Genomic DNA, 52,037 nt, shown 5'->3' with positions numbered 1-52,037 from the left:
GCGGGGGGTGGTTTGGGGGGCGCCCTCGCCCCACCGCCGCTCACCGGTTTGGGCGGGGGTTTGGGGGCTTGGAGCACCGATCGGTGCTCCAAGCCCCCTTCCCATGCTCCGGGATGCCCGACGTGCGACGGCCGGCGCGGCCGGAGGCTCAGATCTTGATCAAGAATGACCGCTTCGGAGGGATCCCGCTCCCGGAGATCGATAGGTTCGATTCCGTTCAGGACGACCGGCGGTCTTGGGGGAACACGAGGCCGTCGGTCGCACACGACCGTCGTCCCGGTCATCGGGGCGACGGGACACAAGGGGGATTTTTGACCAAGCGTGCGTTTTCGTCGGTCCGTGCGGGCCGCAGCTCCGTCGTCGTCCTGGCCCTGGTGGCCGGATCTCTGGGCGTGGCGGCCGGACCGAGCTCCGCTGCCCAGAAGAGTTGCGCCGCGCGTTACAAGGACGAGTTCGGCCGCCCCAAGGCCTACAACCTGTGCAACATCAAGAAGGTCAAGTACCTCGGGCTGCAGACGGGCAAGGACTACATCGCGATCGTCCGCGGGCGCGGCCCCATGACGCTCACGCTCACGAACCTCGAGACGGTGAGCAACACCAAGAGCTCCTCGTTCGACGTCACCGCCGGCCCGGTATCGGCGGCGGTCGGCTTCGACGTGACCAAGTCGCGGACGAAGAGCATGTCCGGCAGCTGGACCGTTCCGAAGAACAAGTTCGGCACCCTGAAGGCGTATCCGGTCTACAAGGCCTACTCCTTCGAGGCGTACGGAAAGCTCGACGGCAAGAGGGTCGGTAAGGGAGTGGCCCGTAAGGCCGTCGGCTACGAGTACAAGCACTCCGTGAAGTAGACGGGGAAGGGGCCCGGCGCATGGTGCGTCGGGCCCCTTCGCGGGTGACGGCGTGTGCCGGTGCACCCCGGAATCTCGGCAGCCTCAGGCTGCGGTCTTCTTCGCCAGGGCGAATCCTTCGAAGCCGGCGATGCCGAGGAAGGCGACGGTCATGAAGTCCGCCTCCTCCTTCCACACCTGCACCAGGTCGCTCAGCCGGGAGGTGAGGAGTTCCGTCGCGGTCACCGGGTCGGGACCGGCCTCCGACCACCAGCTGATGATCAGGGCCAAGCCGAAGAGCTGGCCGAGGAAGACGCCGACCAGGGCGAGCGGGACGCCGAGGACCGGCAGGACCGGATTGCGGCCGCCGACCTTGCCGAGGGCGAATCCGACGAGGGCGCCGACACCGAGGGCCACCCAGCCGACCTGGGTGTAGCTGCCGTCCTCGTCGGCCAGGGCGCGCATCACACCACCGTAGACAAGGGCACCCACGACGGCGGCGGCGAACCCCGCGGCTATCCCGAGCCCGACGTTGTTGCGGGCCGGCGCCTGCGGCGGGGCGGGGGCGTACGGAACGCCGAACGGGTTGCCCGTCGGGGCGCCGGGCTGCTGGCCTGCGTACGGGTTGCCCGTCGGGGCGCCGGGCTGCTGGCCCGCGTACGGGTTACCGGTCGGGGCGCCGGGCTGCTGCTGCGCCGCGTACGGGTTGCCGTCGGCAGGCTGGCCGCCGCCGTAGGGCTGCTGCGGCGGGTTCGGCGGCTGCACGGGCTGACTCATGATGGATGTTCCCCCTGGACGGATGCGCACGGCTGTGCGAGAAGTGACGCCGCAGGCTAGCAGTCCGTGCCGACATGGCCCACCGGAATCCTTGCGGGGACTGGCCGGTGGGCTCTCTACAGCCGGTGCGCGGCCCCAGCCGGGGTGGCTCCCCGGGTGTCCAGGAGGAGTTGGGCCTTCACGGCGAGACCCTGGAGGTCGTACGTGCGGTGGTGCTGGAGCAGCACCGTCAGGTCGGCACCGGCTGCGGCCTCGTACAGCGAGTCGGCCCGCGGAACGGGCAGTTCGCGCACGCGCCAGTCCAGGACGTGCGGGTCGTGGTACCCGATCTGGGCGCCCATGTCCATCAGCCGGGTCGCGATCTCCCGGGCGGGGGAGGCCTCCTGGTCGGCGAGGTCCGGCTTGTAGGTGACGCCGAGCAGCAGTACCTGCGCGCCCCGGACGGACTTGCCGTGCTCGTTCAGCAGGGTGGCGCTGCGCTGGATCACGTAACTCGGCATCCGGTCGTTGATCTCCTGGGCGAGCGAGACCATGCGCAGCGGGTGGCCCGGGGTGCGGCTGTTGTACGGGAGGTAGCCGGGGTCCACAGGGGCGCCGTGGCCGCCGACGCCGGGGCCGGGGCGGAACGGCTGGAAGCCGAAGGGCTTGGTCTCGGCGCACCGGATGACGTCCCAGAGGTCGACGCCGAGGTCGTGGCAGAGCACCGCCATCTCGTTGACCAGAGCGATGTTGACGTGCCGGAAGTTGGTTTCGAGGACCTTCGTCATCTCGGCCTCGCGCGGCCCGCGGGCCCGGACGACCTTGTCGGTGAGCCGGCCGTAGAACGCGGCGGCGGACTCCGTGCAGGCGGGGGTGAGGCCGCCGATGACCTTGGGGGTGTTGGCGAAGACATGGGTGCGGTTGCCGGGATCGAGGCGGCCGGGGGAGTGCGCGAGGTGGAAATCGCGTCCGGCGCGCAGCCCCGAGCCCTCCTCCAGGAGCGGCCGTACGACGTTCTCGGTGGTTCCGGGGGGCACGGCCGATTCCAGCAGCACGGTGGTGTGGGGGCGCAGCCGGGCAGCGAGGGCGCGGGCCGCGTCGGTCACGGAGCCGAGGTCGAGGGTGCGGTCCGGCCCCAGGGGGGTGGGGGCGCAGATCACGGCGGTACGGACCCGGCCCAGCTCGGCCGGATCGGCGGTGGGCCGGAAGCCCCCCGAGAGCATCCGGCGGATGTCGGAGGCGCTGAGGGATCCCTCGACCGGTGTACGGCCTGCGGAGAGTTCGGCGAAGGGGCGGGGGTCGGTGTCGTAGCCGACGGTGTGGATTCCGGCGGCGACGGCTGCTTGGGCGAGGGGGAGGCCCAGGTGACCGAGTCCGATGACAGCGAGGTCGGCGGGCATGTCGAGGGCCGTCCTTCCCTAAGACCAAGAAGACAGAAAGTGCAACTGCTGGGGGACAGCGCAATGTCAGACTAGGCGTAAATATGACCTAATTGTCGCATTCTGTGACTCTCGTCGACCGGGTGTTGTCCACAGGCGGTGGCTGAAGTCGTGGACCGCGGACAGAATCGAGTGGTGGGCACGGGCGCCCGGCCTCGCGGCCGGTCCCCGCTCCCGTGCCGGACCACCCCGATCTACCGGGAGGCAGCAGTGAGGACAGCGACACTGGGACCCGCGGAGCGCACCGCGGCGCTGGCCGCGATGGCCGAGCGCGAACTGGACGTACTGGTCGTGGGAGCGGGCGTGGTCGGCGCCGGGACGGTGCTCGACGCGGCCACCAGAGGGCTCTCGACCGGGCTGGTCGAAGCGCGCGACTGGGCGTCCGGGACCTCCAGCAGGTCGAGCAAGCTGATCCACGGCGGGCTGCGCTATCTGGAGATGCTGGACTTCGCGCTCGTACGGGAGGCGCTGAAGGAGCGCGGGCTGCTCCTGGAGCGGCTGGCCCCGCACCTGGTGAAGCCCGTTCCGTTCCTCTACCCGTTGCAGCACAAGGGGTGGGAGCGGCTGTACGCGGGCGCGGGCGTCGCGCTGTACGACGCGATGTCGGTGTCCTCCGGACACGGCCGGGGCCTGCCCGTGCACCGGCATCTCTCGCGCCGCCGTGCCCTTCGGGTCGCGCCCGCCCTGAAGAAGGACGCACTGGTCGGTGCCCTGCAGTACTACGACGCCCAGATGGACGATGCCCGCTTCGTGGCGACACTGGTGCGCACGGCCGCGGGATACGGGGCGCACGTGGCGAACAGGGCGCGGGTGATCGGTTTCCTCCGCGAGGGCGAGCGGGTCGTCGGCGCCCGGGTGCAGGACGTCGAAGGCGGCGGGGAGTACGAGGTCAGGGCCAAACAGGTGGTCAACGCCACCGGCGTGTGGACGGACGACACCCAGGCGCTCATCGGTGAGCGCGGCCAGTTCCACGTCCGGGCGTCGAAGGGCATCCATCTGGTCGTACCGAAGGACCGCATCCACTCCTCGACCGGGCTGATCCTGCGGACCGAGAAGTCCGTGCTGTTCGTGATTCCCTGGGGGCGGCACTGGATCATCGGCACGACGGACACCGACTGGGACCTGGACAAGGCGCACCCGGCCGCCTCCAGCGCCGACATCGACTATCTGCTCGAACACGTCAATTCGGTCCTGAACACCCCTCTGAGCAGGGACGACGTCCAGGGCGTCTACGCGGGGCTGCGGCCCTTGCTGGCCGGTGAGTCGGATGCGACGAGCAAGCTCTCGCGCGAGCACACGGTGGCGCACCCGGCGCCGGGGCTCGTCGTCGTCGCAGGAGGCAAGTACACGACCTACCGTGTGATGGCGAAGGACGCGGTGGACGAGGCGGTGCACGGACTGGACCAGCGGGTGGCGGACTGTGTCACGGAGGACATCCCGCTGCTGGGCGCCGAGGGCTACCGGGCCCTGTGGAACGCGCGGGCGAGGATCGCTGCCCGGACCGGGCTCCACGTCGCCCGGGTGGAACACCTCCTCAACCGGTACGGCGCGATGACCGAGGAGCTTCTCGACCTCGTCGAGGGCGACTCGTCGTTGGGCGACCCTCTGGCCGGCGCCGAGGACTACCTGCGGGCCGAGGTCGTCTACGCGGCCTCGCACGAGGGCGCCCGCCACCTCGACGACGTACTGACGCGGCGCACCAGGATCTCCATCGAGACGTTCGACCGTGGCACCCGCTGCGCGCGCGAGTGCGCGGACCTGATGGCGCCGGTGCTGGGCTGGGACACGGGCCAGGTCGAACGGGAGGTGGAGCACTACCGCAAGCGGGTGGAGGCGGAGCGGGAGTCGCAGCGGCAGCCGGACGACCTGACCGCCGACGCGGCCCGGCTGGGGGCGCCGGACATCGTGCCGATCTAGGGGGATGGGGGACGGCAGAACTCGGCCTCCAGCAGGGCCGGTTCGAGGCCGGGATCGGACAGGGTGTCCGTGTTGACCCGGAAGGTGAGGACGTGCCGGCCGTCGCGGGTCGCGGCGGTCCGTACGTAACTTCCGGTGATGCGCCCGTTGTGCCCCCAGACGGTGGTGCCGCAGGACAGCTTCTGCGGGTAGATGCCCATGCCGTACAGGCCGTGTGCCGTGCGGGTGTTGAGCAGCGTGGCCAGCTGGGCGGGCGGCAGGAGGCGGCCGGCCAGCAGGGCCCCGTAGAAGAGGGTCAGGTCGGCGAGCGTGGAGACCATCTCCCCGGCCGCGCCCGCGATCCGCGGGCCGGTCGTGGTGACATCGCGCAGTGTGCCGTCACCGGGGGAGAGGTGGTAGCCGCGGGAGTGCGAGGAGGGCAGGGTGCTCCGGGCGCCGGGGAGCGTGGTGCCGGTCAGATGGAGGGGGGTGAGGATGCGGCGCTGTATCTCGGTGGCGTACGGGTGTCCGGTGACGCGCTGAACGACCAGACCGAGCAGGACGTAGTTGGTGTTGGAGTACGCGTACGTGCCGGGCGCCGTCACGGGGGGACGGGTCAGCGCGGTACGGACCGCGGTGTCCGGTGTGAGCGGCTGCGCGGACGGACCGGCCGCACCCGTGACGGCGGGGTCCGTGGCGGGCAGTGCCTCGGTGTAGTCGTAGAGACCGCTGGTGTGGGTCAGCAGGGCGCGCAGGGTGATGCGGCGGCCGTCGTTGCCGTGGCCGCGTATCAGGCCCGGCAGCTGCGCGTCGACGGTGTCCGACAGGTGCAGCGCGCCTTCCCCGGCGAGTTGGAGGACCACTGCAGCGACGAATGTCTTCGTGATGCTGCCTGCCCGGAAGTGGTCGCCGGGCCGGATTCCGGGTCCGGCGGAGCGGTAGGTCTCCTGCGGTGTCGGGTGGTCGCGACGGGACAGAAAGGCCGCGGCGGGGGCGTTGCCCTCGACGACGAGCCGGGGAAGGTAGGAGGATGCGGGCGTGAGGTGTGGTTCGCTGGGCAGGCTCGCGGTTCCGAGGGCGAGCAGGGTCAGCACCAGCGGGGCGGCGAGCAGCGCCCTGAGTGTCGGCATGGCAGGGGGGCTCCTTCCTCCGGCCACATCATGGCCGACCAAGGACCCGGCACCATGACCGGTCCCGGGGTGAGAGACAATGAACGCTCTGCCAGGGCGGGTTGATCGCAGAGGGGACGCATGTCGGAGGCGGAGCAGGCACGGGAGCCCCAACGGGACAAGGACGGGCGTCTTCTCGCGGGGCGGTACCGGCTCGGGGCGGTGCTCGGCCGGGGCGGCATGGGCACGGTCTGGCGTGCTGCCGACGAGACGCTGGGCCGCACGGTCGCGGTCAAGGAACTGCGGTTCCCGTCGGCCATCGACGAGGACGAGAAACGCCGTCTGATCACGCGCACGCTGCGTGAGGCGAAGGCGATCGCGAGGATCCGCAACAACAGCGCCGTGACCGTCTACGACGTGGTCGACGAGGACGACCGGCCGTGGATCGTCATGGAGCTCATCGAGGGCAAGTCGCTCGCCGAGGCCATCCGTGAGGACGGGACGCTGACGCCGAGGCGCGCCGCGGAGGTCGGCCTGGCCATCCTCGACGTGCTGCGGTCGGCGCATCGCGAGGGCATCCTGCACCGCGATGTGAAGCCGTCCAACGTGCTGATCTCCGACGACGGCCGTGTCGTGCTCACCGACTTCGGCATCGCCCAGGTGGAGGGCGACCCTTCCGTCACCTCGACGGGCATGCTCGTCGGCGCTCCCTCGTACATCTCGCCGGAGCGGGCCCGCGGGCACAAGCCCGGACCGCCCGCCGACCTGTGGTCGCTCGGCGGACTTCTGTACGCGAGCGTCGAGGGCTGCCCGCCGTACGACAAGGGCTCGGCCATCGCCACGCTGACAGCGGTGATGACGGAACCGCTCGACCCGCCGAAGAACGCGGGCCCGCTGGAGGAGGTCATCTACGGTCTGCTGGCCAGGGACCCCGAGCAGCGGCTCGACGACGCCGGGGCACGAGCACTGCTCACCGATGTGATCAATGCTCCGGAGCAGCCGGAGCGTCCTGTGCCCCCGCCGGCCGATTCCACGCAGGTCATGGCGCTGCCCGGAATCATCGGCACGAAGAGCGGCAGCAAGAAGGCGGCCGGCGCGGCAGCGGCGTCCGCGGCGGCATCCGGCGCGGCGTCACCGGCCGGGGACGGATCCACGGCGGCGACCCCGGCAGGCTCCGGGGAGAGCGCGCGGGACCGGCTGCGCGGCGCGCTGCGGTCCGTACGGAACGCGAAGGCGCCGGCGGCAGCGGCCGCGGGCGCGGCTGTTCCTCCGGCGCCCGCGCAGGCACCGGCCGTTCCGGCAGCCACTGCGGCCGCCACGGCATCGGCCTCCGGGCCTGCCGCAGCGCCGCAGCGCCCCGGAGGCCCGCCCGCCGCCCCGGTCCGCGCGTCGATCACCGATGTCGTGCCGCGCCGCACGCTGGCGATCATCGCCGGTGTCGTCGTGCTCGCCGTGCTCGGTACGGTCCTCGCGCTCACCCTGGGCGACGGCGACAAGGGCAACGAGGGCAATGGCACGGGCGGAGGGGGCGACAAGGCCGCGTCGGCCGGTGCCGCCGCCGGTGGCGACAGCGCGACCGACTCCGGCAAGGGCAAGGACAGCGGCAAGGGCGACGAGGGCCAGAAGGACGGTCAGGGCAAGGGCAAGGGTGAGGCGTCGGGCAAGCCGTCGCCCGGCCCGGGGACCGGTGCACCCGCTCCGGGCACCGCGCCTGCCGGGTACAAGCTGGTCACCGACAAGCAGTTCCACTTCAGCATGGCGATGCCCGAGGGCTTCAGACGGGACGTCATTGCGGGAAGGAACTCGGGCCGCATCTACAACACCGACGGCGGCTTCCCGCGCGTCCAGGTCGACTACAACGCCTCCCCGAAGGACGACGCGGCAGCTGCCTGGGCGGCGGCGGTGGCCTCGGCCAAGGCGCTCAGCAACGGCTTCGACCAGATCGGCATAAAGAAGGTCGAGTACAACGGCTATCCGACCGTCGCGGACTGGGAGTTCACGCGCATCCAGCAGGGCATGCGGGTCCGGGTGCTCAACCGGGGCTTCAAGGCCGACGCCACCCACGGCTACTCGATCATGATCAGCTGCAAGGCGAGCGAGTGGGAGGGCGCGGCGTGCACCGCGCTGCGGGAGACGGCGTTCGCCACGTTCAAGCCCACCGACTGAGCGCCCGGCCGTCGAACGGAACGGCCGGGTTGCCCCGACCCGGCCGCGCTGCCGCGCGTTGCCACGTATCGTGAGAGACCGAGGACCGTACGCAGCCGGGATCATGGGTCAATTGCACAGCAAGTGACCGCAATTGACCGACTATGCGGTCTCCGTGACCGGGGGACAGCGCGCTCTGGGGAGGCGTCGTGGACGACTATGCGGGTCGGGTACTTGCCGACCGCTACCGCCTTCCGCTGCCCCCGTCCGATGCGTACGAACTGGTCGAGACCCGGGCGTTCGACACGTACAGCGGGCAGGAAGTCCTGGTCCGGCAGGTGCCGTTGCCGGAGGTCGTGGACGCGGAAGTGCTCGACGCCGACGGGCTGCCCTCGGCGGCCAGGCGGGCCACCGGACGCACGGTGCGGCGCTCCACGGACCCCGCGGTCCGCAGGGCGATCGAGGCCGCCCAGGCGGCGGCCCAGGTGCCCGACCACCCGCGCCTGGACCAGGTCTTCGACGTGTTCGCCGAGTCGGGTTCGCTCTGGATAGTGAGTGAACTGGTCGCTGCCCGCCCGCTCGCGGCCCTTCTCGCGGAGCGGCCGCTCAATCCGTACCGGGCCGCCGAGATCGGCTCCGATGTGCTGACCGCCCTGCGCGTGCTGCACGCCCACGGCTGGACCCACCGCAACATCACCGTCCGCACGGTACTGGTCTGCGACGACGGCCGTGTCGTACTGACGGGCCTGGCCGCCGGTGCGGCCGAGGAGGCGCTGTGCGGGTACGTCCCCGCACCGCGGCCCGACGACGAGGACACCTACGGCGCCCCGGCGGTCGAGTCGGGCCCCACCGGCCCGTACGAGCCGCCCGTGGCGTACGAGCCGCCCGCCGAATTCGCCCCGCCCCCGCAGCTCGTCCCGCCTCCCGCGGAGATGCCGCCCGTCGCCGGGGTGCCCGCCCCGCGCGGCCACGCGGAGATCGAGGCGGCAGCTCCGCCGGCCGGGAGCACGGACCCGGGCGCGGACCGGCACGGGCAGGAGCTCGTCCCGCGGCCCGCCCGTCCCGCCGTCCCCGTGGTGGAACCGGGTGCCGGAAGTGCCGCGCAGCTGCGCGCCGCCCGCGCAGGGGCCATCGCCGCCTACCGGGCAGGTGCCCGCGCCGCGGCCCGGGTCACCGAGGACCGGCAGCGTGACCGCGACGACGAAGGCGCCGACGCCGGTGAGCGCGGGCAGGCGGCTGTACCGCCCGTCACCGGCCCCCCGCAGCCGACCGGCACCTGGGGCCGGGCGGCCGAGAACCCGTACGACCCGTACGACGAGGACGACGACGAGGACGACGAGGGTCCCGGCGGCTACGCCGGAGGCCCCCGGCGTGTCCACCTCGCCGGCACCTGGGGCGACGGACCCGGCGCCGGCCGCCCGGTTCCCGCAGGCGGCTCGGGAGGCTCGGGGGAGGACGCGCTGCGTGCCGACTCCCGGCGCACGGGCAGCGGCCCCGCCCCCGTTCCCGTGGCCCGGCAGGACCGCCTCCCGGAGCCGGTGGCCGCACAGGCGTCCTCCGGCGGCTGGGACGAGGTCGTCGCGGGAAGCGGCAGCACTCCCGCCTACCGCGGCCCCGCCACCCCCCTTGCCGCCGAGCGCGCCCGGCAGGCCCGTATCGCCGTCGTCGGCGCCGTCACCGAGCGATGGGCGCCGGAGCAGGCGGGTCCGGTCCACGACAACTGGCAGCTGGCCCCGCCCATCGGTCCCTCCACCGACCTGTGGGCTCTCGGCGCCCTGCTCTACCGCGCCGTGCAGGGCCACGCCCCGTACCCGGAGGAGAACGCGGCCGAGCTCGTCCAGATGGTCTGCGGCGAGCCGCCCGCCTTCGCGGAGGAGTGCGGCCCGCTGCGCCCCGTCGTCGAGTCACTGCTGCGTCAGGACCCCACGGAGCGGCCCGACTTCGAGGAGCTGCGCGGCTGGCTGCGCTCCCTCGTACGGTCGGCCCCGGAGCCCGAGGCGGGCACCGATGTCGTGCAGCTGCCGCCCTCCGACGCCACCCGGCTCCCCGTCGTACGCCGGCGGGGCGAGCTGGTGCGCAGGCGCCGGGGCCGCGGGGCGACGCACGGCCGCCATCGCCAGGGGAAGCCGCAGCGGTACGAGAAGCAGCCGGTCCACGAGCCGGAATACGCGAAGAGGCAGCCGCGTGCACCGCGTGAGCCCAAGGGCCCCCGGGTGCTGCGCGAGCCGCAGCCCGGCCGGCGGCCCGGCGGCCGGCCGCCGCGGCGGCTCGGACGGCTGCTGCTGGTGCTGATCCTGCTGGCGATGGCCGCAGCGGTGGCCTACGCCGTGATGTTCATGCCCAGGACGGGGTCCGACGCCGGGCCGGACGCGGATTCGCAGGGGCAGCCCTCCGGCTCTGCCGCGCCCGCGGAGCCGGAACCCGAAGCGAGCCCCTCCGCCGAGAAGTCGGGCGAGGCCGGTTCCTCCGGCTCGGAGCAGCCGCAGAGCAGCCGCTCCGCGGTCGCGCTCGCTCCGGGCTATGTGCTGCGCAAGGACGCCGAAGGCTTCGAGATCGGTGTGCTCAAGGACTGGCAGCGCAGTCCGGCCGATGCCGACCGTCAGATCCGTTACGGCAGCGACGGGTTCAGTGTGCTGATCGTGCCCGGACGGGACACCGTCAAGGCCAACGGCAGTGATCCGCTGGACTATCAGCGCAGCCGGGAACCGGAGCTGCAGCCCTTCCGGGAGTCCAGTTGGGCGACGTCCACGGGCATGCGCCGGGTCGATGTCGGCCGGCAGGCCATGGCGGAGGGGCAGTTCACCTGGCAGGAGAGCGGTGGCCGCGAGGTCTACGTCCGCAACCTCGTCATGATCGTCGACGGCAGGTACCACATCATCCAGGCCATCGGCCCGTCGAGCGAGCGCGACAAGGTCTCCGCCGTCTACGAGCAGGCCATCTCCTCCTACCGAGTAGGTTCCTGACCCTGCGGCAGTACGCGACAAGCACATCACAGTGCGGTCTCGTGCCGCGGTGCGAGGTTCCGTGGCGCTGCCTCCCCTCCGTAACCTGTCATTCGAAGGAATGGGGCGGGGACACAAACGTGGAACATGCGCAGGGCACGGACTCGGGAATCGTACTGGCGGGACGGTACCGGCTCGGCGACGTCCTCGGCCGCGGCGGTATGGGCAAGGTCTGGCGCGCCCACGACGAGGTGCTCAACCGGACCGTTGCCGTCAAGGAGTTGACCGCCGGACTGTACGCCGCCGAGGCGGACCGGGCCGTGCTGCACGCCCGCACGCAGAAGGAGGCGCGCGCGGCCGCCCGCATCACCCACCCCGGGGTGGTCACCGTCCACGACGTCATCGAGTACGACAACCGCCCCTGGATCGTCATGCAGTACGTCGACGGGCCCTCGCTCGCCGATGCCACGAAGGAGACCGGTGAGGTCGAGCCGCGCGAGGCGGCCAGGATCGGACTCCATGTGCTGAGCGCGCTGCGGGCCGCACACAGCGCCGGGGTGCTGCACCGGGACGTCAAGCCGGGCAACGTCCTGCTCGCCCGGGACGGGCAGGTGCTGCTGACCGACTTCGGGATCGCCGCGATCGAGGGCGACTCCACCATCACCAGGACAGGTGAACTGGTGGGCTCCATCGACTATCTGGCACCCGAACGGGTACGGGGCGGTGACCCCGGCCCCGCCTCGGACCTCTGGTCGCTGGGAGCCACGCTCTACACGGCCGTGGAAGGGCGTTCACCGTTCCGCCGTACGTCCCCGATCTCCACGATGCAGGCCGTGGTCACGGAGGAACCGCCCCCGCCGGAACGCGGCGGGGCGCTGGCGCCCGTGATCACGGCGCTGCTGCGCAAGGATCCCGCGGACCGGCCGACGGCCGCCGAGACGGAACGGATGCTGCTGGAGGCGATGGAGGGCCGCCAGCCCCGCGCGGCGCAGGCCCATGTACCGACCCAGCGGGTGTCCGAGGACGACCTGCGAGCCTTCGTGGTGCCGGACGGATCGACGGTCCGCCTCGCGCAGCCCGTACCGCCCCCGGCCGCGCCGGTGGGCGCGCAGCCGTACACCTCGGCGCCGGCGGTCCGCCGCAGCCGGGGCCGGTGGCGTACGACGCTGCTGGTCATCGCCGTTGCCGCGCTGCTCGGCGGGGCCGCGGGCCTGGTGGCGATGACGTACGCGAACGACGAAGGGAGTACGGGGAGCGGCAGCTCCGGCACCGGGGCCACCGTCCGTCCGTCGTCGACCGACCCGGCAACGCCGTCCAAGGATCCGCAGGCCGGCCCGCAGGAGGTACCCGACGGCTGGAAACGGGTCCACGACCCCGAGGGCTTCAGTCTCGCCGTGCCCAAGGGCTGGACGCGGCAGACGGACGGCAACCAGATCGACTACACCCCGGACAACGGGGCGCACCGCATCCGGATCAGCCTCGATCCGAACCCCGACTTCGACAACTCGTACATGCACATGCTGAGCATCGAGAAGGATCTCTCCGAGCGGCTGCCGGGCTACAAGCGGCTGACGCTGCACTCGAACACCTACCGGGACCGGCCCGGCTCCCTCTGGGAGTTCACCTGGCTCGAGTCCAAGGACCATCCGGGGCCGCGCCACGGAATCGACCAGATGTACTTCAGCGAGACGGGCGGTCCGGAGTACGCGCTCTACATGACGGGGCCCGAGGAGGACTGGGCCGAGAGCCGGAACCGCTTCGAGACGATGCTGCGCAGCTGGAAGCCCCCTGAACAGGCGGACTGACGACCGGTCACCCCTGCGGGCGACTGTCACGGCTCTGCACCCTCTGTTCCGCGCCGGTGGTAACGCGCGGTGCGCTTCCTACAGGATGAGGACATGACCAACGATGGGGGACGGGCGGACGAGCCCACCAGCTACGGGCTCCGGCCGCCGCACGCACCGCAGGTACCGCAGGGTCCGGCGCACGGACAGGCCGGTCTCCCGGACCACCCCGGCGCGCCGACGCCCACCCCGACCGTCACCGAGCGGCACCCCGAGGGTGCGCCGAACCGGGTCGTCGGGGGCCGCTACCGGCTCGTCGGGCGCCTCGGGCACGGCGGCATGGGCACGGTCTGGCGGGCCCACGACGACATCGTGGACCGTGACGTGGCCGTCAAGGAACCGCGTGTGCCGGACCACCTGGGCGAACGCGAGCGGGCAGTGGTCTATCTGCGCATGCAGCGCGAGGCGCGTGCCGCCGCCCGTATCGAGCACCCCAGTGTCGTCACTGTGCACGATGTGGTCGTCGAGGACGGCAAGCCGTGGATCGTCATGGAACTGGTCGGCGGCCAGTCGCTCGGCGACCGTCTCCAGGAGGGGACCCTCGACCCCCGCGAGGCCGCCAGGATCGGCCTCGCCGTCCTCGGCGCGCTGAACGCCGCCCACCGTGCGGGCGTGCTCCACCGCGACGTCAAGCCGGACAACGTCCTGCTCGGGCGCGACGACCGGGTCGTCCTGACCGACTTCGGGATCGCGCAGGTCGAGGGCGAGCAGCGGCTCACGGAGACCGGCGCGTTCGTCGGGTCGCCCGAGTACATCTCCCCGGAGCGGGTGCTGGGCCAGCTGCCCGGTCCGGAGTCCGACCTCTGGTCGCTGGGTGTCGTGCTGTACGCGGCGGTGGAGGGGATGTCCCCGTACCGCCGCTCCCACACTCCGGCGACCCTGCAGGCCGTCCTCTCGGCGGAACCGCAGATGCCGGCCCGGGGCAAGGGCGCCTTCGGCACGCTCGTCATGCAACTGCTCCGCAAGGACCCGGCTGCACGGCCGGGACCCGCCGAGATCCGGGCGGCCCTGGAGTCGGTGGCGGCGGCCCCGGCCCTCACTCCGGCGCTCACCCGGCCGTACGGGAACGGCGCGTCCGGCGGCGGCCGGTGGGTGCCTCCGGTGCTGCACCGCAATCGCACGGCACAGCTCGGGCTCGGCGCCGTGGTGCTGGCGGTGGCCCTCGCGCTCGTCCTCGTCCTCGCCAACCCCTTCGCCGGGGACGAGCTGCCGGGCGGCTGGCAGGTCAGGCCGGAGAACGAGGTGCTCTCGGCGGACGTGGCCGTGCCCGAGGACTACAAGCGCATCCAGGAGGACACCGGGGACGTCGTCTGGTACGCGGACCCGAGCGGGGTCTTCGAGATCGACTTCTGGCACAAGGCGGCCAAGGAGGACGGCGCGGAGGCGGAGAAGCCCGCGGGCGCCGACCCGAAGGCCCGGAAGGCGTACTACGAGAAGGGCGGGGCGAACGCCCTGGAGATGCGGGACGCCACGGTCTCCTTCAAGAAGACCGAACACCAGGGCCGCACGGCGTACGACATGGTCACGGAGTACACCCCGTACTCCGCGACCGAGGACGACGCGCTGCGCTACCGCTACCACGAGCTGCTGATCCCGGGGAGGACGGCGAGTGATCCGTACTGGCACGTCCGGGTGAAGATGCCCGCGGCCGGTCAGGCGGCGACGGACGGCGAAAACATTTACACCGAGGTCGCCGCGCGGCTGAAGATTCACGATTCCTGACCCCGCCGGGAAGATAGCCCCTGATCAGCGGTTATTTCGCCAGTGATCACTGGCCGGTTCGCCGGGCGCGGCCGCCGCACTGTTGTGGGGTCTGTGAAAACCTGTTACCGACGGGTACCCAAAGTGGGTGGGTGGACATACTCTCGCCCTCATGACGGACTCGCAGGCCTCCACGAACACCTCCGCCGCCCCCGGCACCCGTGTCGGCACCAACCCGGTGGCAGCCGCCCCCGCAGGCGTACGCACCGCCGCCGATGTGGTCACACCCGAGGTGATCGCCCAGCTGACCCGTGGCGTCGTCGGCTCCGGCCGCACGGCCAACCACACCCCCTTCACCGGGGAGAAGCTGGCCGACCTGCCCGAGTCCACCCCCGAGGACGTCGCGACCGCCTTCGAGCGCGCCCGCGCCGCGCAGCCGGGGTGGGCGGCGACGTCCGTCCGTGGCAGGGCAGCGGTGCTGCTCCGCTTCCACGACCTCGTCCTGCAGCGCCAGTCCGAGGTCCTCGACCTCATCCAGCTGGAGACCGGCAAGGCCCGGCTGCACGCCCATGAAGAGGTGCTGGCCGTCGCCGTCTCGGCCCGCCACTACGGGCGCATGGCCACGTCCTATCTGAAGCCGAAGCGGCACACGGGGGTCGTCCCGACCCTCACCAAGGTCACCGAGCTGCGCCAGCCGCGCGGGGTCATCGGCCAGATCGCCCCCTGGAACTACCCGCTCGAACTCTCCGTCGGCGACGCGTTGCCGGCCTTCGTCGCCGGCAACGCCGTCGTGATGAAGCCCGACACGGAGACCGCGCTGACCGCTCTGTGGGCCCGTGACCTGCTGATCGAGGCCGGGCTGCCCGCCGAGGTGTTCCAGGTCGTCATCGGGGAGGGTCCCGTCGTCGGCCCCGAGGTCGTCAGCCGCGCCGACTACGTCTCCTTCACCGGCTCGACCCGGACCGGCCGCGAGGTCGCCCAGGGCGCCGCGGCCCGACTCGTCGGGGTCTCGCTGGAGCTCGGCGGCAAGAACCCCATGCTGGTCCTCGAGGACGCCGATGTGGAGAAGGCCGCCGCGGGCGCCGTCCGCGCCTGTTTCTCCTCCGCGGGGCAGCTCTGCATCTCCATCGAGCGGCTGTACGTCCACGAGTCCGTCGCGGACGCCTTCGTGGAGCGCTTCGCCGCCCGTACGAAGGCGATGCGGCTCGGCAATTCCCTCGCGTACGGTGCCGAGATGGGCTCGCTGGTCGGCGAGCGGCAGCTGGAGACCGTCACCCAGCACGTCGCCGAGGCCGTCGAGAAGGGCGCCACGCTCGTCGCGGGCGGCGTCGCCCGCCCCGACATCGGCCCGCTCTTCTACGAGCCGACCATCCTCGCCGACGTCCAGGAGCCGATGGCCGTCTGCGCCCAGGAGACCTTCGGTCCCGTCGTCTCGATCTACCGCTTCACCGACGAGGACGACGCCGTCTCCCTCGCCAACGCCACGTCGTACGGCCTGAACGCGAGCGTCTGGACCAAGGACGGCCGCCGCGGCCACCGGATCGCCGCCCGGCTGCGGGCCGGCACGGTCAACATCAACGAGGGGTACGCACCCGCCTACGGCAGCGCCCAGTCCCCGATGGGCGGCATGAAGGACTCCGGCCTCGGGCGCCGGCACGGCTCCGAGGGAATCCTCAAGTACACCGAGGCCCAGACCGTCGCCCAGCAGCGGCTGATGCCGCTCGCGCCGTCCTACGGCATGGACGACGAGAAGTACGCCACCCTCATGAGCTTCGGCCTCAAGGCGATGAAGGCCTTCCGGCTGCGCTGACGCCGGCGCCCCCTTCCCTGCCTTTCCTTCCCTTTCGTACCGAGGAGAGCCATGTCCCAGGACAGCGCTGCCCAGAATCAGACCCCGCGCTCCGACGGGCCCGACGACGCCGCGTACGACTACGACGTGCTCGTCGTCGGTTCGGGCTTCGGCGGTGCGGTCTCGGCCCTGCGTCTGAGCGAGAAGGGCTACCGGGTCGGCATCCTGGAGGCGGGCCGCCGATTCACGCCGGCCACCCTTCCCAAGAACTCCTGGGACATCAAGAACTACCTGTGGGCCCCGGCCCTCGGACTGTTCGGCATCCAGCGTGTACATCTGCTCGGCAAGGTGATGGTGCTGGCCGGTGCGGGCGTCGGCGGCGGATCCCTCAACTACGCCAACACGCTGTACGTACCTCCCGCGCCGTTCTTCGAGGACCGTCAGTGGGCGGGCATCACCGACTGGCAGGACGAGCTGGCGCCGTACTACGACCAGGCGAAGCGGATGCTGGGGGTCCGGCTCAACCCGACCATGACCCCGGCGGATGTCCACCTCAAGGCGACCGCCGAGGCCATGGGCGTCGGCGACACCTTCCACTTCGCCCCGGTCGGGGTCTTCTTCGGCGACGGCGGGGACGCCGACGGCACGTCGAAGGCGAAGCCCGGCGGCGAGGTCGCCGACCCCTACTTCGGCGGCGCGGGCCCCGCACGCAGGGCCTGTTCCGAGTGCGGCGAGTGCATGACGGGCTGCCGCCACGGTGCGAAGAACACCCTCAACGAGAACTACCTGTACCTCGCGGAGAAGGCCGGTGCCGTCATCCACCCGATGACGTCCGTCGTCGCGGTCACCGACGATCCGGAGGCTGGCTACCGGGTGTCCACCGTCCCCACGAACCGCCGCAGGAAGGCGCAGCCGACTGTGCTGCGGGCGCGGAAGGTCGTCGTCGCCGCGGGCACGTACGGGACGCAGACCCTGCTGCACACCATGAAGGACCAGGGGCTGCTGCCGCGGCTGTCACCGAAGCTCGGTGAACTGACCCGGACCAATTCCGAGGGCCTGGTGGGCGCACAGACCAGCGACCGCCGCTACCGCAAGAAGCACGGCATCGCGAAGGCCGACTTCAGCAAGGGTGTCGCCATCACCTCGTCGATCCACCCCGACGAGAACACCCACATCGAACCGGTCCGCTACGGCAAGGGTTCCAACGCGATGGGTGCGCTGACCATCCTCCAGGTTCCCTACAGCACCCACCGGGTGCTGGGCTGGCTCGGCAACATGGTCAAGCACCCGACGCTGGCAATGCGTTCGCTCTCCAACCGGCGCTGGTCGGAGCGGACCATCATCGGTCTCGTCATGCAGTCGCTGGACAACTCGCTGATCGCGTACCGCAAGCCCGGCGGCATCGGAAAGGGCCTGCTCACCGCCCGGCAGGGACACGGTGCACCCAATCCGACGCAGATCGCCGAGGCGACACAGGGTGCCACGCTGCTGGCCGAGGAGATCAACGGCTTCCCCGGGTCGAACATCGGGGAGCTGATGGGCACTCCGCTCACCGCGCACTTCCTGGGCGGCTGCGCGATCGGGGCGAGTGCCGACGAGGGGGTCATCGACCCGTACCACCGGGTGTACGGACATCCCGGCATCTCGGTCGTCGACGGCTCGGCGGTCTCCGCCAACCTGGGTGTCAACCCGTCGCTGACCATCACCGCGCAGGCGGAGCGCGCCATGTCCTTCTGGCCCAACAAGGGTGAGGCGGACCTGCGTCCGGCACAGGGCGAGGCATACGCGCGGCTGGCCGCGGTCGAGCCGAAGGCGCCCGCGGTGCCCGAGGAGGCGTTCGGCGCGCTGAAACTGCCGTTCCTGGGGATTCCCGTGGTGCCGCCGAAGGCGACCGCCTCCGAGGCCTGAGCGCGGGAACGCCAAGGGGCTGCACCCCCCTCCGAGTGCAGCCCCTCACGCTCTACCGGTGACGCGCCTTACGCGGCGGCGTCACCGTTCTTACGGCGCCGCACGATGAACATCGCGCCCGCACCGAGCACCACGGCCGCGCCGCCCGCGAGGGCGAACATCGGCGTGGAGGACGAAGAACCGGTCTCGGCGAGGCTGCCCGTGACCTGGCCGGCGTCCGCTTCGGAAGGCTTCTCGGACGGGGCCGGAACCTTGCCGCCCTCCTGGGGCTTCGTGCCGTCCTTGTCACCGGCCTTCACGATCTGGAACTTGTACGCGACGTCCGTGAAGCAGGGAAGGTCCTCTTCCTCGCCGAAGACGAGTCCGCCGCCGAGGCTGAAGCCGGCGCCGACCGGGGCAGTCGCCTGCACCTTGATGCGCAGGGATATGTCGACCTCGTACCCGGGCTTGATCGCGTCCGTCTCACCGACGTAGCCGGTCGAGACGCCCTCCTCGTTCAGGTCCTCCCACGTGCCCTCTTCCTCGTTGAGGGCCTGGAGGCGGACCTGCTTGCTGGTGAAGAGGTGGTCGCCGGCCTTGTCGGACGACGCGCCCGCGAAGAACCACACGTTCTTCACGGTCTTCTTCGAGTTGTTGTAGACGTTGAACGTGAAGGTGTCCCAGCCGCTGCCCCGGACGATCTTTCCGGAGAGACCGTTGATGGAGAGCTTGAGCGGGCGCGGGTTGCAGTAGCCGTCCTCATCCACCGGCTCCTCCGGGTCCTCGGTCTCCGAGGCGGTCGGAGTCGGGGTGGCCGACGGGGTCGCCGAGGTCGTCTCCGACACGGAGGGGCTCGGGGAGGTGATGGCCGTCTCGGTGGCGTCGGTGGACGTCGTCGCGGACGGGGAAGCGGACTCGGTGGTCCCGGCCGACGCGGTCTCGGACGGCGCGGTGGTGACCGACTCGGTCACGCTCGGGGTCGGAGTCGTGTCCGTAGCGAAAGCAGCCGGCGCCGAGAGCACGACGACCGGGGCGATGACAGCAGTGGCGGCAGCGAGTGCCATGGTGCGACGAAGCTTCATGGGGGCCTCAGCGGGTCCGTTGTACCGCGCGGGCTGCGGTACGGCGAAAGAAAAGGAGAACGGGCCTGCCGTTGTGGGGACGGAAATAGCCAGTGTGTTCGCCATGCATGACCCGTGATGGGGGGCGATGGTTGTCCCTCCTTTCACAGAATCTTTATGTGGTGCTCGCCACATGCGCCCCTCGTGCCCAATCCGTGATCTTGTCCAGCGCAACTCTTCGTACCGCTGCGGGGTCGAACTCGTGCTGCGTCACATGCAGTTGAACAGCACCTGTCGATCCCATCCCAGAGGTCTGCGATGACACGCCTTTCCCCGAGAACTGCGCTGCGCCGAACCGCAGGCGGCCTTGCCGCCGCCGGGCTGCTCGCAGCCGGGTCGCTCGCCGTCGGCACACCGGCGCAGGCCGCCGACCCCGCGTTCACGCTCGGCGGCCCGGCCGGGACGGCTCTGCACCCGTACCCGGCGACCGGGTCCCCGCAGAAGACCTCCCTCGGCTTCACCGTCAACAACCCGGTCCAGGACGAGGACGGCGAGGGGTACCGGGACGAGGTGACCTACACCCTCGACCTCAGCGGGATCGCGGGTATCGCCGACGTCTCCGTCGCCGAGGACACCGCTTCGGACTGTGAGATCACCGGCGCCACGGCCGTCTGCCACGACTACGGCGTGTACGCCGGGCTCAGCAGCATCGCCGACTTCGACCTCACCGCGGCCGAGGGCGGCAAGGACGGTGCGTCGGGCACGATCAAGGTGACCGGCTCGGCGGAGGGGGCCACGTTCGTCCCGTTCGCCACGAAGGTGACGATCGGCGGCCCCGACCTCGTCATGAAGCAGCTCCCCTTCGAGCAGCAGCTCGAGCCGGGTGACGTACAGCCGGCTCCGATCACCTTCACCAATCAGGGCACGACGGCCGCCGACGGTGTCCTGCTGACTCTGAGGTACTCGCGCGGCCTGGAGCTCCCCGAGCGCTATGCCAACTGCGAGTACAACGGAGAGGCCGGGGAAGGCCCGCAGGACGGGTTCGCCTGGTCCACCGCACTGTGCTCGGTCGAGGGCTCCTACGAGCCGGGCGTCACGTACACGCTGGCGGTACCGCTCTCCGTCAGGGCGACCGAGCGCGCGTACCTCGACACCTTCATCTACCGCATCAACGAGGACAGCGCGGCACAGCGCTCCGCGCAGCGCGCGGGCGCGCCGTTCACCCGGGGCACCGGCGCGGATCTGACCCTGAAGAAGGTCACGTCCTCCGCCCGCGGCGCGGACCTCAACCCCTGGGACAACCAGCAGGAGGCCGACTTCCGTACGGAGAACACCGCCGATTTCGTGGCGACCGGCGCGAAGGCGGCGGGCTCGGTGGGCGAGACCGTGGCGGCCAGGATCGGCTTCCGTAACGAGGGACCTGCCTGGATCGGCAACCTCCGTTCCGGCGAGCCCGTCGCCACGGTCGACTTCACCGTCCCCCAGGGTGCCGAGGTCACCGAGAAGCCGGACTCCTGCCAGGGGGTGACGGCTGCGGGCACGTACCGCGAGGAGCAGCTCGGCGCACCGCGCTACGTCTGCGACTCGTCGATGACCGTCCGCGACGGGGCCGAGATCGCGCTGCCCTTCGATCTGAAGATCACCGAGGTGATTCCGGGTGCTGCCGGCAAGGTCGATGTCCGTAACGCGCGGCTCAGCAACCCCGGCCTGCCGTTCGACCCGACCCCGGGCAACAACACGGCGCAGCTGGTTCTGAACGCCGAGGACTCCGGCTCCGAGGACACCGGCGGCACATCGGACGGCACCACCGCGGCGGGCGGCTCCACGGAGGGCACCACCGGCGGCACCACGGGCTCGACGTCCGGTACGACAGGCACCTCGTCCACCTCGTCCACCTCGGGCTCCACCGGAACATCCGGCTCCGCGGCGACGGACAACGGCGGCGGCCTCGCTTCCACCGGTTCGGTCGCGCTGCTGGCCTCCGGAGCGGCAGCCGTCGCCCTGGCCGCGGGCGGCGTGCTGTACGTGACGTCCCGACGCCGCGCCGAGCGGGGCTGAGAGCGGCCCGGGCACGCACGGTCACCCCGGCCGACGGTACGCACATGGGCGGAGGCCTCACCGCCGAGGGCGACGTGTCACGTCGCGTCGCGCTGACCCGGATGCGGCCGGTCCCGGGCGTCCCCGGGGCCGGCCGCAGTGGGGGTGACCGGGCTGCTGTCCCCTGCCGACCGGTCACACGCGCCGGGGTGCGGTCCCACGACGTACCTGCAGTACGTCACACACCCCGACGGAGCCACGCGTGGTTTCCTACCGCTGCCGCCCCTGGCTGGCACGGACATACAGACCAACGAGGCGGCACAGCGGCCGGTCACGCGCCGTACGGGTGAGACCGGGCCCGAACGCAGATACGGCCGTACAGCCTTCCCGGGCCTCACACCCGGCCCCGGCACAGCTCCAGCAGCGTCATGGCGAGCGCCGTCCCCGGCCTGCCCAGTGCGTCGCTGTAGTGGCTGAGGACGTCCATCTCGCGGGAGAGGTTCACCCGGCGGCCCCCGGAGGTGATCCGGGCCTCCTGGATGACCGCCGAGACGGCCATCCGTTCCTGGACGAGGCCGATGATCCGGTCGTCCAGGTTGTCGATGCGGGCCCGGGCGCCACCGATCAGGGCGGCGGCCTCGTCGGTGTGCGCGCCGGTCCGCTCGGCGGCGGTCTTCGTGGGAGCGGTGCTGTTCATCCGTGACTCCTGGTGGGGTACGGCCCCCCGGAGCGACAGGCCCGGAACGCCAGAACGCCCCGGGCCTGTCGGCCCGGGGCGCCTGGAACGTTGCTTGTCAGTTGCTCAAGCAGCACGACCATGGCAGCCGGCGGGCCGGGTGCCATAGGTAAAGACGAAGATCGTGTGCTGACGCATGGGGACAAGTATGGACCCCGTCCGCGGGCCGGGTCCACGCCGGGCCCGGATGGTGAGACGGGAGCCCGGCAGGGCGCGGTCCCACGGCCGGTAGAATTGGGAGGACCGACCCCTCTCCACCGCCGGAAGGCCGCCCCGTGCCAGCAGCGCCCCCCGCCGCCCCCGACACCACCACCGACGTGGTTCTGGTTGTCGACTTCGGCGCCCAGTACGCCCAGCTCATCGCCCGCCGCGTCCGTGAGGCCCGGGTCTACAGCGAGATCGTCCCGTCCACGATGCCCGTGGCCGAGATGCTGGCCAAGAACCCCCGCGCGATCATCCTGTCCGGCGGTCCGTCGTCGGTGTACGCGGAGGGCGCGCCCAGCCTCGACCGTGCGCTGTTCGAGGCCGGGGTCCCGGTCTTCGGCATGTGCTACGGCTTCCAGTTGATGGCCACCACGCTCGGCGGCACGGTCGACGACAACGGCGCCCGCGAGTACGGCCGTACCCAGCTCGCCGTCTCCAAGGCCGGCTCCACCCTCTTCGAGGGCACGCCCACGGAGCAGTCGGTGTGGATGTCGCACGGCGACGCCTGCTCCGCCGCCCCCGAGGGCTTCACCGTCACCGCGTCCACGGACGTCGTACCGGTCGCCGCCTTCGAGAACGACGAGAAGAAGCTGTACGGCGTCCAGTACCACCCGGAGGTCATGCACTCGACCTTCGGCCAGCAGGTCCTGGAGCACTTCCTCTACCGGGGCGCGGGCATCGAGCCGACCTGGACGACCACCAACGTCGTCGAGGAGCAGATCGCCCTGATCCGCGAGCAGGTCGGCGACAAGCGTGCCATCTGCGGCCTCTCCGGTGGCGTGGACTCCGCGGTCGCCGCGGCCCTCGTGCAGAAGGCCATCGGCTCGCAGCTCACCTGCGTGTACGTCGACCACGGCCTGATGCGCAAGGGCGAGACCGAGCAGGTCGAGAAGGACTTCGTCGCCGCGACCGGCGCGAAACTGAAGGTCGTCGACGCGGAGAAGCGCTTCCTCGACGCCCTGGCCGGTGTGTCCGACCCGGAGCAGAAGCGGAAGATCATCGGCCGCGAGTTCATCCGCGTCTTCGAGCAGGCCCAGCTGGAGATTCTCCAGGAGGACGGCCCCGAGGTCGCCTTCCTCGTCCAGGGCACCCTCTACCCGGACGTCGTCGAGTCCGGCGGCGGCACCGGCACCGCCAACATCAAGTCCCACCACAACGTGGGCGGCCTCCCCGACGACATCGAGTTCCAGCTCGTCGAGCCGCTGCGCCAGCTGTTCAAGGACGAGGTCCGGATGGTGGGCCAGGAGCTCGGCCTGCCGGAGGAGATCGTCCAGCGCCAGCCGTTCCCGGGCCCCGGCCTCGGTATCCGTATCGTCGGCGACGTCACCAAGGACCGGCTCGACCTGCTCCGCGAGGCCGATGCCATCGCCCGCGAGGAGCTGACCGCGGCCGGACTGGACCGCGACATCTGGCAGTGCCCGGTGGTCCTCCTCGCGGACGTCCGCAGCGTCGGCGTCCAGGGTGACGGCCGCACCTACGGCCACCCGATCGTGCTGCGCCCGGTGTCCTCCGAGGACGCCATGACGGCCGACTGGTCGCGTCTGCCGTACGAGACGCTGGCGAAGATCTCCACCCGCATCACCAACGAGGTCGCCGACGTCAACCGAGTCGTCCTCGACGTGACGAGCAAGCCGCCGGGGACCATCGAGTGGGAGTAGTCCCACCACGATCCACCCGGATCGTCCGGACCCGTGCCGGCGCCGCCGCCCCCCCCGGGGTGGCGGCGTCGCCGCTTTCCCGGCCTTCCCGACCGGAAACCGGTGGCCGGGTCCGCCGAGGCCGTGGCAGGATCCGCCCCTATGTCTGCCGACGAAGTCCGCGCCCTCATGTCCGCCCCGGGAAACGACCACCTCACCTGGAACACTCCGCTGTCCGAAGAGCACGCCGCCCGGCTGATCGCCGCCTGCGCACCCGTCCCGGGGGCGAGGATCGCGGATTTCGGCAGTGGCTGGGGCGAGTTGCTGATGCGTCTCGTGGCGGCGGCGCCCGGCGCCACCGGCGACGGGGTCGAGACCGACCCGGATGCCATGGCGCGCGGACAGCGGCTGGCAGGGGAGCGGGGGCTCACCGGCCGGGTGCGGTTCCATGAGGTGTCGGCGGCCGAATTTCCGGGGGACGGTTACGACCTGGCCGTCTGCATCGGTTCCTCGCACGCCTGGCCCGGCGGCACCCCCGAGACGCTCAAGGCGCTGCGGGCCGCCGTGCGGCCCGGCGGGCGGGTGCTGTTCGGGGACGGGTTCTGGGAACGGGAGCCCTCGGCGGCCGCACTGGAGGGGCTGGGTGCCGAGCCGGGTGACTTCGGCTCGCTCCTCGGCCTGGTCCGGCAGGCGGAGGCCGTCGGTCTGCGGCCGCTCCAGGTGACCGTCGCCGATCAGCGTGAATGGGACCTCTTCGAGTCCGCCGCCAATATCGGACAGGGCGAGCGGTGGGCGCTGGCCAATCCCGGACATCCGCTGCACGCCGAGGTGACCGCGGCCGTCGACGCCCGCCGTACCGGCTACTACGGGGATACCGCGGAACGCTCGGCCTTGCGTACCTTGTACTCAGCTCCTGACATTCGTACATGTGGACGACATGTACGCGCAGCCCGCCCCGATGCGGGACGGGCCCGTCCTGTACGGCACAATTCGCAGAAATCACAAGCGAGTTGCTTGTACCGATGCAGGGAAGGGCGGCGTTCTCCGTGGCATTGGACGAGGCGAGGGCGAGCAGCACGCACGGCGGTGGCTGTACGTGCGGCGGCTGCCCGCACGGAGCACGCGAAGGACACCGGCGCGCGGTGGCGGCCTTCCTCGCCAAACGTGACGAGCTGGCGGCCGGCGAGGGCCTGCCCGCCGGGGTCGCGCAGTCCGCGTCGGCATCCCGGCAGTGGGTATCGGACGAGCTGACCGAGTCCGCCCGGACGGTCGCCGAACGCAGCCGCGAGGCCGGTGACGCCTGGCTCCATGTGGTCTGGCAGCGCACCCTGGTCACCGTCTGGGGCGGCGTCGCGCTGCTCATCGTCGGCGAGGCCGTCACCGCCGTCGGAGCAGGCTGGTCCACCGCCCGCACCGCGGGTCTGGTCGCCGGACTCCTCACCGCGGGCCTGCTGACCGCCGCCGCCCGCCTCCACCGGTCCCGCGGCGGCCTGCTCGCCCCGCTGATCGGCGAGGACAACCGGCTCTCCACCTCGCGCACCGTCGCCGCCTCCTGGGTGCTGCTCGCCGTCTTCGCGGTGCTCGTCCTCGCCCTCCAGCTGGCCGGCGCATCCGACCACGGCGACCGGGACGAGCTGATCGAGGGACTGGACCTGGTGCGCTCCGCCGGAGTGCTGACCGTGCTCGCGCTGGTGTGTGCCGTCGCCGTTCTCGTACGCCGGGTGGTGACCGTACGCGTCCTGGGGCAGCGGCTGCAGAAGCTGCGCGCCGACCGGCCGCGGGCCGCCGACCTGCTCACCGACGACTCCGGGCGCGGCAGCTTCACCGACGTGCAGTACGTGCTCGTCAGCGCCGTCGCCGTACTCTTCGCCGCGGTCCGCCTCGCGCGCCGCCCGGAGCAATTGCCCGACCTGCCGTGGGGCCTGGCGATCCTGGTGGGCGTCTCGGCGGCGACGTACTTCTCCGGGAAGTACGCGGAGGGCGGCCGCCCGGTCATTCTGTCGGTCGTGCGGGCCCGGGAAGCCGGAGACCTGGACGCTCCGATCCGTACCGGCGACGACATCGAGATCCGCGGAGCGGGCTTCGTGCCGCCCGGGGCGGGGAGCCCGGACCGGCTCGCGCGCGTGGTCGTCAGGATCGGCCGGGTGCATGTCCACGTGCCGCTGATTCCGGTCGCCGGAGGCTTCGCCAACCCGGCCGACACGGTGCTCACCGTGCCGGTCCCGGTGGAGGTCGAACCGGGCGTCGTGGACGTCCAGGTCGTCACCGCGGCGGGTGTGGAGACCAACGCCTGCCCGATCGATGTCACGGACTGAGTCACAACCCTGGTGAGCAGCGCGTTCACGGCGTACGTATGGTCTGGTTGACGGGCCAACGGAAGGCGGAGCGGGCATGCATGGCTACGGCGGCGGTTCATACGGTCTGAACGAGCCGAGGAGTCTGCGGGAGCGGGCGAGGCAGTACGCGCTGCTGCCCCTGCGGATCTTCCTCGGAGTCACCTTCATCTACGCGGGGCTCGACAAACTGACCGACAGCGCCTTCATGGCGGCGAGCGGTGACGGTTCCATCGGCCAGCTGATGGAGGGGGTGCGCGACACCTCCGCGATCCCGGCCCTCGTCGACCTGGCGCTGAAGAGTCCCGAAGGCTTCGGATACGCCATCGCGTTCGGCGAGCTCGCCGTCGGCCTCGGCACCCTCGTGGGGCTGTGGGCCCGGCTCGCGGCTCTCGGCGGTGCGCTGATCTCGCTGAGCCTGTGGCTCACCGTGAGCTGGCAGACCGAGCCGTACTACTACGGCAACGACCTGATCTACCTCATGGCCTGGCTGCCGCTGCTGCTCGCGGGAGCGGCCGAATTCTCCGCCGACGCCTTCCTCACGTCCCGGCGGCGGCGCAACCGGTAACTCACCCACGTCACGGTCGCGGCCAGCCACAGGCCCCCGAAGAACACCGGGAAGAAGAACACCCACGGGACCGCCCACGCCCCCGCCGCGTCCGCCGCGTAACCGCCGGCCAGGGCGAGCATGACGACGCCCGCGACCGCGCGTCCGGGCCGGATCTCATGACGCAGCACGGGTGACCTCCAGCTGTCCGATGCCGACTTCCATGCTCAGCTCCACGGTGCCGGCCGGCTTGCTGCCCTTGACCGGTTCGAGGGTCTGCCTCGTTCGCCGGCTCGGGGCGACATCCACGTCCTCGCGGAAGCCGGTAGGCAACTGGATGTCCCCGAGGCCCGCTTCTGCGTGCAGCTTCACCGTCATTCCCTTCGGTACGACCACGAGCGCACGGCCCGCCCCGACCTCTATGCCGGTGCGCAGGACGTCGCCCTCGGGGACGGTGACCCGGGACAGGTCGAGCCGCGCGACCCCGGTGCCGAGCTCGTACCGCGGCTGGACCGCCGCGACCGAGGCCGGACGCCACTGCTTGCGGACCCACTCGGTGCTGATGTCCTTGGGGAGGGCAGCCGCACCCGCCAGCAGACCTGCTGTGACCATCGCCAGCATGATCGTGCCGAACCCGGTCCTGCCGAGGACCGAAGCGACCAGCAGACCGAGACCGAACACCGCGAGCGCGGCGGAGAGTCCGAACTGCAGGCTCGTCCCCAGCGGCTGGGTCCCCCAGCTCAGCCCCGTGCCCAGACCGCCCGCGACCAGCGCCAGCAGGAAGACGAGACCGCCGATCGACTGCGGGCCCCGAGTCCCCGGCGGACGGTAGGGGGCGCGGTAGGGAGCATCCGCGGTCGCCCTGCGCCTGCCGCGGTCAGCAGGGTCGAGCACCGCGTCCGCGGGACCCCACAGATAGCCGGGTCCGACCGGACCCGAGGTGCCGTCCTTGATGATCGGATCCCGCCACCACGACGGGCTGCCCGGCGTCGGCGGCGCCTTCACCTCGGGCGGTGCCCCGTGCCCGGTGGCGTGTGGCGCGCCTCCCGGCGCCTGCGCCGCCGCCTTGCCCGGCGGGTCCTCCGGCACCGCCGTCCTGCGGTGCTGTGTCCAGACGGAGAAGCCGATGACGGCCAGCGACAGCATCGCGGCGAACGCCAGCATCCCGCCGTTGTGCAGCATCGACAGGAGCAGCCCGCAGCCCACCAGCGCGAGCAGCAGCGCGATGAGCGACGCACCCTCGACCCGGCCCGACAGCAGTCTGCGCGCCTCGTTCTCCTCCTCGCCCTCCAGGGGGAGCAGCAGCCAGGCGAAGCCGTAGAAGATGAGCCCGATGCCGCCGGTCACGGCGAGGACACCGAGCACGATCCGGAAGATCACCGGGTCCACGTCGCAGTACCGGCCGAGCCCGCCGCACACCCCGGCCACCACTTTCTGCCGCGGGCTGCGCCGCAGCTGCGGTTTCGGCTCCGGTGGTGGCGCGACGCCGGGGGCGGCGTCCTGGGGAACGGTCATGGCTCCATGGTGACGGTCCGTACGCCCTCGTGGGACCCGCGACGACCCTGGCCGATCCCTGATATTGCTCCCGGACACCCCTCAGGGCGCTCCGGGAGCAGGGGCGGGAGCGGGAACACGCATCAGGGTTGCGTCCGGGGCCGACCCTGATGCCACAGCACGCCGGACCGTGTGACCATCGGTCCATGCCAGCCGCCACGACCCGAGCCGCAAGCTCCCACACCCTGGACCCGGAGGAGCCGCCGCTGCGCAAGCTGTACCGCAGCGCCGACGGACGGCTGCTCGGCGGCGTCGCGCGCGGGCTCGCCGGCCATCTGGGACTGCCCGTCGCCTGGGTCAGGTTCGTCTTCCTCGGGCTGTTCTTCGCGGACGGTCTCGGAGCCCTGCTCTATGCCGTGTTCTGGATCGTCGTCCCGCTCGGCGTCGGCGGCGTCGGCGGCGTCGAGACGCGTTCCCTGTTCGAGACGGCCCCGGACGGGCGGCGCAGACTCCGCAAGCCCGACAAGGGCCAGGTCTTCGCCCTCGTCGCGCTGCTGGTCGGTGCCGTGATCTTCGTCGGCAACGTCGACATGGGCAGCAAGGCCGACCGCTACATCTGGCCGACGCTCCTGATCGGCGCGGGCTCCGTCCTGGTGTGGCGCCAGGCCGACAACGCGCGGCGGGCCCGCTGGATCGAGGTCGGCCGCCGCCGCCGTGTGCTGCACCTGGCCCGGGGGCTGGCGGGCGTCGCCCTGGTCGGCCTCGGCCTCGCCGTCTTCATGGTGGTCCGCGGCTCGGCGGCCCAGCTCGGCAATGTGCTGACCGCCGCCATAGCCGTACTGACCGGCATCGCGCTGCTCGCCGGCCCCTATCTCGTGCGGATGACCCAGGACCTCTCCGAGGAACGGCTGATGCGCATCCGGGCCCAGGAACGTGCCGAGGTCGCGGCCCACGTTCACGACTCGGTTCTGCACACGCTCACCCTGATCCAGCGCAACGCGGACGACGGCAGTGAGGTCCGCAGACTCGCCCGCGCCCAGGAACGCGAGCTGCGCAACTGGCTGTACAACCCGGAAGGCACCGGCAAGGACGAGGACGACGAACCCGGGACGCTCGCCGAGGCGGTCAAGCGTGCCGCCGCCGAAGTGGAGGACAAGCACGGCGTCCCGCTGGAGGTCGTCGTCGTCGGTGACTGCCCGCTCGACGAGAAGCTGGCGGCGCAGATGCAGGCCGCACGCGAGGCAATGGTCAACGCCGCCAAGTACGGTGGCGAGGGCGGCGCCGTCCAGGTTTTCGCGGAGGTCGAGGGCCGCACGGTCTTCGTCTCCGTACGGGACCGGGGACCGGGGTTCGACCTGGATTCCGTCCCGGGCGACAGGATGGGCGTACGAGAATCAATCATCGGCCGGATGCAGCGCAACGGCGGTACGGCGCGACTGCGTTCGGTGCCCGGCGGGGGCACGGAAGTCGAGCTGGAGATGGAAAGGGCGAGTCAATGACCGAGAACACCGAAGCGACCGGGGGCCCGGAGCGCCGGGTACGGGTCGTGCTCGTCGACGACCACCGGATGTTCCGTACCGGGGTCCAGGCCGAGATCGGCCGCACCGAGGAGACCGGGGTCGAGGTCGTCGGCGAGGCCGCGGACGTCGACCAGGCAGTCACCGTGATCACCGCGACCCGCCCCGAGGTCGTCCTCCTGGACGTCCACCTTCCGGGCGGCGGCGGGGTCGAGGTGCTGCGGCGCTGCGCACCGATGATGGGTGCCGTGGAGAACCCGGTGCGCTTCCTGGCACTGTCGGTCTCGGACGCCGCCGAGGACGTCATCGGAGTCATCCGCGGCGGCGCCCGCGGCTATGTCACCAAGACCATCACCGGCAGCGACCTGGTCGACTCGGTCTTCCGGGTACAGGACGGCGACGCGGTGTTCTCCCCGCGGCTGGCCGGCTTCGTCCTCGACGCCTTCGCCTCCACGGACGCACCGCCGGTGGACGAGGACCTGGACCGGCTGACGCAGCGCGAGCGCGAGGTGCTCCGGCTGATCGCACGCGGGTACGCGTACAAGGAGATCGCCAAGCAGCTGTTCATCTCGGTGAAGACGGTCGAGTCGCATGTCTCGGCGGTGCTGCGGAAGCTCCAGCTGTCCAACCGGCACGAGCTGACCCGGTGGGCGACGGCGCGGCGGCTGGTCTGAGTCAGCGGCCTTCCGTTTCGAGCGAGATGTTGATCTTCTCGCCGATCCTGCGGTAGCCGATGCCTGCGTAGATCCGCTCGACCTCGGGGCTTCCCGGCTCCAGCCAGACGGTGGAGCAGCCGCGCTCGAAGGCCTTCGAGGTCAGCCAGGCGGAGAGCGCGGCGCCGATACCTCGGCGGCGGAAGGGGTCGGCCACAGCGAGGCCGGCCAGTTCGCTGATGCCGTCGACGGGGATCGAGCAACCGCCCGCTCCGGCGGGCTCGGCGCCGAGCAGGGCCAGCGCCGCGACGCCCTGGCCGGCCACCGCGTTGCGCAGCCAGGCGATCTCGCCCTCGTCGGGGCCGCCTTCGCCGCCGAAGCCCGTGTGCTGGACGGCGGCGGCCGCGGTGAACTCATCGTCGGTGACGGGTTCGGCTGTGTGGAGCCCGTCCACCGGCTTCGGCGGAAGGAAACCGGCAGGGGTGCAGGCCAGCACAGGGGCGTGGTTCTCCACGGTGAAGCCGGCGGCCAGCAGGGCCGGTTCGACGGCGGGGGCCCAGGAGGGCAGGTACTCCAGGCGCGGCAGCCGGTCCCGCTCGCGGAATGCCGCGACGAGGTCGTCGACGTCCCCGGCGGTGGGTTCGGCACCGTGGTCGGGGATGGCGTAGTTGGCGTACTTCAGCTCCCAGCCCGGGTTGTGGCGCACGGTGAACGGGCCCACCCGGTAGTGGTCGGGGGAGCGGAGGGTGAGCGTGCGCGCGTAGTTCTGGACATCGGTGTCCATCGGCACGGGGAGCCTTCTCTCTCTCGCTGGGCCGGTCGGCGCGGAGCCTATGCCACCCGGGTTGCTCCCGCGAAAGGCATTTCGCTGATCGGTGCGATGCGGACCGGCGCGCCGGGGCGCGGGGCGTGGATCATCTGTCCGCCGCCGATGTACAGCCCGACGTGTGTGACGCCGGAGTAGAAGAAGACCAGGTCTCCCGGGGCCAGTTCCGAGCGGGAGACGCGACGGCCCGCGTTGATCTGCGTGTACGTGGTGCGGGGCAGGGAGACGCCTGCGGCGCGCCAGGCGGCCTGGGTGAGGCCGGAGCAGTCGAAGGAGGAGGGGCCGGTGGCGCCCCAGACGTACGGCTTGCCGAGTGCCTCGTACGCGAAGCCGACGGCCTGTGCCGCGCGGGCGTTGGGGGCGCTGACGGAGCCGCGCGGGGTGCTGCGGTCGGCGCGGAAGGCGGTGCCGCCGTGCTGGGCGTCGGCGGAGCGCTCGTAGTCGGCGCGCTGGGCGGCGGTGAGGGTGGCCAGGAGTGCGCGGGCGTCGGCCAGCTTGGCGCGGACCGCGCTCCGGTGCCTCTTCAGGTCGGCCTGGCGGTCCGCGAGCGCGGCGAGCTCCTCCTTGGCCCGGGCGCGCAGTTGGGCGACCTCGGTGACCTGCCTGCGGACGCCGTTGACCGCACCGGCCTGCCGGTCCCCGGCCCGGTCCAGGTAGGAGGCGCGCTCCAGGTACTGGTCGGGGTCGGAGGAGAGCGCCAGCTGGACGGCGGGGTCGAGACCGCCGCTGCGGTACTGCGCGGCGGCGAACGATCCGAGGGCGTTGCGCGAGGCGTTGAGGCGCTCCGTCCTGCGGGCGGCCTCGTCGCGCAGGGCGTCCAGGGACTTGGCGGTGGCGGTCGCCTTCTCCTTCGCGCCGTTGTACTTCTCGGTGGCCACCTCGGCGTCGTGGTACAGCCGGTCGACCTTGGACTTGACCTGGGCCGGGGTGAGTTGGGGCTCGGCCTGGGCGGCGCCCTCGAAGGCGGTCGCGGTAGCCGCCCCGGCGAAGGCCAGAGCGGCTGCGGTGCGGGCAGCAGGTCCGGTGAACGGGCGCTGCTTGGGCTTGCGGTGAGCGGCTTTGCGCTGGGCGGCCACGGGGGCGTGGGTCCTTCCGTTCGACTGCCCGTCGGGGGGTACCGGCGGGCCCGCCGGTACCGGCGCCGGGCCACCACAGGGGGGAGTGGCCCGCCGCCGGAACCTGGCGGGGCGACCGGGGTGCCGCCCGGTACGGGGCGGCGGTGAAGAGTCGGTCACCTGGGAGGGACGCTAAACCCGGGGCATGAGGAAGAGTCGGAATGACAGCTATTGCCTCAATGTGACGTTTCGATCTCCGCAAGTGACCGGAAGAATCAGCTGTTGTCGGGCAATTCGCGCAGGTCGAGCGTCAACTCGTACGGAAGTAGTACCTGGCCGACGAGCGGTGGTATGGCCGCGGCTACGCTGCGGCCATGGACGTACTCATCAATGTCTTCGTGGCCCTGCACATCATCGGGATCGCCTCTCTGCTGGGCGGATTCCTCACCCAGATGAAGGCCATGGGAGACGGCACCGCGCGCTTCGGGCCCGCCATGCTGCACGGTGCACTGACGATGCTCGTCACGGGTGTTGCCCTGGTCGGGCTCAACCAGGCCGACGACCAGCCGGTGAACAACGTCAAGATCGGTATCAAACTGCTGATCCTGGTCGTGATCCTGGCGCTCGTCTATGTGAAGCGGGACGAGGAGAAGGTCGCCAAGGGTGCGTTCGCGGCGGTCGGCGGGCTGACGGTCGCCAATATCTTCATCGCCACACTCTGGACCTGAGCCCGGCTGCCTTCCGGGCCCGGTGCCTACCGGGCCCGTAGGCATCCCGTGCGTCTGTGTGTCTCTGCTTCCGTGCGCTCGTGCGTCTGTGGTGCTTCTACGCGGGGCGAACGCTGCCGTAGATCGGCATGTAGTAGATCGATTCCTCGCGCACGTTCGCACCCGGCTTCGGCGCGTGGATCATCATCCCGTCGCCCTTGTAGATGCCGACGTGACTGATGTCGTCGTAGAAGAAGACCAGGTCCCCCGGCTTCAGGTCCGCCGTGGCCACCCGGGTGCCGACCTCGACCTGGTCCCAGGTCGTGCGGGGCAGGTCGACGCCCGCCGCCTTCCACGCGGCCTGCGTCAGCCCGGAGCAGTCGTACGAGGACGGGCCCGTCGCACCCCAGACGTACGGCTTGCCGATCTGGTCCCGCGCGAAGGCCAGCACCTTGTCCGCCTTCGACGCGTAACTGCTGTCGGAGCCGGTGCCGGTTCCGGTGTCCGCCTCCCCCTGCGAGGCCTCCTCCTCGGCCGCCCGGTCGGCCTCCGCCTTCGCGGCGGCGGCCTGCTGGCGCGCGAGCTCCTCCGCCTTGCGCTCGGCCTCCGCCTCCTTCTTGCGTTCCAGCTCCGCGAGCCGCGCCTTCTCCTCGGCGGTCAGCTCCGACAGCAGCGTGCGTGCCTCGGCGAGCTTGCTCTGTACCTGCTGCTTGCTGGTGCGCAGCGTGGTCTGCGACTCGGTCAGCGTCTGCAGGCTCTTCGTCGCCTCGACCCGCTTGGTCGCCGCCTCGCTCTGCTGCGTACGGAAGTCGGCGACCGCCTTCTGCTGCTGGCTGGTCATCCGCGCCATCAGCTGGTCCTGGTCGAAGTAGGACTGCGGGTCGTCGGCGAGGAAGAACGTCGCGGTGGGGGCGATCGCACCGCTGCGGTACTGCGCGGCCGCGTAGTTGCCGAGTTCCCGGCGCGTCTCGTTCAGCTTGTCGGCGCGCTTGGCCGCAGCCTCGAGGAGCGCGTCGACCTTGGAGCGCTGCTGGGTGGAGGCGGTTTTCGCCATGTTGTACTGCTGGGTCGCTGTTCCCGCCTGCCGGTAGAGGTTGTCGACCTTCTTCTGCACTTCCTCGATGCTGGGCTTGGGCGCTGCCGGGGCGGCCGTCGCGCTCTGTGTGGAGAGCAGGGTGACGGAGGCGAGCGCCGCCGTCGTGAGCCCGACGGCAGGGGTGGTGGTGCGCATACGGGTGCGCGGCTTGCGATGCGACGCCAAGGCCGGCATCTCCTTCCGTGGACCGCCTACCGGGTTAGCTGTCGGGTTCGGGCGGAACGGAAGGCTGCCCTACGGTCCAGCGGGACGGACCGATTCACCCCGGTGCTGCGTGTGGGTCCCCGGTTCCGGACTCCCGCTCGGGAGTGACGGATTCGGCGGGGGTGCCCGCGCGGCGTGGTTCGCCTCAAGGGGGTACGGGTCACCCGTCGGAGCACGCTAGCCAACCCGTGGTGTCCCTGTGAAGGTTGATGTTCGATATGCCCGATACATTTTCGTGACCTTTCTGGATTACCCGGTCCCGCGGCGGGAAGAGCCGCCGAATTCCTACGCACCGTGGGTGATCCGTCTCCGTGCGCGCACGGATCGGGTCCTCGTGCGGAATGCGGCCCCGGGGTGTCGGTGCGGCGGCCTAGACTCGTCAGGCGATGAGCAGCCTCTTTGACGACAGTTTCCTGACCGGCCTCCAGCAAGCGGACGAGGGCCCCCCGCCACCCCCCGAGGACCACGCACCCGAAGCGGTGCCGGAGGATCTCTTCGGGGGTGTCTTCGACGGGCCCCCGCCGGCGCGCGAGGCCTACTATCGCGACGGCGCCCCGCGCCCCGTCATCGACTCCGCCGCGCTGCTCGACGGGCTGAACACCGAGCAGCGGGCCGCCGTCGTGCACGCGGGTTCCCCGCTCCTCATCGTCGCCGGGGCGGGCTCGGGCAAGACCCGGGTGCTGACGCACCGGATCGCGCATGTGCTGGCCGAGCGCGGGGTGCACCCGGGGCAGATCCTCGCGATCACCTTCACGAACAAGGCCGCGGGCGAGATGAAGGAACGTGTCGAGCAGCTCGTCGGACCGCGCGCCAACGCCATGTGGGTCATGACCTTCCACAGCGCGTGCGTGCGGATCCTGCGCCGCGAGTCGAAGCTCCTCGGTTTCACCTCGTCGTTCTCGATCTACGACGCCGCCGACTCCAAGCGGCTGATGGCGCTGGTCTGCCGCGATCTGGACCTCGACCCGAAGCGCTACCCCCCGAAGTCGTTCACGGCGAAGGTCTCGAACCTGAAGAACGAGCTGATCGACGAGGAGACCTTCGCCGGGCAGGCCGCGGACGGGTTCGAGAAGACGCTGGCCCAGGCCTACGCGCTCTACCAGGCACGGCTGCGCGAGGCCAACGCCCTGGACTTCGACGACATCATCATGACGACGGTGCACCTGCTCCAGGCGTTCCCCGATGTCGCCGAGCACTACCGCCGCCGCTTCCGGCACGTCATGGTCGACGAGTACCAGGACACCAACCACGCGCAGTACACCCTCGTACGCGAGCTGGTGGGTCCGGCGGGCGAGGCCGACGCCCCGGGCGAGCTGTGCGTCGTCGGTGACGCGGACCAGTCGATCTACGCCTTCCGCGGCGCGACCATCCGCAACATCCTCCAGTTCGAGGAGGATTACCCGGACGCGACCACGATCATGCTGGAGCAGAACTACCGCTCCACGCAGACGATCCTGTCCGCGGCCAACGCCGTCATCGAGCGCAACGAGAGCCGCCGCCCCAAGAACCTCTGGACGAATGCGGGCGCCGGCACCCGGATCACCGGCTATGTCGCCGACACCGAGCACGACGAGGCACAGTTCGTCGCCGACGAGATCGACCGGCTGACGGACGCCGGGGACGCGAAGGCGGGCGACGTCGCCGTCTTCTACCGTACGAACGCCCAGTCCCGTGTCTTCGAAGAGATCTTCATCCGTGTCGGACTGCCCTACAAGGTCGTCGGCGGAGTGCGCTTCTACGAGCGCAAGGAGGTCAGGGACGTTCTGGCCTACCTCAGGGTCCTCTCCAACCCCGAGGACACCGTCCCGCTGCGCCGCATCCTCAATGTGCCCAAGCGGGGCATCGGTGACCGGGCCGAGGCGATGATCGACGCCCTGTCGATGCGCGAGAAGATCTCCTTCCCGCAGGCGCTGCGCCGTGTCGACGAGGCGTACGGCATGGCGGCCCGCTCGTCGAACGCGGTGAAGCGGTTCAACACGCTGATGGAGGAGCTCCGCACGATCGTGGAGTCCGGTGCCGGACCGGCGGTCGTGCTGGAGGCCGTCATGGAGAGGACCGGCTATCTCGCCGAACTCCAGGCCTCCACCGACCCGCAGGACGAGACCCGGATCGAGAACCTCCAGGAGCTCGCCGCCGTCGCCCTCGAGTTCGAGCAGGAGCGGGCGGAGGAGGAGGGTGCGGGCACGCTCGCCGAGTTCCTGGAGAAGGTCGCGCTCGTCGCCGACGCCGACCAGATCCCCGACGAGGACGAGGACGGGTCCGGTGTCATCACGCTGATGACGCTGCACACCGCCAAGGGTCTCGAATTCCCGGTGGTGTTCCTGACGGGCATGGAGGACGGCGTCTTCCCGCACATGCGCTCGCTGGGACAGGTGAAGGAGCTCGAGGAGGAGCGCCGGCTCGCCTATGTGGGTATCACGCGTGCCCGTGAGCGGCTGTACCTGACCCGGGCCGCGATGCGCAGTGCGTGGGGTCAGCCCGCGTACAACCCGCCGTCGCGGTTCCTGGAGGAGATCCCGGACGAGCACCTGGAGTGGAAGCGCAAGGGGCCGATGGCCGCTCCGGCGGGACCGACGTCGGGGATCACGTCGTCGCTGTCCTCCTCGCGCTCCAAGTCGGGGCCCTCGGGCTTCGCGACCCGGCGCACCTCGGACAAGCCGGTGGTCACCCTGGTGGTCGGGGACCGGGTCACGCACGACCAGTTCGGTCTGGGCACGGTGACGGCGGTCGAGGGGTTCGGCGACCAGGCCAAGGCGACGGTCGACTTCGGGGACGAGCGACCGAAGAAGCTCCTCCTGCGGTACGCGCCGGTCCAGAAGCTGTAGGACTCAGTTGGGGTTGATGCCGTGGCTGCGGAGCCACGGCATCGGGTCGATCGCCGAGCCGCCGCCGGGCCGTACCTCGAAGTGCAGGTGCGGGCCGGTGGAGTTGCCCGAGTTCCCGGAGAACGCGATGACGTCGCCGGCCTTGACCGAGCCCGACCGGATCTTGGTGGTGCTGAGGTGGCAGTACCAGGTCTCGGTGCCGTCGGCCGCGGTGACGATGGCCATGTTCCCGTAGGCGCTGTTCCACTGGGTGCGCACGGTGCCGTCGGTTGCCGCCATCACGGAAGTGCCGTACGAGACGGGGAAGTCGATGCCCGTGTGGACGGACATCCAGTTCACGCCGGCCTGCCCGTAGTACGCGCTGAGGCCGTGCCGCTCGACCGGCAGGACGAATTTGGGACGCGCGGCCTCACGGCGGGCAGCCTCGTCCGCGCGCTTCTTCTTCTCGGCGGCCTGCCGCTCCTTCAGGTCGATGCGCTCCTGGGTGCGGCTGGCGCGGTCGGCGAAGTTCTCGGCGTCGGCGCTGAGGTTGGCGAGCTGGGTGTCCAGCTTGTTGTTGGCCGCGACGGGCTTGACGCTGCCGGGGTCGGCGGCGGCCACGGTCGTGGTGTCGTCCTTCTGCTCATCGGAGCCACCCACACCGCTGACGGAGGCGGCGGCGATGCCGGCGACACTCATGACGCATGCGGAGGGGACGGCAACGGTGAGCAGGGCGGAACGCTTGGCAGGGGTGCGGCGCCGGCCGCGGCTGCCGCCACCGCCGCGCGGGGCGGAACGGCCCGCGGGGCGCTGCGCGGTGGAGGCGCGGGCTGCGGGGACGTCGGCGGAATCCGCGGTGGCTTCGGCGGCCGGGTCGTGCGCGTCGGCTTCCGGGGCCCGGTCGGTGTCGGTGTCCGTGAACTCGGCAGCGTCCGCGTACTCCGCGGTCTCGGCGTACCCGGTGGTCTCCGCGTACCCGGTGGTCTCGGTTCCGGCGTCGTGGGCGCTGAACTCGGCAGCCTCGTAGGTCTCGTAGGGCGCGGACCGGTGTTCGTACGAGGGGTACGACGTCTGTTCGGGTGCGTACGCCGCGTTCTCGGGCGTGGCACCGGTGTTCCAGGCGGTGGCGTCGTACGCGCCGGTGTCGGCGGTTTCGTACGCGGCGGTCTCGTAACCGGTGGTCTCGAAGACCGGGGCCGTATAGGTGCCGGTGGCGTAGGCCGTGTCGCTGAACGGCGCGGTGGGGAAGGCACCGGTGTCGCTCGTCGCCCACTGGTCGGCCTGGCCCGTCCGGTCCCAGCCGGTGGTGTCCCACTGGCCCGTCGCCTCCGGGGCGCCCGCCTGCGTGGGAATCCCGCCGTCGGGCAGCCAGGTGGCGGTGGTGTCGTACGTCTGCTGGGCCGGATGGGCCTGGGCGCCGTAGGCGTCGTACGAGGCCTGCTGATGTGCGCCGGTGTCCCACTGCGTGGCGTCGTACGGGACGCTGTGGTTCTGCGGCTCAGCCGGATACGCGTTTCCGTAGCCGCCGTAGGTGCCGTCGTACGCAGTCGTATAACTGCTGTCGTACGTCTCGTGACTGCCGTCGTGTTGACCGGGGAGAGTCCCGAAGAGCGGGTCCGTGTCGAAGTTGCCGTTGGAATGGCTGTCGTACCCGACGTACCCGGCGTGGGGGTGCTGGTCGTTCACCAACTTCTCTCTCGCCTCGGCAGCAGGACCTGTTCCGGGGTCCGGTGGGGGGATCCCAGGGTGAGCAGTGGCCGCGACTGTACCCGGCGGTACGCGACGACGACAATCTTCGACAGGTTCCGTCTGCTCAGGAAACGGGCAATCGGCCGCCTTTCGGTGGACTGCGGAAGCAGCCTTGGCTCTATGTTCGAAATTTGTTCTATTCGTCAGGCGACTGAAACGGCTCCCTGGGTGCTGATGACCGCGTCGTCGGACTCGAGTGCTTGACGGATCGCGGCCGCGACGGCGGGATGCACCGGCAGTGCAAGATGGCCGATTCCGGTCACGCGCACGTTCTGGGCGTCGAGGTCGGGATGGTCGATGCAGGCCGTCTCGACAGGGAGCATGACCCGGTCCAGCTCGCTCCAGAAACTGATGAACCGGGTTCGGCAGCCCGGAGCCGGCCGGCGCAGCTCCTCGATCAGGGGGGAGTCGCTGCGCATCTGGCGCACGATCGGGTGCGCACCGGCGAGCGGGGCGGCGGCCGTGCCGCTGTGGGGCGTGCCGAGGGTGACCAGGGTGCGTACCCGTCGGTCACCGCCCAGCCGCTGTACGTAGTACCGCGCGATCAGGCCACCGAGGCTGTGCCCGACGATGTCGATCTCCGGGTGTCCGGTGCGGACGCAGATCTCCTCGACATGTCGGTCCAGCAGCTCCGCCGCCGTTCGGATGTCGCAGGTCAGGGGCGAGTAGTTGAGCGATTCCAGATGACGCCAGCCGTGCCGGGCAAGGGAGCGGCGGAGCAGGACGAAGACGGAGCGGTTGTCGATGAAGCCGTGCAGGAGGACGACGGGCGGCCGGTCGAGGGCCTGGGCCGGGAGGGCGGTGGTGCCGGCCGCCGCAAGGGTGGCGTCGGGGGTGCCCGGGTGGCCGGGGGGCCGCCGGCCATGGCCGGATTCGGGGCCGGGTTCGCGTCCGGGGACGGTCCCGTGTCCCGGCCCGGGCTCGTGATCCGGTCCGTGCCCGGGTGCGGGAGGAGCGGTGGGGGGCCGGCGCTCGGGGGTGATGCCGGTGGGATAGATGAGCAGGTGTCCGGCGAGGATCAACAGCTCCAGTGCGGTGGCTCTGATCAGCGCCGATGACAGCCGGCCCGGATACAGGTACGACTGGCGCAGCAGTAGGGGAAGGAAGGACAGGGCCTTCATGGCCGACCTCCTGCACTGGCACGCGGGGGAGGCGGCTCCCTGCCCCGTATGCCCTCACGGGGTGTCGCTGCGGAGGTGGCGACGGCCCTGGTCGACCGGGGGTCGCACCACCGTGCCGTGCGGCTGACGGCGCGGTGGTACGACGACCTCGTTGCGGCTCCCCTGTACGACGGTCCCTGCGCGGCGCGGGGGCCGTGCGATGCGGGGAGCGACGCTTGGCGAACATGTCCCAATGTGTGATTTCCCCCTCCCCGTCCACCGCGAAACGACGCCGTGCGGGATGCTGTGGATAACGTTCGTTCACATCCCCGGCCCTTCAGGCACGGGAGACGCATGTGGAGGCAGTGATGGGTGTGACCGGTCCGATCCGAGTGGTGGTGGCAAAGCCGGGCCTCGACGGCCACGACCGCGGGGCCAAGGTGATCGCGCGGGCGCTGCGGGATGCAGGTATGGAGGTCATCTACACCGGGCTCCACCAGACCCCCGAGCAGATCGTGGACACGGCGATCCAGGAGGATGCCGACGCGATCGGGCTGTCGATTCTCTCCGGTGCGCACAACACGCTCTTCGCGAAGGTCATCGCGCTGTTGAAGGAGCGCGAGGCGGAGGACATCAAGGTGTTCGGCGGCGGCATCATTCCCGAGGCGGACATCGCGCCGCTGAAGGAGCAGGGCGTCGCGGAGATCTTCACCCCGGGTGCGACGACGGCTTCGATCGTCGACTGGGTGAACACTCACGTCCGCCAGCCTGCGGAGGCCTGAGGACGCCCGCTCCAGGAGCCGGGCGCCGCGGCCGCCGGTACGCCCTGCCGCGCCCGCCCGGCGCTCAGTCCGTCGTGCCCTGCGCCAGCTCCGCGTCCATGGCCGCGCGCAGGCGCAGGGTCGAGACCAGCCTCCGGAACGCCTCCGACCAGTAGCCCCCTGCGCCGGGCGAGGCCCCTTCCGGCTCATCCGGCGTGGTGGTGAGCACCTCGAGCCGGTCCGCCTCGGCAGGGTCGAGACAGCGCTCGGCCAGACCCATCACCCCACTGAAGCTCCATGGATAGCTCCCGGCGTCCCGGGCGATGTCCAGTGCGTCGACCACCGAGCGGCCGAGCGGCTCGGCCCAGGGGACCGTGCAGACGCCGAGCAGTTGGAACGCCTCCGACAAGCCGTGCGCCGCGATGAAGCCGGCCACCCAGTCCGCCCGTTCGGCCGCGGGCAGGGTGGCGAGCAGCTTCGACCGCTCGGCCAGGGACGCCGTCCCGGGACCGTTCGCCGGGGGTGTCGAGGGGGTGCCCAGCAGTGCGCGCGCCCAGTCCGGATCCCGCTGCCGTACGGCTGCCCGGCACCAGGCCGCGTGCAGCTCCGCGCCCCAGCCGTCGGCGACGGGCAGTGCGACCACCTCCTGGGCGGTACGGCCGCCGAACCTCTCCCGCCAGACGGCGAGCGGAGTCGCCTCCACCAGCTGCCCGAGCCACCAGGACCGTTCGCCCCGGCCCGACGGGGGCCCGGGCACCACTCCGTCGCGTTGCATGTCGGCGTCGCACTCGTGCGGGGCCTCCACCGCTATGGCCCCTTCACCGCCCGTACGGTCCGGGTTCACGCAGGAGGTGGCGCGGGCCGCCATCCGCCGGGCGAGCGCCGAATCCGGCAGAGCCGAGAGCAGTTCGGCGGCGGTGGAGCGGACGTTGCGGCTGCGGTCGGACAGCGCCTCCTCCAGGAATGTCTCGTCGGCGGCCGACAGACCGGTCCGCAGGGAGTCGAGGAACATCAGCCGGTCCTCGGCACGCTCCGTGGACCAGGTGGTGGCGAGCAGGGCACGCGCAGCGGTGGCATCCTGCGCCCGTACGGCTCCGAGCAGCGCGACCCGCTCCGCGAACAGGCCCTCCTCCCAGAGCCGGTGCACGGCCTCCGGGTTCTCGGTGGCCGGCAGGCGGGAGCGGTTCGTGGACGCGCGGAGCGCGAATTTCCACTCCGGATTCAGAGCGGCCAGCCAGAGCCCGCGCGGCCCCGCGAACGCCAGCGCGTGCGGCCGCAGGTCCGTACGCGCCCGGGCCGCGTCCAGCAGCGCGGGCAGCAGCTCCGCCGGGGCGCGGAATCCGAGGGCACCCGCGGAGGCCAGCCACTGGGGGATGAGCTCGGTGAGATCGGGGGCAGCCCCCCGGCGCCCGCCGCCGGAGGGCGCGGAACGGTCGGCGAGCAACTGGGCGAGCCGACGCCGCGCCGCCGCCGGAAGCGGCGGGCGGGGGTCGGGGGGCGCCGCCTCCGGCACGGTGGCCGCGGCGCCGGGCAGCAGCGCGGCCCGGCGCCGCACGGTGTGGAGCGCCGCGGCATCCAGCAGCGCTGCCGGGCCGTCCGCCGGTCCGCTTCCCGTGGGGGGCGGGCGCCGGTCGGTGCCGAGCAACGCCGAGGTGACGAGCTCCTCCCAGGGGGCGTTCACAGGCGCGCCGGTCGTTGTCGTTGCGGACATCGGGTCCCCTCCGGTTGTCACGAGGCAGAGAGTCGGTGAGTCACGTATCAGGAGCCAGGAAGCCGGGGGTTGCGGGTGTGGAGGGTCTCCGGTGTGTCAGACGAGCGCCACGGTCGCACCCGCGCTGTCGTCGGGGGCCTTGGCCCACCAGGCGGCCAGCGGGTCGAAACCGCGGTGGCCGCACTCCCCGAACACCGTCACGGGACCGCCTCCGGAGAGCGCGACGAGCTTCCACAGGCCCGGTCGGGAGAGCGCGGACGGGGCGATCGGCAGGGCGGATCCGTCTGCTGCGCCCACCAGTTGCCAGCCGTCCCCGGACGGCACGGGTATGACGTCGCGGAGGGTGGCCGGCCAGGAATCCAGCCAGGGATCGTCCAGCAGGGCGTGCCCGTACGCGGTGACGGCGTCGGCCGTGGTGCCGCCGGTCGGCGGGGATGCCGTGGCGACGGGTGTGCCGAACTGCGTCCCCAGCTCCCCCCGTAGCCGCCCGCCGCCCGGATACGGCGTGACCTCGGCGTCGATCGTCACACCCACCGGTAGCGCCTGTCCGGGGGAGCGTCCCGCTGCCCCGAAGGAGAGCAGCAGGGCTGTGCGCCCCGACTCCTGTCCGTACAGCCAGATACGACGGGTGACGATCTTGCCGTCCGGAGTGTCGTACTGAGCGAGGACCAGCCACCGGTCGCGGACCGCAGGGCCCTCGGCCGGGGCCGTCAGCCCCACCCTCGTGCGGACCGTCGCGGCCAGTGGCCCGGGCAGCCGGTCCAGCCCGAGCCACGCCGTGTCCAGCAGGTGCAGCAGAGCGCACTCCTCGAGCAGTCGCACCGGCCATCCGGGGCCCGATGCCGGGATCGAACCCAACTCCCTTACACGGGCCGCGAGTCCAGGGGCCTGCGCGTCGACCATGCGGGCCGCGGTCTCCTCCCACAGCGCGTATCCCGACCGGTCGGCCGCCGCGAGGCCGCCGCGCAACAGATCGCCGAGACGCTGTTCGAGCTCCTGCGCGCCCCCTGTGATCCGCTCGGCCCGGCGGTCGGTGCGCCGCCTGGCCGCCTTCGGGTCGGCGAGACCTGCGGCCGGACCCTCGCCGCCGGTGGGCACCCCGGCCCGCCCGGCCGCACGCCTGTGCCGGCCTTCCAGCCACTGCCCGGCCCACTCGGGCGCCTCGCCCTCCTGCAGTGCCGCGTCGGCGGAAGCCCAGAGCAGCAGTAGCCCCAGCGCGTGTTTGCACGGGAACTTCCGGCTCGGACAACTGCATGTGTACGCCGGACCCGTGGTGTCGACCACCGTGCGGTACGGCTTGCTGCCGCTGCCCCTGCACAGCCCCCACACCGTCCCCGAACCGCCGCAGCCCGCTTCGGACCACGGGCGGGCCGAGCCGAGCCTGCTTCCAGCCTTGCGTGACGCATCGTCAGGAGCCAGGGCCAGTACCTGCTCCACCGTCCAGCGCGCCACCTGTTCGGTGGTGCGTGAGGGCTCTCCCCCGTGAGATAGCAGCATGGGAACGACGGTAGGGCGCCCCACTGACAATCGGCTCCGACCTGCGATTTCTGCTGGCACGACGCCACTTGACTCCGTGTCCGTCGTGCGCTTCTCTGCGAATGAGGGTGTTCGGCAACCACTCGGGGGATCCCTATGCATCGCACCACTCGCACTGCTCACCCCAGACGCATCCGTATCGGTCGGGCCGTCGTGTGCGCCGCCGTTGTCGGCGGTCTCGCACTCGGCCTCGGCGCCTGTTCCGAATCCGTGAACAGATCGGTCGACGAGGTCGTGGACGAGACCTACGAGGTGACCTACGAAGTCACCGGCACCACCGTCGACGAGATCCAGTTCCACGGTGGCGGGGGCACAGCCATGGAACCGAAGATCGAAAGCGTCAAGTCGCCCACGCTGCCGTGGAAGAAGACCGTCACGCTGCGGGGCATCATGCCGGCCGCCGTCATGCCGATCGCCCTGGACGAGGGCGCAGCCGACGTCGCCTGCACGATCACCCACAAGGGCAAGGTCATCGAGGAGGCGAAGGGCGAGGCGCTCCTGACGGGGGGCGGCTGCTTCGCGATCTCGCCGGTCACCGGCTGACCCACCCGGTTCGCTGTTCCGCGGGACCGGCAATCGGCCCGGGCCACGGGCCTGGGCACGACCCCGGCCCGTGGCCCCGGCCACGGGTCCGGGCCGCCTGGTCCTGGGCCTGGGTCGATTGTCAGTGGCATGGTGCACGGTGGAAACCACATCGGGTCGAACGATCTGGAGGGGGATCCATGACCGTGTCCGTACGCACCGCTGTCGCCGGCGGTGAGGCCGGCGGCGAGGTCCTGAGGCCGCACGCCGAGGACGCCTTCGCCGACGAGCTCAAGGCTCTCGCCGCTGCCGACGACCGGCCCAGACCCATCCGTTGGCGTCTGTCGCCGTGGGCCGTCGCCACCTATCTGCTCGGCGGGACGCTCCCGGACGGGACGGTGATCACGCCGAAGTACGTAGGCCCTCGCCGCCTCGTCGAAGTCGCAGTGACCACGCTCGCCACCGACCGTGCGCTGCTGCTCCTGGGTGTGCCGGGCACCGCCAAGACCTGGGTGTCCGAGCATCTCGCCGCGGCGGTCAGCGGAGACTCCACGCTGCTCGTCCAGGGCACGGCAGGGACACCGGAGGAAGCCGTCCGCTACGGCTGGAACTACGCGCAGTTGCTCGCGCACGGCCCCAGTCGCGACGCGCTGGTGCCGAGCCCGCTCATGCGGGCCATGTCCGACGGAATGACCGCCCGGGTCGAGGAGCTGACCCGCATCCCGGCCGATGTGCAGGACGCGCTCATCACGATTCTCTCGGAGAAGACACTCCCCGTTCCCGAGCTGGGACAGGAGGTCCAGGCGGTCCGCGGGTTCAACCTCATCGCCACGGCCAACGACCGCGACCGCGGAGTCAACGAGCTCTCCAGCGCCCTGCGCCGCCGGTTCAACACCGTGGTGCTGCCCCTGCCGGCGACACCCGAGGCCGAAGTGGACATCGTTTCCAGGCGCGTCGACCAGATCGGGCGCTCGCTCGACCTGCCCGCCGCTCCCGACGGCATGGTCGAGATCAGGCGCGTCGTCACGGTCTTCCGGGAGTTGCGCGACGGCGTCACCACGGACGGCCGCACCAAGCTCAAGTCCCCGTCGGGGACGCTTTCCACGGCAGAGGCCATCTCCGTCGTCACCAACGGGCTCGCGCTCGCCGCCCACTTCGGTGACGGCGTCCTGCGGCCCGGCGACGTCGCGGCCGGCATCCTCGGTGCGGTCGTCCGGGATCCCGCGGCGGACCGTGTGGTCTGGCAGGAGTATCTGGAGACCGTGGTCCGGGAGCGGGACGGCTGGAAGGACTTCTACCGCGCCTGCCGCGAGGTCTCCGCATGACGGCCGGGCTCCGTCCGGCGGACCAGGCACGGCCCGGCGGGCCGCTGCTGCTGGGGGTCCGCCATCACGGACCCGGATCGGCCCGAGCGGTCCTGGCCGCCCTGGATTCCGTACAGCCGCGTGCCGTGCTCATCGAAGGGCCGCCCGAGGGCGACGCGTTGCTTCCGCTTGCCGCCGACGAGCAGATGCGGCCGCCGGTCGCGCTGCTCGCCCACGCCGTGGACGATCCGGGGCGTGCCGCGTTCTGGCCGCTGGCCGAGTTCTCACCCGAGTGGGTCGCGATCCGTTGGGCGCTGGCGCACGAGGTCCCGGTGCGCTTCGTGGACCTGCCCGCCGCGCATTCCCTGGCCATGACGGAGCAGACGGAACAGGCGGAGAGCCGGCCGGACGACGCGCAGGTCATCGATCCGATCGGTGTCCTCGCGCGGACCGCGGGCTACGAAGACCCCGAGCGCTGGTGGGAGGACGTGGTCGAGCACCGTGCCACCGGAGCTGTGCCGGCCGACCCGCGGGCACCTTTCGAGGCACTCGCGGAGGCGATGACGGAACTGCGTGAGGCGTACGGGGACGGAGGGCACCCGCAGGACGCCGTCCGGGAGGCGCACATGCGCATTCAGCTGCGCACCGCCCGCAAGGAGTTCGGGGACGACATCGCCGTCGTCTGCGGTGCCTGGCATGTCCCCGCGCTCGCCGCGAGGACGACACTCGCCGCCGACAGAGCGCTCCTCAAGGGGATTCCCAAGGTCAGGACCGAGCTGACGTGGGTGCCGTGGACGCACCGCAGACTCGCCCGTCACAGCGGTTACGGCGCCGGGATCGACTCGCCCGGCTGGTACGGACATCTGTTCGGCGCGCCCGACCGGCCCATCGAGCGTTGGATGACGAAGGTCGCCGGACTCCTGCGCGACGAGGACAGATTCGTCTCCTCCGCCCATGTCATCGAGGCCGTCCGGCTCGCCGGCACGCTGGCCGCCATGAGGGGCCGCCCGCTCGCCGGACTCGCCGAGGCCACCGACGCGGTCCGGGCCGTCATGTGCGAGGGGTCCGACGTGCCGCTCGCCCTCGTGCAGGACCGGCTGGTGGTCGGCGAGACCCTCGGCGAGGTACCGGACAGCGCCCCCGCCGTGCCCCTGCAGCGAGACCTGACGCGGCAGCAGCGCACCCTCCGGCTCAAACCGGAGGCGCAGGAGCGGGAGCTGGACCTCGATCTGCGCAAGGAGACCGACTCGGCCCGCAGCAGACTGCTGCACCGGCTGGGACTCCTCGGCGTCGGCTGGGGCGATACCGCCGCGGGCCCGGGGAGTACGGGGACGTTCCGGGAGAGCTGGCGGCTGCGCTGGGAGCCCGAGCTGTTCGTGCGGATCGCGGAGGCCGGGGTGTGGGGCACCACGGTGCTTTCCGCCGCGACCGCCCGAGCCGAATCGGATGCCGTCTCGGCGACCGCCCTCGCCGACGTCACCGCGCTCGCCGAGCGGTGCCTGCTGGCCGGCCTCCCCGATGCGCTGCCCGTCGTGATGAAGGTTCTCGCCGACCGTGCGGCCCTCGACACGGACGTGGGCCATCTCGCCGACGCGCTGCCGTCCCTGGCTCGTTCCCTCCGGTACGGGGACGTGCGGTCCACCGACACGGCCGCGCTGGGAGAGGTTGCCGTCGGCCTCGCCGAGCGGATCTGCGTGGGTCTGCCGCCCGCGTGCACCGGGCTCGACGCGGACGGTGCAGCGCAGCTGCACCGTCAAGTGGACGGTGTGCACACAGCGATCGGCCTGCTCGCCGGAGGAGCCGTACCCGCCCAGGGGCTGCGGGAGCGATGGGCCGGCGTTCTGCACAGGCTGTCCGCCAGGGACACGGTCGCGGGCGTGATCCGGGGACGGGCGACGCGATTGCTGCTCGATGACGGGCGGCTCGCCGAGGACGACGCGGCACGGCTGATGGGCCTGGCCCTCTCGCCCGGCACACCACCGGCCGACGCCGCCGCATGGGTCGAGGGCTTCGTCGGCGGGGCGGCGGGCGGCGGCATGCTGCTCGTCCATGACGAGCGGCTCCTCGGCCTCGTGGACGCCTGGCTGACCGGCGTACCGGCGGAGATGTTCACCGATGTACTGCCTCTGTTGCGCCGTACGTTCTCGGCCTACGAACCGGGTGTACGGCGCACCCTGGGCGAGCTCGTCCGCCGGGGCCCGGCCCCAGGGAGGGGGCACGGCGGCGCGGAGGCTGCCGTACCGGGCTTTGGCGCCGGACTCGATGCGGAGCGGGCGGACGCGGTCGTTCCGGTGCTCCGACTGCTGCTCGGAGCCGGAGCAGACCCCGGAGCCGGCCGAGGAGGAGAACGGGCGGCGACCGGATGACCACGTGCACAGCGAGGACCGGAGAAGTGGAGAGGGCGATGACAGCAGCTCCGGACGGCGGGGAGGAGCGGCTGCGCCGCTGGCGCATGGTGCTCGGTGCGGACAGCGCCGAGAGCACGGGATGCGTGCTCACCGGCCGCGATGTCGCGATGGACGGTGCGCTGACCGCGCTGTACGGCGGTGGGAAGAAGCCGGGCGGCCGGGGCGGCAGCGAGCGGTCCGCGGGGCTCGGGGCGTCCGCCCCTTCCGTGGCCCGCTGGCTCGGGGACATCCGCACCTATTTCCCGAGCTCCGTCGTCCAGATCATGCAGCGCGACGCGATCGATCGCCTCGGGCTGTCGGCCCTGCTCCTGGAGCCGGAGATGCTGGAGGCCGTCGAGCCCGACGTCCACCTCGTCGGCACGCTGCTCTCGCTCAACAAGGCCATGCCCGAGACGACGAAGGAGACGGCACGCGCCGTCGTCCGCAAGGTCGTCGAGGACCTGGAGAAGCGGCTGGCCACCCGTACCAGAGCGACGCTCACCGGGGCGCTGGACCGCTCGGCACGGATCAGCAGGCCGCGGCACCGGGACATCGACTGGGACCGCACCATCCGGGCCAACCTCAAGAACTACCTGCCGGAACACCGCACGATCGTTCCCGAGCGCCTCGTCGGACACGGGCGCGCGGCGCAGTCGGTGAAGAAGGACGTCATCCTCTGCATCGACCAGTCGGGGTCCATGGCGGCATCCGTCGTCCACGCCTCGGTCTTCGGAGCGGTGCTCGCTTCCATGCGCACTCTGGCGACCCGGCTCGTCGTGTTCGACACGGCCGTCGTCGACCTCACCGACCAGCTCGACGACCCGGTCGACGTCCTGTTCGGCGTACAGCTCGGTGGAGGTACGGACATCAACCGTGCGCTCGCCTACTGCCAGTCGAAGATCACCCGCCCCGCCGACACGGTCGTCGTGCTCATCAGCGATCTCTACGAGGGCGGCATCCGTGACGAGATGATCAAGCGGGTCGCCGCCATGAAGGCTTCCGGCGTGCAGTTCGTGACGCTCCTCGCGCTCTCGGACGAGGGCGCACCCGCCTACGACCGGGACCACGCGGCCGCGCTGGGGGCGCTCGGCGCACCGGCCTTCGCCTGCACACCGGATCTCTTTCCGGAGGTCATGGCCGCGGCCCTCGAGAAACGGCCCCTGCCGATACCGGACAGAGAGATCCCGGCGTGAGGGCTGCCGGGCGGACCGTGGGGGCTCCGGGGTGATCCGTCACCGCTCCGGAGTACCGGGCTCACCGGATGCGGATCCCCGCTCACCGGTCGGGCGATGCCCCGTGTACCCGGGTGGACATGCCGTTTTGTCCTTCACAACCCGGCCACCAGCGCGATCTGTGACTGTAATCACCGCTCAGGTGTGATCTGCAATTTAGGGTCCGGCGGAGCGCGGGGATAACCTGCCGGATGGACATGCCGCGTACCCGGACACCGTGTGCGCCTCCCTAGTGACTGCGCAGTCACGTTGCCCTTCGCGGCACGCCCACGCAGAAAACCAACCGCGAGACCACTAAAAGGGACGGACGCGCGTGGACCTGTTCGAGTACCAGGCGAGGGACCTCTTCGCCAAGCACGGTGTACCGGTGCTGGCCGGTGAAGTGATCGACACGCCTGAGGCAGCCCGCGAGGCGACCGAGCGGCTGGGCGGCAAGTCTGTCGTCAAGGCACAGGTGAAGGTCGGTGGCCGAGGCAAGGCCGGCGGCGTGAAGCTGGCGGCAGACCCGGATGAGGCGGTCGCTCGCGCGACCGACATCCTCGGCATGGACATCAAGGGCCACACGGTCCACAAGGTGATGATCGCCGAGCTGTCCCCGGAGATCGAGGCGGAGTACTACGTCTCGTACCTCCTCGACCGCACCAACCGCACCTTCCTCGCCATGGCGTCGGTGCAGGGCGGCATGGACATCGAGGAGGTCGCGGAGAAGACCCCCGAGGCCCTTGCGAAGGTCCCGGTCAACGCCGTCGACGGCGTGGGCATCGAGAAGGCCCGCGAGATCGTGGCCCAGGCGAACTTCCCGGCCGAGGTGGCCGAGGGTGTCGCCGAGGCCATGGTGACCCTGTGGGACACCTTCGTCGCCGAGGACGCGCTCCTCGTCGAGGTCAACCCGCTGGTGAAGACCAAGGACGGCCGCATCCTGGCGCTGGACGGCAAGGTGTCTCTCGACGAGAACGCCGACTTCCGCCAGCCCGGCCACGAGGCGCTCGAGGACAAGGCCGCGGCCAACCCGCTCGAGGCCGCCGCCAAGGTTAAGAACCTCAACTACGTCAAGCTCGAGGGCGAGGTCGGCATCATCGGTAACGGTGCCGGTCTGGTCATGTCGACCCTGGACGTCGTCGCGTACGCCGGTGAGAACCACGGCAACGTGAAGCCCGCCAACTTCCTCGACATCGGTGGCGGCGCCTCCGCAGAGGTCATGGCGAACGGCCTGGAGATCATCCTCGGCGACCCGGACGTCAAGTCCGTCTTCGTCAACGTCTTCGGTGGCATCACCGCGTGCGACGAGGTCGCCAACGGCATCGTCCAGGCGCTTGAGCTGCTCAAGTCCAAGGGCGAAGCGGTCACCAAGCCGCTCGTCGTGCGCCTCGACGGCAACAACGCGGAGCTGGGTCGCAAGATCCTCTCCGACGCCAACCACCCGCTCGTGCAGCGCGTGGACACCATGGACGGCGCGGCCGACAAGGCCGCCGAGCTCGCCGCGGCTGCGAAGTAAGGGACGAGGGACTCCAACACCATGGCTATCTTCCTCACCAAGGACAGCAAGGTCATCGTCCAGGGGATGACCGGCGCCACGGGCATGAAGCACACCAAGCTCATGCTGGCCGACGGCACCGACATCGTCGGCGGCGTGAACCCGCGCAAGGCCGGTACCTCCGTCGACTTCGACGGCACCGAGGTACCCGTCTTCGGTTCCGTCGCCGAGGCGATCGAGAAGACCGGCGCGGACGTATCGGTGCTCTTCGTGCCGCCGGCGTTCGCGAAGGCCGCTGTCGTCGAGGCGATCGACGCCGAGATTCCGCTGGCCGTCGTGATCACCGAGGGCATCGCTGTCCACGACTCGGCCGCCTTCTGGGCGTACGCCGGTTCGAAGGGCAACAAGACCCGGATCATCGGCCCGAACTGCCCCGGCCTGATCACCCCCGGTCAGTCCAACGCCGGCATCATCCCGGGTGACATCACCAAGCCCGGCCGCATCGGTCTCGTGTCGAAGTCCGGCACGCTGACCTACCAGATGATGTACGAGCTCCGTGACCTCGGCTTCTCGTCCGCCGTCGGTATCGGTGGCGACCCGATCATCGGTACGACGCACATCGACGCCCTCGCGGCGTTCGAGGCGGACCCCGAGACCGACCTCATCGTGATGATCGGCGAGATCGGCGGCGACGCCGAGGAGCGTGCGGCCGACTACATCGCGAAGAACGTCACGAAGCCGGTCGTCGGTTACGTCGCGGGCTTCACCGCCCCCGAGGGCAAGACCATGGGCCACGCGGGCGCCATCGTCTCCGGCTCCTCCGGTACCGCCCAGGCGAAGAAGGAGGCCCTCGAGGCCGCCGGCGTGAAGGTCGGCAAGACGCCGACCGAGACCGCCAAGCTGGCGCGCGAGATCCTCGGCGGCTGATCGCGCGTCGCGGCGGCCCGTCCGCCGCGGCATCGCATCACCGCAGCAACGGCTCGGGCCCGCACCCCTCCTGCGAGGGGCGCGGGCC

Annotated in this window: 37 protein-coding genes, 1 pseudogene and 1 riboswitch; of the genes and pseudogenes, 24 read left to right on the top strand and 14 right to left on the bottom strand. The window is 71.2% G+C overall.

The window, feature by feature from the left end; genetic code table 11:
• The first annotated feature begins 311 nt into the window (after positions 1–311).
• Positions 312–848 (top strand): hypothetical protein, encoded by a 537-nt coding sequence (locus ACFWBQ_RS35485; protein WP_385507148.1) that lies wholly within the window; start codon positions 312–314, stop codon positions 846–848.
• Between the two features lie 84 nt (positions 849–932).
• Here ACFWBQ_RS35485 and ACFWBQ_RS35480 read toward each other — a convergent pair whose 3' ends face one another.
• Positions 933–1,604: a hypothetical protein gene (locus ACFWBQ_RS35480; protein WP_385507147.1), complete on the bottom strand. Its 672-nt coding sequence runs from the start codon at positions 1,602–1,604 to the stop codon at positions 933–935.
• 116 nt (positions 1,605–1,720) lie between these two features.
• Entirely contained in the window at positions 1,721–2,983 is a 1,263-nt protein-coding gene (locus ACFWBQ_RS35475) for a nucleotide sugar dehydrogenase (RefSeq protein ID WP_385507145.1), read from the bottom strand.
• Positions 2,984–3,232: 249 nt separating this feature from the next.
• On the opposite strand from ACFWBQ_RS35475, the gene ACFWBQ_RS35470 reads away from it, so the two are divergent.
• Positions 3,233–4,939, top strand: coding sequence for a glycerol-3-phosphate dehydrogenase/oxidase (locus tag ACFWBQ_RS35470; RefSeq protein WP_385507144.1), 1,707 nt, complete (start codon positions 3,233–3,235; stop codon positions 4,937–4,939).
• Here the strand turns inward: ACFWBQ_RS35470 and ACFWBQ_RS35465 are convergent.
• Positions 4,936–6,048 carry a serine hydrolase domain-containing protein gene (locus ACFWBQ_RS35465; protein ID WP_385507143.1) on the bottom strand — a complete coding sequence of 371 codons (1,113 nt, stop codon included), beginning with the start codon at positions 6,046–6,048 and terminating at the stop codon, positions 4,936–4,938. The two genes, ACFWBQ_RS35470 and ACFWBQ_RS35465, sit on opposite strands and share 4 nt — an antisense overlap.
• Positions 6,049–6,168: 120 nt before the next feature.
• On the opposite strand from ACFWBQ_RS35465, the gene ACFWBQ_RS35460 reads away from it, so the two are divergent.
• From ACFWBQ_RS35460 to ACFWBQ_RS35435, 6 genes are all read left to right on the top strand, one after another.
• Positions 6,169–8,193 (top strand): serine/threonine-protein kinase, encoded by a 2,025-nt coding sequence (locus ACFWBQ_RS35460; RefSeq protein WP_385507141.1) that lies wholly within the window; start codon positions 6,169–6,171, stop codon positions 8,191–8,193.
• 188 nt (positions 8,194–8,381) lie between these two features.
• Positions 8,382–11,135, top strand: coding sequence for a protein kinase (locus tag ACFWBQ_RS35455; RefSeq protein ID WP_385507139.1), 2,754 nt, complete (start codon positions 8,382–8,384; stop codon positions 11,133–11,135).
• Between the two features lie 119 nt (positions 11,136–11,254).
• Entirely contained in the window at positions 11,255–12,919 is a 1,665-nt protein-coding gene (locus tag ACFWBQ_RS35450) for a serine/threonine-protein kinase (protein WP_385507135.1), read from the top strand.
• A gap of 93 nt (positions 12,920–13,012) precedes the next feature.
• Positions 13,013–14,680 (top strand): serine/threonine-protein kinase, encoded by a 1,668-nt coding sequence (locus ACFWBQ_RS35445; protein ID WP_385507133.1) that lies wholly within the window; start codon positions 13,013–13,015, stop codon positions 14,678–14,680.
• 151 nt (positions 14,681–14,831) lie between these two features.
• Positions 14,832–16,469 (top strand): succinic semialdehyde dehydrogenase, encoded by a 1,638-nt coding sequence (locus tag ACFWBQ_RS35440; RefSeq protein WP_385507129.1) that lies wholly within the window; start codon positions 14,832–14,834, stop codon positions 16,467–16,469.
• A gap of 51 nt (positions 16,470–16,520) precedes the next feature.
• Positions 16,521–18,356, top strand: coding sequence for a GMC oxidoreductase (locus ACFWBQ_RS35435; RefSeq protein WP_385507127.1), 1,836 nt, complete (start codon positions 16,521–16,523; stop codon positions 18,354–18,356).
• A gap of 68 nt (positions 18,357–18,424) precedes the next feature.
• Here the strand turns inward: ACFWBQ_RS35435 and ACFWBQ_RS35430 are convergent, their stop codons facing one another.
• Positions 18,425–19,417 carry an LAETG motif-containing sortase-dependent surface protein gene (locus ACFWBQ_RS35430; RefSeq protein WP_385507125.1) on the bottom strand — a complete coding sequence of 331 codons (993 nt, stop codon included), beginning with the start codon at positions 19,415–19,417 and terminating at the stop codon, positions 18,425–18,427.
• A 297-nt stretch (positions 19,418–19,714) separates the two neighbouring features.
• On the opposite strand from ACFWBQ_RS35430, the gene ACFWBQ_RS35425 reads away from it, so the two are divergent.
• Positions 19,715–21,454, top strand: a complete 1,740-nt coding sequence (locus ACFWBQ_RS35425; protein ID WP_385507121.1) for a peptidase — start codon at positions 19,715–19,717, stop codon at positions 21,452–21,454.
• Positions 21,455–21,827: 373 nt separating this feature from the next.
• Here ACFWBQ_RS35425 and ACFWBQ_RS35420 read toward each other — a convergent pair whose 3' ends face one another.
• A complete protein-coding gene (locus tag ACFWBQ_RS35420; protein ID WP_385507119.1) occupies positions 21,828–22,130 on the bottom strand; it encodes a chorismate mutase in 303 nt (100 codons plus the stop codon).
• Between the two features lie 314 nt (positions 22,131–22,444).
• Between ACFWBQ_RS35420 and guaA the strand changes: the two genes are divergently transcribed.
• The 4 genes and pseudogenes from guaA (at position 22,445) to ACFWBQ_RS35400 (ending at position 26,911) form a co-directional block, all read left to right on the top strand.
• Entirely contained in the window at positions 22,445–24,031 is a 1,587-nt protein-coding gene (guaA, locus tag ACFWBQ_RS35415) for a glutamine-hydrolyzing GMP synthase (protein ID WP_385507117.1), read from the top strand.
• A 141-nt stretch (positions 24,032–24,172) separates the two neighbouring features.
• Positions 24,173–24,927, top strand: a pseudogene (locus tag ACFWBQ_RS35410) (SAM-dependent methyltransferase).
• Positions 24,928–25,056: 129 nt separating this feature from the next.
• On the top strand, positions 25,057–26,325 hold the full coding sequence (locus tag ACFWBQ_RS35405; RefSeq protein WP_385507114.1) for a hypothetical protein: 1,269 nt from the start codon (positions 25,057–25,059) through the stop codon (positions 26,323–26,325).
• Between the two features lie 76 nt (positions 26,326–26,401).
• The gene (locus ACFWBQ_RS35400; RefSeq protein ID WP_385507112.1) at positions 26,402–26,911 is read left to right on the top strand and encodes a DoxX family protein; all 510 of its coding nucleotides are present in this window, start codon (positions 26,402–26,404) and stop codon (positions 26,909–26,911) included.
• On the opposite strand, the gene ACFWBQ_RS35395 is transcribed toward ACFWBQ_RS35400, so the two are convergent.
• Positions 26,818–27,081 (bottom strand): hypothetical protein, encoded by a 264-nt coding sequence (locus tag ACFWBQ_RS35395; RefSeq protein WP_385507110.1) that lies wholly within the window; start codon positions 27,079–27,081, stop codon positions 26,818–26,820. The two genes, ACFWBQ_RS35400 and ACFWBQ_RS35395, sit on opposite strands and share 94 nt — an antisense overlap.
• Entirely contained in the window at positions 27,068–28,405 is a 1,338-nt protein-coding gene (locus ACFWBQ_RS35390; RefSeq protein WP_385507108.1) for a PspC domain-containing protein, read from the bottom strand. Before ACFWBQ_RS35390 ends, ACFWBQ_RS35395 begins: the two co-directional genes overlap by 14 nt.
• Positions 28,406–28,590: 185 nt before the next feature.
• Here ACFWBQ_RS35390 and ACFWBQ_RS35385 point away from each other — a divergent pair, with 185 nt between their 5' ends.
• Positions 28,591–29,883: a PspC domain-containing protein gene (locus ACFWBQ_RS35385; protein WP_385507105.1), complete on the top strand. Its 1,293-nt coding sequence runs from the start codon at positions 28,591–28,593 to the stop codon at positions 29,881–29,883.
• Positions 29,880–30,575 (top strand): LuxR C-terminal-related transcriptional regulator, encoded by a 696-nt coding sequence (locus ACFWBQ_RS35380; RefSeq protein ID WP_385023028.1) that lies wholly within the window; start codon positions 29,880–29,882, stop codon positions 30,573–30,575. Before ACFWBQ_RS35385 ends, ACFWBQ_RS35380 begins: the two co-directional genes overlap by 4 nt.
• A 1-nt stretch (position 30,576) precedes the next feature.
• Here the strand turns inward: ACFWBQ_RS35380 and ACFWBQ_RS35375 are convergent, their stop codons facing one another.
• Together ACFWBQ_RS35375 and ACFWBQ_RS35370 are read right to left on the bottom strand one after the other, a co-directional pair.
• Positions 30,577–31,338 carry a GNAT family N-acetyltransferase gene (locus tag ACFWBQ_RS35375; protein ID WP_385507150.1) on the bottom strand — a complete coding sequence of 254 codons (762 nt, stop codon included), beginning with the start codon at positions 31,336–31,338 and terminating at the stop codon, positions 30,577–30,579.
• 47 nt (positions 31,339–31,385) lie between these two features.
• Positions 31,386–32,456, bottom strand: coding sequence for an NlpC/P60 family protein (locus tag ACFWBQ_RS35370; protein WP_385507102.1), 1,071 nt, complete (start codon positions 32,454–32,456; stop codon positions 31,386–31,388).
• 353 nt (positions 32,457–32,809) lie between these two features.
• Here ACFWBQ_RS35370 and ACFWBQ_RS35365 point away from each other — a divergent pair, with 353 nt between their 5' ends.
• Positions 32,810–33,163 carry a hypothetical protein gene (locus tag ACFWBQ_RS35365; protein ID WP_385507099.1) on the top strand — a complete coding sequence of 118 codons (354 nt, stop codon included), beginning with the start codon at positions 32,810–32,812 and terminating at the stop codon, positions 33,161–33,163.
• A gap of 97 nt (positions 33,164–33,260) precedes the next feature.
• On the opposite strand, the gene ACFWBQ_RS35360 is transcribed toward ACFWBQ_RS35365, so the two are convergent.
• Positions 33,261–34,412 carry an NlpC/P60 family protein gene (locus ACFWBQ_RS35360; RefSeq protein ID WP_385507098.1) on the bottom strand — a complete coding sequence of 384 codons (1,152 nt, stop codon included), beginning with the start codon at positions 34,410–34,412 and terminating at the stop codon, positions 33,261–33,263.
• A riboswitch (cyclic di-AMP (ydaO/yuaA leader) is annotated at positions 34,411–34,571 on the bottom strand. (Overlaps the previous gene by 2 nt.)
• Positions 34,572–34,828: 257 nt before the next feature.
• Here ACFWBQ_RS35360 and pcrA point away from each other — a divergent pair.
• Positions 34,829–37,267 carry a DNA helicase PcrA gene (gene pcrA, locus ACFWBQ_RS35355; protein ID WP_385507095.1) on the top strand — a complete coding sequence of 813 codons (2,439 nt, stop codon included), beginning with the start codon at positions 34,829–34,831 and terminating at the stop codon, positions 37,265–37,267.
• Between the two features lie 3 nt (positions 37,268–37,270).
• Here the strand turns inward: pcrA and ACFWBQ_RS35350 are convergent, their stop codons facing one another.
• Together ACFWBQ_RS35350 and ACFWBQ_RS35345 are read right to left on the bottom strand one after the other, a co-directional pair.
• Positions 37,271–38,932: a peptidoglycan DD-metalloendopeptidase family protein gene (locus ACFWBQ_RS35350; protein ID WP_385507091.1), complete on the bottom strand. Its 1,662-nt coding sequence runs from the start codon at positions 38,930–38,932 to the stop codon at positions 37,271–37,273.
• 206 nt (positions 38,933–39,138) lie between these two features.
• Positions 39,139–40,116: an esterase/lipase family protein gene (locus ACFWBQ_RS35345; protein ID WP_385507089.1), complete on the bottom strand. Its 978-nt coding sequence runs from the start codon at positions 40,114–40,116 to the stop codon at positions 39,139–39,141.
• Between the two features lie 347 nt (positions 40,117–40,463).
• On the opposite strand from ACFWBQ_RS35345, the gene ACFWBQ_RS35340 reads away from it, so the two are divergent.
• The gene (locus tag ACFWBQ_RS35340) at positions 40,464–40,877 is read left to right on the top strand and encodes a cobalamin B12-binding domain-containing protein (RefSeq protein WP_385507087.1); all 414 of its coding nucleotides are present in this window, start codon (positions 40,464–40,466) and stop codon (positions 40,875–40,877) included.
• Positions 40,878–40,941: 64 nt separating this feature from the next.
• On the opposite strand, the gene ACFWBQ_RS35335 is transcribed toward ACFWBQ_RS35340, so the two are convergent.
• Complete coding sequence (locus ACFWBQ_RS35335) at positions 40,942–42,567, bottom strand: DUF5691 domain-containing protein (RefSeq protein WP_385507085.1); 1,626 nt, start codon at positions 42,565–42,567, stop codon at positions 40,942–40,944.
• A gap of 96 nt (positions 42,568–42,663) precedes the next feature.
• On the bottom strand, positions 42,664–44,064 hold the full coding sequence (locus tag ACFWBQ_RS35330) for an SWIM zinc finger family protein (RefSeq protein WP_385507081.1): 1,401 nt from the start codon (positions 44,062–44,064) through the stop codon (positions 42,664–42,666).
• Between the two features lie 135 nt (positions 44,065–44,199).
• Here ACFWBQ_RS35330 and ACFWBQ_RS35325 point away from each other — a divergent pair, with 135 nt between their 5' ends.
• The 6 genes from ACFWBQ_RS35325 to sucD all read left to right on the top strand — a co-directional run bounded on the left by ACFWBQ_RS35325 (position 44,200) and on the right by sucD (position 51,949).
• Positions 44,200–44,646 carry a hypothetical protein gene (locus tag ACFWBQ_RS35325; RefSeq protein ID WP_385507078.1) on the top strand — a complete coding sequence of 149 codons (447 nt, stop codon included), beginning with the start codon at positions 44,200–44,202 and terminating at the stop codon, positions 44,644–44,646.
• A 179-nt stretch (positions 44,647–44,825) separates the two neighbouring features.
• The gene (locus ACFWBQ_RS35320) at positions 44,826–45,950 is read left to right on the top strand and encodes an AAA family ATPase (protein ID WP_385507076.1); all 1,125 of its coding nucleotides are present in this window, start codon (positions 44,826–44,828) and stop codon (positions 45,948–45,950) included.
• Positions 45,947–48,295 (top strand): DUF5682 family protein, encoded by a 2,349-nt coding sequence (locus ACFWBQ_RS35315; RefSeq protein ID WP_385507074.1) that lies wholly within the window; start codon positions 45,947–45,949, stop codon positions 48,293–48,295. The genes ACFWBQ_RS35320 and ACFWBQ_RS35315 overlap by 4 nt, the downstream gene beginning before the upstream one ends.
• 38 nt (positions 48,296–48,333) lie before the next feature.
• The gene (locus tag ACFWBQ_RS35310; RefSeq protein ID WP_385507072.1) at positions 48,334–49,509 is read left to right on the top strand and encodes a VWA domain-containing protein; all 1,176 of its coding nucleotides are present in this window, start codon (positions 48,334–48,336) and stop codon (positions 49,507–49,509) included.
• Between the two features lie 352 nt (positions 49,510–49,861).
• Positions 49,862–51,043, top strand: coding sequence for an ADP-forming succinate--CoA ligase subunit beta (sucC, locus tag ACFWBQ_RS35305; RefSeq protein ID WP_385507070.1), 1,182 nt, complete (start codon positions 49,862–49,864; stop codon positions 51,041–51,043).
• A 21-nt stretch (positions 51,044–51,064) separates the two neighbouring features.
• Positions 51,065–51,949: a succinate--CoA ligase subunit alpha gene (sucD, locus tag ACFWBQ_RS35300; RefSeq protein ID WP_385507068.1), complete on the top strand. Its 885-nt coding sequence runs from the start codon at positions 51,065–51,067 to the stop codon at positions 51,947–51,949.
• The last annotated feature ends 88 nt before the right edge of the window (positions 51,950–52,037 follow it).

The organism is Streptomyces sp. NPDC060035 (genome assembly GCF_042736635.1).
Classification (GTDB): Bacteria; Actinomycetota; Actinomycetes; order Streptomycetales; family Streptomycetaceae; genus Streptomyces.
The sequence above is the reverse complement of the archived record's forward strand: the minus strand, read 5'-3'. Positions and strand labels throughout refer to the sequence as shown.

Bases quoted from the DNA above. Each gene is read 5' to 3' on its own strand.
- ACFWBQ_RS35480 (WP_385507147.1), bottom strand. From the start codon at position 1,604: ATGAGTCAGCCCGTGCAGCCGCCGAACCCGCCGCAGCAGCCCTACGGC.
- ACFWBQ_RS35475 (WP_385507145.1), bottom strand. From the start codon at position 2,983: ATGCCCGCCGACCTCGCTGTCATCGGACTCGGTCACCTGGGCCTCCCC.
- ACFWBQ_RS35465 (WP_385507143.1), bottom strand. From the start codon at position 6,048: ATGCCGACACTCAGGGCGCTGCTCGCCGCCCCGCTGGTGCTGACCCTG.
- ACFWBQ_RS35460 (WP_385507141.1), top strand. From the start codon at position 6,169: ATGTCGGAGGCGGAGCAGGCACGGGAGCCCCAACGGGACAAGGACGGG.
- ACFWBQ_RS35445 (WP_385507133.1), top strand. From the start codon at position 13,013: ATGACCAACGATGGGGGACGGGCGGACGAGCCCACCAGCTACGGGCTC.
- ACFWBQ_RS35440 (WP_385507129.1), top strand. From the start codon at position 14,832: ATGACGGACTCGCAGGCCTCCACGAACACCTCCGCCGCCCCCGGCACC.
- ACFWBQ_RS35435 (WP_385507127.1), top strand. From the start codon at position 16,521: ATGTCCCAGGACAGCGCTGCCCAGAATCAGACCCCGCGCTCCGACGGG.
- ACFWBQ_RS35430 (WP_385507125.1), bottom strand. From the start codon at position 19,417: ATGAAGCTTCGTCGCACCATGGCACTCGCTGCCGCCACTGCTGTCATC.
- ACFWBQ_RS35425 (WP_385507121.1), top strand. From the start codon at position 19,715: ATGACACGCCTTTCCCCGAGAACTGCGCTGCGCCGAACCGCAGGCGGC.
- ACFWBQ_RS35420 (WP_385507119.1), bottom strand. From the start codon at position 22,130: ATGAACAGCACCGCTCCCACGAAGACCGCCGCCGAGCGGACCGGCGCG.
- ACFWBQ_RS35400 (WP_385507112.1), top strand. From the start codon at position 26,402: ATGCATGGCTACGGCGGCGGTTCATACGGTCTGAACGAGCCGAGGAGT.
- ACFWBQ_RS35390 (WP_385507108.1), bottom strand. From the start codon at position 28,405: ATGACCGTTCCCCAGGACGCCGCCCCCGGCGTCGCGCCACCACCGGAG.
- ACFWBQ_RS35385 (WP_385507105.1), top strand. From the start codon at position 28,591: ATGCCAGCCGCCACGACCCGAGCCGCAAGCTCCCACACCCTGGACCCG.
- ACFWBQ_RS35380 (WP_385023028.1), top strand. From the start codon at position 29,880: ATGACCGAGAACACCGAAGCGACCGGGGGCCCGGAGCGCCGGGTACGG.
- ACFWBQ_RS35375 (WP_385507150.1), bottom strand. From the start codon at position 31,338: ATGGACACCGATGTCCAGAACTACGCGCGCACGCTCACCCTCCGCTCC.
- ACFWBQ_RS35365 (WP_385507099.1), top strand. From the start codon at position 32,810: ATGGACGTACTCATCAATGTCTTCGTGGCCCTGCACATCATCGGGATC.
- ACFWBQ_RS35360 (WP_385507098.1), bottom strand. From the start codon at position 34,412: ATGCCGGCCTTGGCGTCGCATCGCAAGCCGCGCACCCGTATGCGCACC.
- pcrA (WP_385507095.1), top strand. From the start codon at position 34,829: ATGAGCAGCCTCTTTGACGACAGTTTCCTGACCGGCCTCCAGCAAGCG.
- ACFWBQ_RS35345 (WP_385507089.1), bottom strand. From the start codon at position 40,116: ATGAAGGCCCTGTCCTTCCTTCCCCTACTGCTGCGCCAGTCGTACCTG.
- ACFWBQ_RS35340 (WP_385507087.1), top strand. From the start codon at position 40,464: ATGGGTGTGACCGGTCCGATCCGAGTGGTGGTGGCAAAGCCGGGCCTC.
- ACFWBQ_RS35335 (WP_385507085.1), bottom strand. From the start codon at position 42,567: ATGTCCGCAACGACAACGACCGGCGCGCCTGTGAACGCCCCCTGGGAG.
- ACFWBQ_RS35330 (WP_385507081.1), bottom strand. From the start codon at position 44,064: ATGCTGCTATCTCACGGGGGAGAGCCCTCACGCACCACCGAACAGGTG.
- ACFWBQ_RS35325 (WP_385507078.1), top strand. From the start codon at position 44,200: ATGCATCGCACCACTCGCACTGCTCACCCCAGACGCATCCGTATCGGT.
- ACFWBQ_RS35320 (WP_385507076.1), top strand. From the start codon at position 44,826: ATGACCGTGTCCGTACGCACCGCTGTCGCCGGCGGTGAGGCCGGCGGC.
- ACFWBQ_RS35315 (WP_385507074.1), top strand. From the start codon at position 45,947: ATGACGGCCGGGCTCCGTCCGGCGGACCAGGCACGGCCCGGCGGGCCG.
- ACFWBQ_RS35310 (WP_385507072.1), top strand. From the start codon at position 48,334: ATGACAGCAGCTCCGGACGGCGGGGAGGAGCGGCTGCGCCGCTGGCGC.
- sucD (WP_385507068.1), top strand. From the start codon at position 51,065: ATGGCTATCTTCCTCACCAAGGACAGCAAGGTCATCGTCCAGGGGATG.